The organism is Microbacterium sp. NPDC055599 (genome assembly GCF_053618975.1).
In genome coordinates this window covers 1-54,712 of record NZ_JBSHIM010000001.1, presented here as the reverse complement: position 1 = coordinate 54,712, position 54,712 = coordinate 1, and the positions used below count along the sequence as shown (strand labels likewise).

Sequence of the window (54,712 nt, the reverse complement as noted above, 5' to 3'; positions counted from 1 at the left end):
CGTCCCAGCCTTCGCGGACGCGCTCCAGGTAATCGTCGCCGTAGACACCCGAGTACCGTCCGGCGAGAGAACGGAGTCGCTGCGCCCGCCGGGCATCACCCTCATCCGCGTGCTCTTCGACGGCGCGGGCGCCCTCTTCGAGAAGGAGGAGGATCAGGGCACTGTCGCGCTCCTCCTCCGGCCACCGCCGTCGTGCCACGTCAAGGGCGCGGGCGACCTGCGGCGTGTGCGTGATGTTGGTCCGCGGGTGCTTGGTCGGCATGCGTCAAGTGTAACACCAGCAGTCTGCGGTGTAACACCGACGTCGACGAAAGCGGACATCACCCGGGTGATCGCCCGCCGCTGATCTTGTGGAGCGCGTGACCCGGTGTCACGCTACCCCTGTCGCCACCGAACCGTTGGGTGCAGCGGACGGTGGCGTCGGGCTCCGCCCTTTACCCCGCCAAGGACGGCACCCGACGAGGTGCTCTCGCGCCGCCCAGGGGGCTGATCGTCGCGAGAGCACCCCGACGAATCCGATCAGGCGGGCAGCAACGCCTCGCGGTCGTCGTCGTCCGCCGCCGCGTCGCCGGTGAGCAGCGCCGCGCCACGGGCATCCGGGTCCACGTCGAGGTAGCGGTCGAGCGAGTCGTCGAGCTCCTCCAGCCAGGGCGTGTGATGCACGGCGGCGAGGGTGCCCGTCATGACCGAGGCGTACACGCGGTCGCGGTACCCCATGATGTCCGCCTTCTTGTCGCGCTTCCACGCCAGGAAGATCTCGACGACGCGGTCGAGGTCGAACGCCGGATAGTCGGTGCACTCCAGGAGGTCGCGGATGTAGTCCGCCTGGAAGCGGATCTCGGTCGCCGCCGAGTCGATCCGGTCGAAGCGCTCCCGCCACTGCGCGATCGAGGCCGCCCGCTCCGCCTCGTCGGGGAGCTCGATGCGACCGAGGATCACGTCGCGCACGAACCACGCCTGCGCGTCGAACATGTTGAACGTGAACCACTGATCCTGCGCGCCCAGGTACGCCAGCCGCGGGTTCTGCTGCCACAGCACACCGCGGTAGAGCCCGTCCGGGTAGACGTTGTTGGGCGACGACAGTGCGAGGTCGCCCGGGAGGAAGGGGTACCGGTGCAGGTAGCCGGTGCAGAGGATCACCGCATCCACGCGCGTGGAGGTGCCGTCGGCGAAATGCGCCACGCTGCCGTCGAACCGTTGCACGACCGGACGCTCCTCGAAGCCCTCCGGCCAGTCGTACCCCATCGGCGCGGAGCGGTAGCTGGCGGTGACGGAGCGGGCGCCCATCTTGAACGCCTGGCTGCCGATGTCCTCCGCGGAGTAGCTCGACCCGATCACGAGCACGTCGCGGCCGGCCAGCGCTTCGGCACCGCGGAAGTCGTGCGCGTGCGAGATCGATCCGGGGAAGGTCTCGATGCCGTCGACGTGCGGCACGTTCGGGAGGGAGAAGTGCCCGCTGGCCACCACCACGCGGTCGAACTCCTCCGTGGTTGTCGCTCCGGTGGGCAGGTGCTCGCTGGTGAGCGTGAACACCTCGCGCTCCTCGTCGAACTCCACCCAGCGCACGGCGGTCTGGAAGCGGATCAGGTCGCGCACCCGCGTCTTCGCGAGGCGTCCGGCGATGTAGTCCCACAGCACGGGGCGCGGCGGATATGACGAGATCGGACGGCCGAAGTGCTCGTCGAAGGTGTAGTCGGCGAACTCCAGCGCCTCCTTCGGGCCGTTCGACCACAGGTTGCGGTACATGCTGGAGTGCACGGGCTCGCCGAACTCGTCCAGTCCGGTGCGCCAGGTGTAGTTCCACTGGCCGCCCCAGTCGGCCTGCTTCTCGAAGCAGACCAGGTCGGGGATGTCCGCCCCCGCACGGGCCGCGGACTCGAAGGCCCGCAGCTGTGCCATCCCCGAGGGGCCGGCACCGATGATCGCTACTCGTTCACTGTTCGTCACGTATGGTCCTCACACTCGTCGTCATGTATCGGGCGCAGCCGTATCCGGGTGAGGAGGACAGTCCTTCTCCGGGGGGAGCGGAACGCTCGACCTGCCCGGACAGTGGCTGCTCTTCGACGTTAGCAGTGCCCCACCGGCGGCCTGGCGGGAAAGCGACGACGGCTGTCGCTCCCGAGGATCGCCCGCTGTCGGAGGCCGGTGGGAGGATCGGACGGTGCCGCACACCCCCACGCCAGAGCCCACGGTCGAGCAGCGCGCGCCCGGCCGCCGTCAGGGCGTGCTCGTCCTCCTCGCCGCCGTGGTCACGGTGGTGCTGTGGGCCTCGGCGTTCATCGGCATCCGCGGAGCGGGCCCGCACTACGACCCCGGTGCGCTCGCGCTACTGCGCATGGCCGTCGGCACGCTCGCGCTGACGGTGATCGCGCTCCGCCACGGCATCCGCCTCCCCGACCGGCGGCAGTGGCTGCTCATCGTGCTGTGGGGCGTCGGCTGGTTCTGCGTGTACAACCTGGCCCTGAACAGCGCGGAGCGCACGCTCGACGCGGGGACGGCGGCGATGGTGGTCAATCTGGCTCCGCTCATGGTGGTGGTGTTCAGCGGACTGTTCCTGCGGGAGGGCTTCCCTCGCCCGCTGATCATCGGCGCACCCATCGCGTTCCTCGGCGTGGTGCTGATCGGCATGAACTCCACGAGCAGCACCGGTCCGGACATCACCGGGCTCCTGCTCGCTCTGCTGGCCGCGGTCATGTACGCCGGATGCACGCTGCTGCAGAAGCACCTGCTGAGCGGGGGTGCCGACGCGACCACGCTCACGTGGCTCGGCGCGGCCGCGGGCACGGTCGCCCTGCTGCCGTGGATCGGTCCGCTCGTGGCCGACGTGCAGTCCGCGCCCCTCGACGCGACCCTGTGGGTGGTGTACCTGGGCGTGTTCCCCACGGCGATCGCATTCACCACCTGGGCGTACGTGCTGCAGCGCAGTACCGCGGGCAAGACCTCCGCCACGACCTACGTCGTCCCGGCGCTCGCGATCCTGATGTCGTGGATGATCCTGGGCGAGGTGCCGACGCCGCTCATGTTCGTCGGTGGCGCCCTGTGCCTGCTCGGGGTGCTCATCACGCGCCTGCGCTGGCGCCGCGCCCGCTGATCCGCGGGTTCCCCGAGGCCGACGCCGCCCTGTTCGGCGGGCGCGCGTCCCGTCGTTGCGATTACGCTGGTCGGCGGAGGGGCACGACGTGGTCCCGCGTGTGAACGAGGGAGACGAACCGACCGATGACCGAGCCCGACGCGCAGACTCCGCCGACGATCTCCGCACCCCCGCCCCCGCCCGCTCCCTCCGCCGCGACCTCGCCCGCCGCCACCCCGGCTCCGACGCCCGCGCCCGGCGAGAAGCCCGCACCCACCGAGGCCGAGATGGCCCGCGCCACCGGCGTGCTGAAGACCATCTCCGACGCGTACTCGGCGAAGATGGTCGGCCAGGAGCGCCTGCGCACCAGCCTGCTCGTCTCGCTCATCGCGGGCGGCCACATCCTGCTGGAGAGCGTGCCGGGTCTCGCGAAGACCACCGCCGCGAGCACCCTGGCCGACACCGTGAAGGCGCAGTTCAAGCGCATCCAGTGCACGCCCGACCTGCTGCCCAGCGACATCACGGGCAACCAGATCTACGACGCCGCGACCGGCACGTTCCGCACCGTGCTCGGCCCCGTGCACGCCAACTTCGTGCTGCTCGACGAGATCAACCGCTCCAGCGCCAAGACCCAGAGCGCGATGCTCGAGGCGATGCAGGAGCACCAGACCACGATCGGCGGCGAGATCCACCCGCTGCCGAAGCCGTTCCTGGTGATCGCGACGCAGAACCCCATCGAGCAGGAGGGCACCTACGAGCTGCCCGAGGCGCAGATGGACCGGTTCCTGCTGAAGGAGATCGTCGAGTACCCGAGCCCCGCCGACGAGTTCGAGATCCTCAGCCGCATCGACTCCGGCGTGCTCGACCCCGACCGGCACGTGTCCAGCGCCGTCACGCTCGACGACGTGCACCTGCTGCAAGACGTCGCGAGCCGCATCTACGTCGACCCCGCGATCCGCAACTACATCGTGTCGCTCGCCTACGTCACCCGGAATCCGGCGCCGTACATCGGCGAGGAGCGCGCCCGCTACATCAAGTACGGCGCCAGCCCCCGCGCGAGCATCGCGTTCCTGCAGGCGTCGCGGGCCCTCGCCCTCCTGAACGGACGCGCGCACGTGCTGCCGGAGGACATCCGCGCCCTCCGGCACCTCGTGCTGCGCCACCGCGTGCTCCTGACGTTCGAGGCCGACGCCGAGGGCATCCGCAGCGAGGAGATCATCGACCAGATCTTCGCCTCGGTCCCCACGCCCTGACGCACCGCCATGGCCAGCCTGATCACCCAGGTGAAGAGCAAGCTCTTCATCCACTCGTCGCGCAAGTCCCTGCACGCGCTCGACGGCGCCTACGCGTCGCTGCTGCACGGACGGAGCCTCGACTTCGAGGACCTGCGCAAGTACGAGTACGGCGATCAGGTGCGCGACATCGACTGGCGCGCGACCGCCCGGCTGGGCACGCCGCTGGTGAAGCGGTCGCGGGCCACGCGCATGCACACCGTGATGTTCGTGGTCGACACCGGTCGCTCGATGGCCGCCCTGGCCGCCGACGAGCGCTCGAAGAAGGAGCTCGCGATCCTGGCCACCGGAGCCCTCGGCGTGCTCACGCTGCGCCACGGCGACGACTTCACCGTGGTCTACGGCGATGCGTCCAGGGTGCGCCGCCTGGCTCCCGGTCGCAGCGAGGGCGCCCTCGAGCACGCCCTGCGCACACTCGATCGCGCGGTGGACGACGCGGCGGCCCCGAGCGACCGCGACGCGCTGCTGTCGTTCGTCACCCGCACCGTCGCCCGCCGCATGATCGTGGTCGTGCTCACCGACGAGGCCCCGGTCACCTCCGAGACCGAGCGACTGCTGCGGAGGCTGCGCGTGCAGCACGACGTGCTGTGGCTCACGCTGCGCGACGCCGACCCCGTGCTCGACCACCGCACCGGGCGGCTGCGCGTCGACGTGGACAGCCGGTGGCAGGTGCCCGACTTCGTGCAGGGCGACCGCGGCATCGTGCAGGAGCTCACGGCGCAGCGCGATGCCGACGCCGCCCGCCTCGCCGACCTCCTCACCCGCATGGAGATCAGCCACGCCGCGCTCGACGGACAGGACGACGCCGTGCCGCAGCTGCTGCGGCTGCTGAACCGGAGGTCGAATGCCCGGCTCTGACGAGCTCTACCCGCCGGCGCAGTACGGCTGGGGCTGGATGCTGCTCGCGCTCGGCATCCTGGCGCTGCTGGTGCTCGGCGCGTGGCTGCTGATCGTGCTCACGCGACCCCCGCGCACCCCGGCCCCGGCCGCCACGGGCGCGACGCCCTCGACGCTCGACGTGCTGTCGGTGCTGCGCACGGAGTACCTCGACCGCATCCAGGCCGTGGAGAACGACTACCTCGGGCGCCGGCTGTCGGCGCGGCAGGCCAACCTCGAGCTCAGCCGCGTGGTGCGCGCGTTCGTGAACGAGTACAGCGGCCTGGAGGCGCCCGTGCTCGCGCTCGACGACCTGGTCGCCCGTGGCGTGAACCCGGCCCTGATCGACGCGATGGGCCGGCACTACTACCCGAGCATCTTCCGGCAGGGTCCGGCGATCGACCCCGTGGCGGGGGCCGCGGCCGCCAGGACGGTGGTGCGCGCATGGCACTAGCGAACGTGTGGATGCTGATCCTCGCCGCGGCCGTCGTGGTGGTGGCGGTCGCGGTCGGGCTCGTGCTGGGGTTGCGGCGGCGGGGCGGTCGTGCGGCCGGTGACACCGCGCGGGTCGCGCGAGCCGAACGGCTGCGCACGCTGCCGTCGTTCCGCCAGGCGCTGTCACGGCGGGTGCTGGCGCTGTCGGGGATCCTGGCGCTCGGCGCGGTCGCGGCGCTCGTGGCCGGCGTGGTGGCCGCGCGACCCATGGCCGCGCAGACCATCCAGCCGGTCAACAGCAGCCGCGACATCATGCTGTGCCTCGACGTGTCGGGGTCGATGAGCGAGGTCGACGTCGAGGTGCTGTCGGTGTTCGAGGAGCTGCTGGACGGCTTCGAGGGCGAGCGCATCGGGCTGACGATCTTCAACAGCTCGCCCGTGCAGATCTTCCCCCTGACCGACGACTACGACTTCATCCGCGAGCACCTGACGAGCATGGTGTCGAGCTTCGACTACGTCGACCGCATCCCCGAGCACTGGGTCGGGACCCTCAACGGCGACGGCGCCTCGCTGATCGGCGACGGCCTGGCGGCGTGCGCGATGGGCTTCGACCATCCCGACGACGACCGGTCGCGGTCGGTGATCTTCGCGACGGACAACGAGGTGAACGGCGCCTCGATCGTGACGCTGCAGGAGGCGGCGGCGTACGCCGCGTCGAACGGCGTGCGGGTTTTCGCGATCAACCCGGTCGAGGGCAAGGACGCCGCGGTGAGCGCCGAGCTGACCGCCGCCGCCGAGGCCACCGGCGGCGCGGCCTTCGGTCTGCGCGACACCACGACCGTGTCGGACATCGTCGACCAGGTGCAGGAGCAGGACGCGACGGCGCTGCGCGGTGAGGCGCAGGTGGTGTGGACCGACGCCCCGAACCTGTGGATCGCGGTGCTGTCGGTCGTGGCGCTCGGCTTCGTGCTGCTGGCGTGGAGGGTGCGACTGTGATCTTCCAGCCCGTCCTCCCCCTTATCCTCGTGGTGCTGCTGTGCGGTGCCGTGGCCGCCGCCGCGGTGTGGATGCTGGTGCGCGCACCCCGGGCCGGCGGCGAGCGCGTGACCGACCGCCGTGCGATCGCCGCGCACCGCTCACTGTGGGCCCTGCGACTGCTGATGGTGCTCGCGTGCTTCGCGATGCTGCTGCGCCCTGGCATCCCCGGCGGCGCGACCCAGACCCTCGCGACCGACACCGACATCGTGCTGGTGGTCGACACCACCGCCAGCATCGTCGCGGAGGACTGGGACGAGGGCTCTCCGCGGCTCGACGGGGTGCGCGCCGACGTGCGCGAGCTGGTCGCGCAGTACCCGGGCGCACGGTTCGCCCTGATCACCTCCGACGCGTCCGCCCAGCTGCGGATGCCGCTGACCACCGACACCACCGCGCTGATCGGTTCGCTCGACGTGCTGCGCCCCGAGGTCACCAGCCAGTCGCGCGGCAGTTCGATCGGGGTCGCCGCCGGGCTGCTGGAGGACACGCTGCGCTCCGCCGCCGAGGCCTCGCCGGACCGGTCGCGCATGGTGTTCTACCTCGGCGACGGCGAGCAGACCACGGGCACCACGCCCGAGTCGTTCGACAAGAGCGCGAAGTACACGGATGCGGGGGCGGTGTTCGGCTACGGCACCGCGGAGGGCGGTCCGATGCGGGTGACGAGCGGTGGCGTGAGCGGCGGCGAGGGCGAGTACATCCAGTACGAGGGCTCGGACGCGCTGTCGGTGATCGACGAGCAGAACCTGCAGACCGTGGCCGAGCAGCTGGGCGTGGAGTACCAGCACCGCACCGCCGACACCGAGCCCGTGCTGCCGGAGGCGCCGTCGACGACGACCAGCTACGCCGAATCGGGCGAGGTCGGCAACGTCACAGAGCTGTACTGGATCGCGGCGCTCGTGCTGCTCGCGCTCCTCGGGGTCGAGCTGCTGCGGGCGACCACGCTCATCGCGCGGCTTCGGGGACTCGCACCCGCCCGCCGCGGCGACTCCGTCGACCCCGCACCCGCGAGAGACGGAGGCGGCGCATGACCGCGCACGACGACACGGCCGCCGCGCTGCTGCGGTCCCACCGACGCCGCCGCCGCATCCGCCGCTGGGTGGCCATCGGCACGCTGCCGCTCACCCTCGCCGCACTGCTCGTGGTGGGCAAGATCCTCAGCATGTACGCGTTCGCGCACCAGTCGATCACGTCGTACGTGGTCGACGACTTCGCCGGGTCGGAGTCCGCCGCCCACGGCCAGGAGTTCCTGAACTGGTTCGAGCCGTACAAGGCGCCGTACAACATCGGCACCGCCCTCGCCGGTGCGGAGGAGCTGCCGGCGGCCAGAGCGGAGCTGGAGCGGGCGCTCGACCTCGCCACTGGACTGGAGGTGTGCGCGGTGCGCATCAACCTCGCGCTGGTCGTGGAGCGGATGGGCGATGCGGCCAGGGCGGACGGCGACGGTGCCGCGGCCGCGGAGCTCTACGGCGAGGCCCTCACCCTCACGGTGGAGACGCCGGAGGAGTGCCGCAGCGAGGAGGCGCAGCAGCAGTCGCCCGACCCGCAGCGCGACATGTCCGACACCCTCGACGGCGCGGAGGACCGGCTCAAGCAAAAGCAGCAGGAGCAGGAACAGGAGCAGCAGCCGCAGGAGCCCGAGGAGCAGGGGCAGGAGGAGCAGCCGCAGCCGTCCGACGACAAGCTGCAAGACCTCCAGGACAAGCTCAACCAGGGCACGCAGGAGCGCGACCAGCAGCAGGGCGACGATCCGGGCGGCTCGGGAACGGACAAGCCATGGTGAGCGACAACGAGCGTCAGCGCGCCCGCTACGTGGGCGGGGCCGAGGGCGCGCCGCCCGTCCCACCCCCCGGCGGGTATGCGGGGGCCAAGCGGCGCCAGCCCGACCTCACACCTCCGCCGCTGCCCGCGGCACCGGTCGACGAGAAGCGCACCCCGGGCTCCGCGTTCGGCTGGATCGCCCTCGTCGCGGCGATACTGTTCTCCCTGACCCTGCTCGGGGTGCTGGCCGCCGGCGGCACCGACCTGCTGTACGGGGTCACGTTCCTCACCCTGCAGCTGGTGGTGCTCGGCGTCGTGGTCGCGGCGCTGTTCTCCCCGGGTGCACGACGGCTCGGCGCGATCGCCCTGGTGGTGACGGTGCTGCTGAACGTGGCGACCGTCGGCGCGCTGAGCGCCCTGCGCACGTCCGCCTCGGGCGACTACGAGGGCGTGAAGACCGCGGAGCAGCGGCACGCGGAGGGGTATCCGGGCATCAAGGGCACCGACCCCCAGCAGGCGCTGTCGCAGCAGTCGCTGGAGGAGGTGCGGGCCACGGCCGACGAGCTGTTCGCGGATGTGCGCGCCCGGCTCACGGACGAGTTCGGCTACACGTGGACGCCGGTGGGCGCGGAAGACCTGCGGCCTGAGCGCAACGGCTACGGCGGCGAGTCGATGCTGTACGAGTTCACGACGGCCGCGTGGGCGACGAACGAGCCGGTGCAGGACTACGACCGCAAGCTCGAGGTCATGCGGGTGGTGAACGAGGTCGTGCTCGACCACGGGCTGTGGGATCTGTACGCGTTCAACGACCCGGCGAACTCGGGCATCGACCCGTCGATGATCGCGAAGCTCTACGGCAGCGACGACCCGCGCACGCAGACCACCTGGGAGTACTACACCGAGAACTACCCGGATCCGCTGCGGTTCTACGCCAACATCTACGACCTGTCGAACGACGTCGACGGCGGTTTCCGCACCTCGCGGGAGGCGCAGAGCGCCCGCACCGGCGAGCCACTGGAGGGCCTGCAGCTCGTGGTGATCGCGAGCGCCGTGCTGAGCGAGGCAGACCGTGCCGAGTTCCAGGAGAAGCTGCAGGACTACCCCGGCTTCGAGTGACCTCAGCCGGCGAGGGCGAGCAGCATCCGCGCCGCCACCGGTCGGCTCCGTCGGGGTGCTGCGAGGATGGCGGGATGCGGCAGGGTGCGGTCGGGACGGTGCGACTGGTCGAGCGCGACGGGCGCCGGCTGGTCGAGAAGCGGTTGTCCGACCCGGCGCGTCACGACACCGAGGTGCGCGCGCTGCGTGCCCTCGCGGATTCGGGGCTGCCGGTGCCACAGGTCGTGGAGGAGCGCGCCGGAGTGATCCTGATGACCGAGCTGCCCGGCGCCCGGCTGGACGAGGGTGATGCGGACACGCGGCTCGCCGCACTGCGGGCGTCGGCCGTCCTCCTCCGGCGGCTGCACGACCTCGTCGCCCCGGAGGACCTGCCGCCCGCGCCCGACGACGCCGCGATCATCGCCCGGTACCGCGCCGCCGACGGTCCTGCCCTTCCCCTGGCGATCCCGCCCTCGGCCGGCGTCGTCTTCTGCCACGGGGACTGGACCGACGGCAACGTGCTCGCGGCGGACGGCCGCATCACCGGTGTCGTGGACTGGGAGGCCGCGCACGCGGGCGATCCGGTGCGCGAGCTGTCCCGCGCGGCATGGGGCGCCGCGCGCAAGGATCCCCGCTCGGCCGATGCGTTGATCGAGGGCTACGGTGCCGACCCCGCGGCGGTGCGGGCGTGGTTCCCGATCCACGTCGCGGAGCTCTGGCTGTGGTTCGCCGAGGCCGGTCCACCCGAGTACTTCGCGCAGCTCACGGCCGAGTTGCGCGCCTGGCCGGGCTGAACGAAGCCGCGCCGAACGAAGGAGCCTCGTCCGGTCCGGGCGATGGCCCTCGAACATCCACCGGCCGCTGGCTACACTGGCGCCAGACGGAGGGAGCATCCGCATGATCCGAGAGCTCGAGCCCGATCAGTCCTACGAACTGCTGACCACCACCACGGTCGGCCGCATCGGCTTCCTGCACGACGGCCGCGTGCACATCCACCCGGTCAACTACGCCCTGTCCGGCCGCGACATCCTGTTGCGCACCTCGGCGGAGGGGCTGCTGGCCGCCGTGACGACGGTGCCGGCGGCGGTCGCGTTCGAGGTCGACTATCACGACCCGCTGGGCGCCACGGCGTGGAGCGTGCTGATGCACGGCACCCTGTCGCGCGCGCCCGAGGAGGATGCGGCCGGCATCTCGGCCCGCGTGCACCCGTGGGCCGGAGAGGACCGCGACCTGGCCCTGCTGCTGCACATCGAGACGATGTCGGGCCGCAGCGTGCAGCGCGACAGCCGCACCCCGAAGGTCTGACCCCGCGTCAGGACGCGAAGGCGAGCCCCGCGGCGAGCGCGAAGCCGAGCACGGTCGCGAGCCCCGTCGACTCCTTGGCCTTGGACTGCGCCTCGGGCACCATCGAGTCGACGAGCATGACCAGCAGCGCGCCGGCCGCGAAGCCGCTCGCCCCGGAGCGGAACACGTCGCCGGTCACACTGGCGAGGGCGAACCCGGCGACCGTGGCGGCGGCGCACGCCACCGCGACCCCCAGCCACAGCAGCAGCACGCGCGACTTCGCCATCCCGCCGTCGAGCAGGTCGGCGGCGGACCCGATCGACTCCGGCAGGTTCGACACCAGGATGGCGACCACGAGCGCGATGCTCACCGGCTCCCCCGAGGCCAGACCGATGCCGAGCACGAGCTGCTCGGGGATGCCGTCCAGCAGAGCGCCGACGGCGAGCTGCCCGCCCCCGGCCTGCCCCTTCGTGCGGGCGGCGCGGGCGTCGAGGATGCGGGCGGCGACATAGTAGCTGAGGGCGCCGAGCGCGACACCGGCCACGAGAGGGAGCGGTCCGCCGCGGTCCAGCCCCTCCTCCCACAGCTCGAACGCGATGGAGGCCATGAGGGCGCCCGCGCCGAAGCCGAGCACGATGCCGAGCCAGCGCGGCGGCCAGGTGCGCAGCAGGGCCAGGACCGCACCGACGAACAGCGGCGCCGCGGCGACGGCTCCCCACAGGATCGCTCCACCCATACGCACCTCCGGCCCCACTCTGGCACGGGAAGACGACTTCGGACGCCAAGCCCCGGCATGGCCGTCCACGACCAGAACCCGGCGCACGGCGATGCGCTCGACGCCATCCGCGGGCGGGCGCTGGGCACCTACGCGGCACTCGGCGTGCAGGTACGCCTGATCTGACGCACGGAAAGGCGACACGCCGCCCGCCGATAGACTGGAAGGCATGTCCAAGGTCCTCCAGTCCCTGCCCGTCGGCGAGCGCGTCGGCATCGCCTTCTCCGGAGGACTCGACACCTCCGTCGCCGTCGCCTGGATGCGCGACAAGGGTGCGGTGCCGTTCACCTACACGGGCGACCTGGGGCAGTACGACGAAGACGACATCGCATCGATCCCCGGCCGCGCGCTGGAGTACGGCGCCGAGGCCTCCCGGCTGATCGACTGCAAGACCGCGCTGGTCGAGGAGGGCTTCGTCGCGCTGTCGTGCGGCGCGTTCCACATCCGCTCCGGCGGCAAGACCTACTTCAACACCACGCCCCTGGGCCGCGCCGTGACGGGCACGCTCCTGGTGCGCGCGATGCGCGAGGACGGCGTCGACATCTGGGGCGACGGCTCCACCTACAAGGGCAACGACATCGAGCGGTTCTACCGCTACGGCCTGCTGGCCAACCCGCGTCTGCGCATCTACAAGCCGTGGCTCGACGCCGACTTCGTGACCGAGCTCGGCGGACGCAAGGAGATGAGCGACTGGCTCGTCGCCCACGACTTCCCGTACCGCGACTCCGCCGAGAAGGCGTACTCGACCGACGCGAACATCTGGGGCGCGACGCACGAGGCGAAGACGCTGGAGCACCTGGACGTGTCGCTGGAGACCGTCGACCCGATCATGGGCGTGAAGTTCTGGGACCCGTCCGTCGCGATCGAGTCCGAGGACGTGTCGGTCACGTTCGAGGGCGGCCGTCCCGTCGCGATCAACGGCGTCGAGTTCGCCGACCCGGTGGCGCTCGTGATGGAGGCGAACGCGATCGGCGGACGTCACGGCCTGGGCATGAGCGACCAGATCGAGAACCGCATCATCGAGGCGAAGTCGCGCGGCATCTACGAGGCCCCGGCCATGGCGCTGCTCTTCATCGCGTACGAGCGCCTGGTCAACGGCATCCTCAACGAGGACACCCTCGCGACCTACCACGAGCAGGGCCGCCGCCTCGGCCGCCTCATGTACGAGGGCCGCTGGCTCGAGCCGCAGTCGCTCATGCTGCGCGAGTCCATCCAGCGCTGGGTCGGCTCGACGATCTCCGGCACGGTCACGATCCGCCTGCGCCGCGGCGACGACTGGACGATCCTCGACACGGTGTCGCCGAACCTGTCGTACGGCCCGGAGAAGCTGTCGATGGAGCGCGTCGGCGACGCCGCGTTCGGTCCGGTCGACCGCATCGGTCAGCTCACGATGCGCAACCTCGACATCGCCGACTCGCGCGCACGCCTCGAGCAGTACGCGGGACTCGGCCTCGTCGGCGGCGCCACGGGCGAGCTCGTCGGTCGCGTAACCGCGGGCGAGTCCGCCGAGATCACGGGCGCCGTCGAGGGTTCGGTCTCCGAGGCCGACGAGACGCTGGCCGACGCGGTGGACACGGCATCGGAGCGCGCGGCCTTCGACTCCGGCACCGACTGAGCACGGTCACGACGAAGGGGCGCTCCACGTGGAGCGCCCCTTCGTCGTGTCAGGCGTCGGCCGGCGGCACGTCCACGTGGCGGCTGCGCTCCTCGGCGCGGTCGATGACCGCAGGGAGCACGGTGTCGAACAGGGTGATGAGAGCGGCGCGCGTGCCGACCGCGTCGCGCTGCGTCATGGCGAGACCGATCCCGGCGGTGGCCGAGCGGAGTGCCGCGAAGTCGAAGTCGCCTCTCGCCTGCGCGCTGAAGCGACGGATCTGCGGGCCGAGGAACTCGATCACGTTCGAGCGCGTGGCGTTTCCCTCGATGCGCGCGTACGCCACCGCGATCGTGCGCAGGGCGGCGCTGAACGCGGCGACGTCGGACGCATCCACGGCAGACGTCATGTCCTCCAGCAGCTCCGACAGATAGGTCACGTCGTCGTCGCCCATGAGCGGGGTGGCGTGTCGCACCGAGCCGATCCAGACGTCGCCGAACAGGGCGATCGCGTCGCGCACGTCGTCGAGGTCGATCGGAGCGACCCGGGTGAAACGATTGCGCTGCATGTCCACGAGGCCCAGCTCGGCAAGGCGGTCGAGCGCATGCCGCACGGGCGTCTTCGAGGTCCCGAGAGCGTCGGCGAGCTCGTGATCCCGCAGCCGCTCCCCCGGTCGCAGCTCGCCCGTCACGATCGCTTCGCGCAATCGGTCGTACACGTCGTCGCTCATCGTCCGCCGCTCCAGCGGACTGTCCATCCCAGGCACACCGCACCCCTCTCCGTCATGGCGGTTCCCCCCGCCTCCTCGGACACCGCTGCCGTCGGATTCGCTCCGATCCACAGGGCCCCCCTGAATCCGCGCCCGAGCGCAACGCGTAACATAACACAGTTGAAATGGGAAGGACCGACATGTCAGCGCGGCCGTAGCGACCAGCATCCGAGAACTATCTTGCACAAGCTTGTGCATGAAAAGTATCCTGGATGCATGACCACCCGTGCCCCCCGCCGCGACGCCGTGGAGAACCGCGCCGGCATCCTCGCCGCCGCCCGCGCCGCCCTCGCCCTGGACCCGCACGCCTCGATCGACGCCATCGCCCGCAGCGCCGGCCTGTCGCGCCGCACGCTCTACGGCCACTTCGACGACCGCGAGGCACTGATCCGCGAACTCGTCTCCAGCGGCGCGCAGCGCTTCAACGCCATCGCCGCCTCGGTCGACGACGCCGACCCCCGCGTCGCCCTCGCCCGCCTCGCCTCCCTGCTGTGGCGGGAGGCCGTGCACGTGCAGGTCGCCGCGGCCCTCGCCCTCGACGAGGCGCACGTCACCCACACGGCCGCGGCGCTCTCCCCGCTTCGCGACACCCTGGCGGCCCTGGTGCGGTCGGGGCAGGACGCCGGCAGCTTCCGCACCGACCTGAGCGGACCGACGCTGGCGCGGCTCATCGAAGAGATCGCCCGCACCGTCGTCTCGCGCACCGAGGCCGCCGACCCCGCCACGGGCGACCTCGCCGTGCGCGCGGTCCTGAGCATCGCCGGGCTGTCGTGGCGTGAGGTCGACGAGCTGCTCTCCGACCACCCGGAGCTCGCCGCGACCGGGCAGGAGGTCCGCGCATGAGAATCGCCCTGCACGAGGTGAGCAAGGGCCGCAACGGCCAGGCGCTCCCGGTCACGAGTCTGGAGTTCCACACGGGGGCCGTGCGCTACGCCCTCGCCGAGACCGAGCAACGGCCCACCGTGCTCGGCCTCATCGCGAGCGGGCGCATGCGCCCCGACAGCGGGCGGGTGAGCATCGACGGGGCGAGCGACGCCAAAGACCTGCGCCACCGCGTCGCCCTCGTCGACGCCCCCGACGTCAGCGACCCCCACCCCGACATCACGCTCGCGGGGGTCGTGGGCGAGGAGCTGATGTTCGCCGGGGCCGGTGCCACCCCGCTGCACGCGCGGCGCTGGCTCGCGCGACTCGGGTTCGAGGAGCTCGCGTCGGTCCCCATCGGGAACATCGACCCCGCCGCGCGCGTGCGCCTGCTGTGCGAGCTCGCAGTCCTGCGGCGCGGTGTGGAGGGCATCGTGCTCGTCGCCCCCGACCGCCACGGCGGAAGCCCGGACGGCTGGTGGCGCATCGCGGGCGAGTTCGCCGACCGCGGCTACGCGATGCTCGTGATCGTCGGGGGCTCGGCCGCCGTGGCCCTCGAGCGCATGCACGAGCTCGACGCCGTCAACGCCTCCGGCCCCGTCGAGCCGCTGGTCCTCGCCGCACCCGAGCCCGCACCCGCACCCGAGCCAGCACCCGAGCCGGTACCCGCACCCGAGCCAGCACCCGAACCCGAACCCGAGCCGGCACCTGCACCCGAGCCAGCACCCGAACCCGAACCCGAACCCGAGGCCGAAGAGAGAGGAGACGCGCGATGAAGGTCCCGTCCATGATCGCCGCCGAGCTCCGGCGTCTCACCGCCAGCCGGATGGGCATCCTCGCCCTGGTCGCCCTGGTCTGCGTGCCCATCCTCTACGGCGGCCTGTACCTGTGGGCCAACCAGGACCCGTACGCCAAGTTCCCCGAGGTGCCCGTGGCCCTCGTGGTCGACGACGAGGGCGCCCCCGCCCCCACGACGGGCACGGAGTCCGCGACCGGCGAGACCGTGAACTACGGCGAGGAGGTGGCCGAGAACCTCCTCGACGGCAACGCGTTCGACTGGCAGCGGATGACCGCGGACGAGGCCGCCGACGCACTGCGCCACGGCACGGTCGACTTCACCGTCACCATCCCGTCGGACTTCTCCGCCGCCCTCACCTCGGCCGCGGGCACCGACCCGCACCAGGCGCGCATTGAGCTGGAGACCAACGACGCCAACAACTACCTCGCCTCCTCCATGGGCACGCAGGCGGTCGAGAAGATCCGCAGCTCCGTCGCCGAGATGGTCGGCAGCGAGGCCGCCGAACGGCTGCTCACCGGGCTGAGCGACATCCGCGACAGCCTCGTGTCGGCGACCGACGGCGCGAGCCAGCTCGCCGACGGCGCCGGAACCGCCGCGTCGGGGAGCTCCGCCCTCGCCGACGGCACCGCCCAGCTCGCCGACGGCACGGCGCAGCTCGCGAGCGGCGCCCAGACCCTCGCGAACGGCGCGCAGCAGGTCAGCGCGGGCAACCGCCAGCTCGCCGACGTGGCCGACCGTGCGGGCGCCGCCGTGCAGGAGGCCACCGCCGCCCTGCCGCAGGTGCGCTCCGACATCGCCACGGCCCTCGCCGACCAGGGCCTCACCCCCGAGGAGATCGACCGGGTGCTGGCGCGGCTCGACCCGCTCGGCACCCGCCTGGAGGAGGGCAATGCGCAGGTGCAGGCCGCGGTCGGCAAGGTCGACCAGCTCGCGGCCGGCGCCGCCGCCCTCGCCTCCGGCGCCACCGACCTCGCGAGCGGCGCGGGGACGGTCGCGACCGGCGCCGCCTCCGCGAACGCCGGCGCCGCCCAGCTGCGCGACGGTCTCGCCACCCTCTCGTCCGGCACCGTCGAACTCCGCGACGGCCTGGCCGACGGGGTGCAGCAGATCCCGGAGTCCACCCCGGAGCTTCGCAGCCAGCAGGCCGACACCATCGCCGACCCCGTGAAGGTGTCGAGCGACAAGGTGGCGTCCGCGGAGGACTACGGCGCCGGACTGGCCCCCTTCTTCGCGGCACTGTCGGCCTGGATCGGCATCTACGCGCTGTTCCTCATCGTGAAGCCCATCTCGCGCCGCGCCGTCACCGCCCTGCACTCCCCCGTGCGCATCACGCTCGCCGGCTGGCTCACACCCGCCATGCTCGGCGCCGTGCAGATGCTCGGGCTCATGGGCATCCTGGCGCTCACGCTCGGCTTCACGTTCGACCACCCCCTCGGCACGCTCGGGGTGTTGATGTTCGCTTCTGCCACGTTCGCGGCGATCATCCTGGCGCTGAACGTCTGGCTGGGCTCGGTCGGACAGTTCCTCGGCCTCGTGCTCATGGTGCTGCAGCTGGTCACCGCGGGCGGCACGTTCCCCTGGCAGACGCTGCCCACCCCGCTCGCCGCACTGCACCACGTGCTGCCGCTCGGCTACGTGGTCGACGCGATGCGGCAGCTGATGTACGGCGGCGACTACGCCCGCGCCGGGTGGGATCTGGCCGTGCTCGCGCTGTGGCTCGTCGGTGCCCTCGTGCTCGCGGCGATCGGGGTGACGCGCATGACGCACCGCCGCACGCTGCGCGATCTGCAGCCCAGCCTGATCGGCTGACGCGGTCGCTCGCCGCGGGACGTGCCGCGACGAGCGCGGGCGGGCTAGGATGCGAGAGCGCGGCCCTGAAACGCGCACCGGGGCTCGGTGGGACTGAGTCCCAACCGCGACCCGAAAGAGTTCTCGACGATGATGACCGTTTCGCCGGTGTCACCCGCACCCTCCCGCCCGTCGCTCGGTGTCCGCATCGGGCGCATCGCGTTCCTCGTCGTCGCCGCGATCGTGGTGATCGCGGTGGCCGCGGCGTTCTTCGTGACATGGACCATCCAGCGCTCGTTCCCGCAGACCTCGGGCACCCTGCGGCTGGACGGCCTCGCCGCCGAGGTGACCGTGCAGCGCGACGCGAGCGGGATCCCGACCATCACCGCCGACTCCTCGGAAGACCTGTTCTTCGCGCAGGGGTTCGTGCACGCGCAGGACCGCTTCTTCGAGATGGACTTCCGCCGGCACGTGACGTCGGGCCGCGTGGCCGAGCTGTTCGGCGCGTCCCAGGCCGGCACCGATGCGTTCCTGCGCACGCTCGGCTGGCGCACGGTCGCCGAGGCCGAGGTCGAGGCGATGGACGACACGACCCGCGGCTACTACGAGGCGTACGCCGACGGTGTGAACGCCTACCTGTCGTCCCGGTCCGGAGCGGAGCTGTCGCTCGAGTACGCGGTGCTGGGCCTGCAGAACCCCGACTACGAACCGGAGCCGTGGGAGCCGGCCGACTCCGTCGCGTGGCTCAAGGCCATGGCCTGGGACCTCCGCACCAACGTCGAGGATGAGACGGAGCGCGCGCTGCTCGCGGGCGCCCTCGCCGACGGCGGCGACCCGGAGGACACGCACGCCCTGCTCGCGAAGCTGTACCCCTCCTACCCGTTCGACCGGAACCCGGTGATCGTGCCGCAGATCTCCACGGTGGAGCCGCTCGACACCACCGCAGACGCCGCCGCGTTCACCCTGCCGTCGAAGGACGGCGAGGTGCAGCAGGCCGTCACCACGATCGAGTGGCAGGAGACGGCGAACGTGATCGAAGCCGCGAGCGTCCTGGTCGGAGACGCCGGCGAGGGCATCGGCTCCAACTCCTGGGTCGTCTCGGGAGAGCTGACCGCGTCGGGCATGCCGCTGCTGGCGAACGACCCGCACCTCGGCGCCTCCCTGCCCTCGGTCTGGTACCAGGTGCAGCTGAAGTGCTCGACGGTCGACGCCGACTGCCCGTTCGACGTGGGGGGCTTCTCGTTCTCCGGTCTCCCGGGCATCGTGATCGGCCACAACCAGCGCGTCGCATGGGGCTTCACCAACCTCACCACCGACGTGACCGACCTGTACGTCGAGCGCATCGAGGGCGACGCGTACTGGCGCGACGGCGCGCTCGTGCCGCTCGAGGAGACCACCGAGACCATCGCGGTCGCTGGTGGCGACGACATCGAGCTCACGATCCGCTCCACCGTGCACGGCCCCATCATCTCCGGCCTCACCGACGACTTCACCGCGATCGCCGACGCGCCGGACCCCGCGCTCCGGGCCGAGGGCACCGCCCCCGCTCCACCGGGAAGCGACGCCGCCGAATACGCCCTGAGCCTGCGCTGGACGGCCCTCGACCCCGGCACCACCGCGACCGCGATCTTCGCCCTCTCCACCGCGCAGGACTTCGACGACTTCCGCGCCGCCGCCGCCCTGTTCGACGTTCCGGCGCAGAACCTCATCTACGCCGACGTCGACGGCAACATCGGCTACCAGACGCCGGGGCGGCTCCCCATCCGCGGGGCCGGCGACGGCTGGATGCCGCAGCCCGGGTGGGACAGCGGCTACGACTGGACCGGCTACATCCCGTTCGAGGAGCTGCCCGTGGCGTACAACCCCGCGTCCGGCTACATCGTGACCGCGAACAACGCGATCGTCACCGACGACTACGAGTACTTCCTGTCGCGCGACTGGGACCAGGGGTACCGCGCTGCCCGCATCGCCCACCTGATCGAGCGCCGCGCGGCCGCCGCGCCGCTGACCGCGCAGGACCTGCGCGACATCCAGATGGACGGCGAGATGTGGATCGGCAAGCAGCTGGTCAGCGCCATGGGCGACGTCGAGGTGGACGGTACCGGACCGCGGACGGCCGTCGAGCTGCTCCGCACGTGGGACGCGCAGAACGACAAGACCTCCGCGGCCGCCGCGTACGCGAACGTGCTGTGGTCGCGCCTCGTGCAGAACCTCTTCGCCGAGCGCGCCGTGCCCCTGCCCACCGACGGCCAGGGACGGCTGTTCACGGTGGTCGGCGACCTGCTCGAAGACCCGTCCGACCCGCTGTGGCGCAACGACCGCATCGACGTCGACGGCATGCCCCAGATGCTGGCCCGGTCGGCCGAGGAGGCGTACGACGAGCTCGCCGCGCTGCAGGGCACCGACACGACGCGCTGGAACTGGGGCGACCTGCACGCCATCACGCTCCGCAGCGGCACGTTCGGCTCGTCCGGAATCGCCCCGATCGAGGCACTGTTCAACCGCGGACCCTACCCGGTCGGCGGCGGCGCATCGGTGGTGGACGCGACCGGCTGGACCATCGGCGAGTCGTACGCCACCACGACCGTGCCCTCCATGCGGATGGTGGTCGACCTCGACGACCTCGACGCCTCCACGTGGATCCATCTGACGGGTGCCTCCGGTCACGCCTACCACGAGCACTACGTCGACCAGACGGAGGACTGGGCCTCGGGCGTGCAGCGCCCCTGGGCGTTCACACCGGGCGCGGTCGACCGGTCCGCGCGCGACACCCTGATCCTGGCCCCCGCCGGCTGAGAGACCCGCAGAGGTTCCTCGGCTAGCGTGGACCGGTGCCCTCCAGTTATCTCGCCCCGAAGGGGACGACCGCGACGCTGCTGGAGTTCGAGCACGGCGGCGCGACCCTCATCGCGGAGAGCTTCGGCGAGGGGCCGCACACCTACCTGCTGCTGCACGGCATCGGCATGGGCCGCAGCGTGTACCTCGACCTCACCCAGCGGCTGAACGGACGCGTGATCGCGCTCGACCTCCCCGGGTTCGGCGAAGCGCCCGAGCCCACGCGCACCCTCACCATGCAGCGCCACGCCGACCTGGTCGCCGCGTATCTGCGCCACGTCGACGCGGAACCCGTGGTGGTGATCGGGCACTCGATGGGCAGCCAGATCGCGGCCGAGCTCGCCGCCCGGCACCCCGAGCTCGTGGCCGGGGTGGTGCTCGCGGGACCGACGGTCGACAAGGCCGCGCGCAACATCGGGGCCCAGGCGCGCTACCTGCTGCAGGACCTCGTGGGCGAGCGGCCGCTCGTCATCTGGCGCGGCGCGCGCGAGTACCTCCGCGGCGGTCCGCACCTGATCCGCAAGATGCGGGCGACCATCGTGCATCAGCCCGAGAAGGCCTTCCGCCGCATCCACTGCCCCGTGCTCGTGCTGCGCGGGGAAGACGACCCGCTGGCCCCGATGAGCTGGTGTCAGGTCATCCTCGACGCCATCCCCGGCGCGGAGCTCTCCGTGATCCCCGACCACGGGCACGGCACCCTCATCAGCGACTCCGAACCCGCCGCACGCCTGATCGAGGCGTTCGCCGACCGCACCTGACGCGCGGGCGAGGTCAGCCCGCGGCGGGCGGCGTCTGCTTGGACTCGGCGAGCTCGTCCACCACGAGCCCGCGCTGCTCGATCGTGCCGTTGCGATACGCCTGCCGTCCGACCATGTGCGCGGACAGGGGCGCCGTGGCGAACTGCATCAGCACCACCGGGGCGACCAGCACCAGTCCGAAGAGCACGCCGCCGATCGACCGCTGCGACAGCGCGATCGCCACGCAGATCACCAGCAGCCCGAGCACCTGCGGCTTGGTCGCGGCGTGCAACCGCGTCGGCACGTCGCGGAAGTGCAGCAGCCCCACCGCGGCGGAGAGGCACAGCAGCGCACCGATCAGGATCAGCACCAGCACCGCGACGTCGATCACGGCGTCGGGAATCATCAGGCCGAACACGTTCATGGCGTCGTGTTGTCCCTTCTCGCGACGAACCGGGCGACCGCGATCGACCCGAACACGCCGACGGCCGCGATGATCAGCAGCACCGGGATGTTGCGGGTGTGACCGTTGATCGCCATCTCCGCGCCCAGCACGCACATGACCTCGGTGAGCAGCACGTCGGCGGCGACCGCGCGGTCGAGGATCGACGGACCCCGCACGATGCGGATGACGGCGAGGATCGCGGCGACACCGAACACCGCCATGATCACCAGGAGCAGCACGTTCATCGGGCACCCCCCACCCTGGCCGGATCGATGCGACCCGCGCGCTCATCGGCCTTGAGGCGGCGGTACTGCGACGGGTCGCCCAGCGCGCGCACGACCCGCTTCTCCCAGCCGAGCACCCCCTGCCGCTGCTCCTCGACGTCTTCCTTGCTGCGCACGCCGATCACGTGCAGGTAGAGGATGCGCCGGTCACGGTCGGCCTCCACCACGAGCGAACCGGGGATCAGCGACGACACCACCGCGACGTGCGTCATGACGAGGTCGTCCGCGTACCGCAGCGGCACGGCGACGATCGCGGTGCCCGGCTGCCGGCGGAAGTCGAACACCTGCACCGTGACCGACAGGGCGCCGCGCAGCACTGCCCAGAGGAACTGCACGATGAACAGCGCGGCGTACCAGAGGTTCACGCGGCCGGACAGCTCGACCGTCGGCAGCCGGAACACGCGCGTCACGAAGATCGCGACCACGAGCCCGGTCAGGAACGAGAGCACGGTGAACTGCGCCCACAGCAGCATCCACAGCACGATCAGCCAGGCGAGGAACGGCAGCTGCATGCCGATGTCACGCCACAGGCGCCGCGTCTCCGGCCTCATCCCTCCACCTCGTCTTCCAGTTGGACGAGGTTGACCGGCTGCAGCAGGCCAGCCCCGATGCGATCGCACAGAGCGTACAGCGGACCGGCGAAGATCGTCAGGGCCACCGTGACGGTGACCATGCCCGCGGTGGCGACCGTCATGATCTTCGGGATGCGCCTGGTCTCCTGCTGCTCGTCGGCCGCGGGTGCGCCCGTCAGGTAGGAGATGCGTCCCTCGGTCTCGGTGGAGTCCTCCTCCTCGCGCCAGAACGCCAGGTTCCACGCCCGCATGAGCGCGTACAGCGTGAGCAGCGAGGTGATGATGCCGCCGAAGATCAGCACGATCATCAGGGGCGTGCCCACGGAGGCGGCGGCCTCGAACAGCGCGAACTTGCCGATGAACCCGGAGAAGGGGGGCAGGCCGCCGAGGTTGATGGCGGGGATGAAGTACAGCACCGCGATCACGGGCGCGATCTTGAGCAGCCCCTTCACCCGCAGGATCGAGGTGCTTCCCGCCCGACGCTCGATGAGTCCCACGGCGAGGAAGAGGGTGGTCTGCACGACGATGTGGTGCACGATGTAGTACACCGTGGCGCCGATCGCCGCGGGCGTCGCGATCGCCAGGCCGAAGATCATGTAGCCCACGTGGCTCACGAGGGTGAACGACAGGATCCGTTTCAGCTCGGCCTGCGCCACGGCACCCAGCACCCCGACGACCATGGTGGCCAGCGCGATGATGAGCAGCAGCGTGTCGATGCTGTTGGAGGCGAAGAGCTGCGTCTCGGTGCGGATCAGCGCGTACACGCCGACCTTCGTCAGCAGTCCGGCGAACACCGCCGTGACCGGGGCCGGCGCGGTCGGGTAGGAGTCGGGCAGCCAGAAGGAGACGGGGAAGATGGCGGCCTTGATGCCGAAGGCGACCACGAGCATCAGGTGCAGCACGAGCTGCGTGTCCTGCGGCAGCTCCGACATGCGCTCGGCGATCTGCGCCATGTTCACGGTGCCGAGGGCGCCGTAGATCATCGCGATCGAGGCGAGGAACAGGATCGACGACACGAGCGAGACCACGATGTACACCGCACCCGTGCGGATGCGCGACTCGGTGCTGCCCAGCGTGATCAGCACGTACGACGCGACGAGCAGGATCTCGAAGCCGACGTAGAGGTTGAACAGGTCGCCCGCGATGAAGGCGTTGAAGATGCCCGCCGCGAGGATCAGGTAGGAGGGGTTGAAGATCGAGATCGGGGTCTCGTCCGCGCCGTCGGCGACGCCCTGACCGATCGAGAAGAGGAGGACCGCGAGCAGCACGACGCTCGACACGAGCACGAGCAGCGCGGCGAGCCGGTCGACGTAGAGCACGATGCCGAACGGCACCGGCCACCCGCCGACCGAGACCGCGAGCGGGGATCCCGCATCGACCACGACCAGCAGCACCGCGGCGATGACCGAGACGATCGCGAGGGTGGCGACCGTGACGAGCACCTGGAGCCGGGCATTGCGCCCGAACACGAGGGTGACCGCGGCGCCCAGCAGCGGCAGGGCGACCAGGAGCGGGACGAGCGTGGTCATGACCTGCCCTCCCCGTCTGTCGTGTGGTCTGGATCCTCGTCGGCCTCGGGTTCGGGTTCGTCCTCCCGCTGCGCGCTGTACGGCGAGTCGTAGGGGGCGTCGTCGTGGATGTCGGGGTGGTCCCGCATGTGCAGCACCGTGATGGGCGCGGTCTGCACGCCGACGAAGTCGGTGGTCGCCTCGTCGTCGTCGGTCTCCGACTCGTCGTCCATGAGGTCTTCGTCGGCGTCGGTGCGCTCGCGCAGGGCGATGTCGGCCTCGTCGTCCTCGACCGTGTCGGCCTGGCCGAGCTGCCAGGAGCGGTAGATGAGGGCGAGCAGGAACGCCGACACCGCGAAGGTGATCACGATGGCGGTGAGGGTCAGCGCCTGCGGGAGCGGATCGCTGAGGTCGCCGTTCGTGCCGAAGAAGGGGGCGTTGCCCGGCACGCCCATCACGATCAGCAGCAGCAGGTTCGTGGCGTTGCCGAGCAGCAGGAAGCCGATCAGCACCCGGGTCAGGCTGCGCTCGAGCATCGCGTAGACGCCGCACGCGAAGAGCACCGCCATGATCGCGATGAGGGCCAGGGAGACGTCCATCAGCCGTTCCCCCCTGTCCGTGAGGTGAAGTCGATCGCGGTGCTCTGACCGGGGCGGAGCGCGGACTGCCGGTCCACCTCGGCGCCGAGGCTGCGCAGCACGTCGAGCACGAGCCCGATCACCACGAGGTACACACCCACGTCGAAGATCGTGGAGGTGACGAACTCCATGTGACCGATGCCCGGGATCTCCCACTCCCAGAAGGTGCTGGTGAGCGGGGCCATCCCGAAGAACAGCGGCACCACGGCCGTGCCGACCGCGAGGATGAGGCCCGCCCCGAGCAGGCGTCCGGCGTCGGTGGGTGCGGCGGCACCGAGCTCCCAGCGGCCGCCGGCGATGTAGCGCATCACGAGCGCCATGCCCGCGACGAGTCCGCCGGCGAAGCCGCCGCCCGGCAGGTTGTGACCCGCGAACAGCAGGAAGATCGACACCACGATGATGGTGTGGAACAGGATGCGCACGATGACCTCGAGCAGGATCGACCTGTTCTCCGGCTTCATCTTCTGTCCGCCGACCAGCCAGGCGCGCGGGGCGCTGCGGTTCTCGGACGTCTGGAAGCGCACGCCGTCGGTGGTCTCGACGAGCGGACGGCTGCGGGCGGCCTTGCGCACGGAGCGCGGCAGGGTCTTGGTCGCGGCGAGCAGATCGGCGCGGTGGGTCACGAAGACGAGGGAGGCGACACCGGTCGCCGCGAGCACGAGAACCGACAGCTCGCCCATCGTGTCCCAGCCGCGCAGGTCGACCAGGGCCACGTTCACCACGTTCTTGCCGTGGCCGATCTCGTAGGCGATCTGCGGGAAGATCTCCGAGATCGGGTCGGCGACGCGCGACTGGGTGGCCACGATCGCGACGAACGCCATGGTGAGGCCGACGCCGATGCCGAGCAGCGCCCGGGGGATGCGGCTGACCGAGGCGTTGTGCTCGCCCATCCGCGCGGGGAGCCGCCGCAGCACCAGGGCGAACGTGACCATGGTGACCGTCTCGACGAGGATCTGCGTGAGCGCGAGGTCGGGTGCGCCGCTGGTCGCGAAGAGCACGACCATGCCGAGACCCGTGACCGAGGCGAGCACGACGCCGGTGTACCGCTTCCTGGCGCGCACCGCCACCACGCCCGCGACGGCCATGATCGGCGCGACCGCGAGCTGTGCCGGGGTGTGCCAGAGCGACAGCTGGTAGCGGTCGATGTCGCTCGCGATGAGCGCGGTGACCTCGGCCGCGACGAACACCACGAAGATCGTGCCGACGTAGACGGGCAGCGAGCCGCGCTGCGTGAGGGTGGTGCTGAGCACGGACAGCCGGTCGATGCCGCGCATCACGAGGTAGTAGGCGTCGGCGGCGGTGAAGGGCAGCAGGCGCGGGCGACGGTCCCAGCCGCTGCGTCGCGTGAGCAGGAACAGCCCGATCCCCAGCAGGACCGTGAGGATCGAGATCCCGAGCGCTGGTTCGAACCCGTGCCAGAGCGCGAGGTGACCGGGGCCTTCGACGGCGGCGCCCTCGTGGTCGAGGCCGGGGTTCGCGGTGAGCGCGTAGGGCTGCAGGGCGATGTCGAGCGCGGGGGCGCCGATGCCCGCCGCGAGGGTGACCCCGGCGAGGATGATCGGCGCGGAGAGGAAGCCGACGGGCGGGTCGGGCCACGCGGTGTCGGGCAGCCGGTCGCCGCGGTCGTCGCGTTTGGTCCAGAACGCTCCCCACAGGAAGCGCACGCCATATGCCGCGGTGAGCATGGAACCGAGGACGACCCCGATCAGCGCCACGAGTCCCCAGATCGAGCCGCCTTGCGCGTCATCCAGGAGCGCCGTGAGCGTGGACTCCTTGGCGACGAAGCCGATGGTGGGCGCGATGCCCGCCATCGACGCGACCGAGATGAAGGCCGCGGTCGCCATGACCGGCGCCTGCCGTCCGACCCCGGAGAGCTCGGTGATGTCACGCGTGGAGAGCTGCCGGTCGATCACGCCGACGATCAGGAACAGCGCCGACTTGAACAGGGCGTGCCCGATCACGAGCGCGAGTCCGGCGAGGGCGGCGGCCTGCGTGCCGTAGCCGACCACGACGGCGAAGAACCCCAGCTGGCTGACGGTGCCGAAGGCGAGCACGCGCTTGAGGTCGGTCTCGCGCAGCGCCTGGATCCCGCCGAGCAGCATGGTGAGGATGCCGAGGCTGATGATGATCGGTCGCCAGGTGGCGCTCAGCGCGAAGATCGGGGCGAAGCGCGCGATGAGGTAGATGCCGGCCTTCACCATCGCGGCGGCGTGCAGGTAGGCGCTGACCGGCGTGGGGGCGGCCATCGCACCGGGGAGCCAGAAGTGGAACGGGAACAGCGCCGACTTGCTGATGGCGCCGATCAGCAGCATCACGATGGCGGCGTCGACCAGGGGCCCGGTGGGGGCGAGCGCGAGGATCTCGCGGATGCTCGACGTGCCGGCGTCTACGACGAGCAGCACGACGCCGACGAACATCACCAGGCCGCCGAGGGTCGTCACCAGCAGAGCCTGGAGCGCGGCTCGACGGCTGGCGGCGCGGCGGCGGTAGTGCCCGATCAGGAGGTACGAGAGGATGCTCGTCACCTCCCAGAACATCACGAGCATCACCAGATCGTCGGTGAGCACGAGGCCGTACATCGCGCCGGCGAAGCCGAGCAGCACCCCGGCGAACTGGCCGATGCCGGCCGCGTCGTCGTGGAAGTACCAGCGGCAGTAGAGCAGCACGAGCGCGCCGACGCCGGTCACGATCAGGGTGAGGACCCACCCGAGCACGTCCATGTTCATGGAGAGCGAGAGCCCGAGCTGCGGGATCCACGGCACGGACTCGAACGGCACGGGGCCGTCGAGCACCTGCGGCGTGAGCACCAGCGCGTGCACGAACGCGGCGGCGGGGACGAGCGCGGCGACGGCGAAAGCCTGTGCTCCCAGCCAGCGCACCAGAACGGGCAACAGCAGCGACCCGAGGAGGAACACGGCGAGGAGCATCAGCATATACGCGGCTCCTCGGGGCTCGTCGGCCTTGCGGCTCAGGCGGGCGGTGTCCGTCCAGTTTACCGGGATGATGGGGCCGGGCGGTTCGCGGGTCTGCGCGACGTGCCAGAGTGTTCGCATGCACGGGGGCGCACGGAGGGAGCTGGCGGGGTGGCTCACGGCCCTCGCGATCGCCCTCGTCGCGGCGGGTCAGCTCGCCGCATCGCCCCGCTCCTCGCTGCTCTTCCGTGACGGGGATTCCCTGGTCGTGGGACTGATCTCGCGCGCGATCCTCGACGGCGGCGGGGTCGGCGAGTGGGCGCTGTCGAGCGTGCTGTTCCTTCCGGAGTCCGCCGTGCACGTCGCCCTCGGCGCGCTGCTGCCGCTCGACGTCGATGGCCTGCTCGCGGTGAACGCGGTGGTCAACCTGCTCGGGTTCTACGGCGTGGCGCGGCTCGTCGCCGGTCGTCGCCGCGCGGGTGCCGCCCCGGTCGCGTGGTCGCTCGCGGCGCTCGGGGTGTTCGCGCTTCTCGTGTTCACCGAGGCGTCGCCGTCGCGCGATGCCCTCGAGCTCGCGTCGCTCTCGCTCACGACCACCTACTACGCCGCGACCACGATCGGAGCGGTCGCCGCGGTCGGTCTGGCCCGCCGCTTCCTCGACCGCCCGGGCGGCGGGGTCGTGCTGCTCTGGGCCCTCGGCGCGACGGCCGCGGTGTCCACGCTGACCAATCCGCTGTTCGCGGCCTGGGCCACGGTGCCGCTGCTGGCCGTGCTGGTCGTGCTCGGGTTCTCCGTCCGGAGCCGGCGGCCCGCGCTGCTGCTCGGCGCGGCCCTGCTCGGCGGCACGCTGCTCGGCTTCCTCTGTCGCATTCCGTTCTCGGCATGGATCGCGAACACGGGCGCCGGCTACGTGCAGCCGTGGCGGTGGCGGGAGTCCCTCGAGCTGTACGCCGGGCTGTTCGCGGGCCGGCTCTCGACGCCGCCGGGGGTGCTCGCGCTGGTCGTGGTCGCCGCCCTCCTCGCCCTCGCGGTGATGCGCATGCGGCGGGCATCGGCGCCCGGCGCGCGGCTCGTCGCCGCGGTCGCGTGGGTTGCTCCCGCCCTGGTGCTGCTCGGGGCGGTGGCGCTCGGCACCCAGGCCGCGCGATACCTCCAGCCGCTGGCGTTCGCGCCGGTCCTGGCCCTGGTCGCCGATCCGCGCGCCGTGCTGCCGTCGTCCCGGCTCGTGCGCGGTGCGGTCGCGGCGCTGGGTGCCCTGCTGCTCCTCGCCGCCGGACTGAGCGTGCCGCGACTGGCGGCCGCCGCGCAGGCACCCGACGCCGACCTGACCTGCGTCACCGACTGGGTCGACGCATCGGGACGCACGGGTGCCGGGCAGTTCTGGACCGTGCGGCTGCCCAAGCTGCACCTCGACGACCTGTCACGCCTGGTGCAGGTCGACCACGCGCTGAACGGCTACGCCTGGCTGGTCGACCGGCGGGACTTCACGGTGGGGGAGGTGTCGTTCCTGGTGGAGGACGCGCAGACCGTGCCGTGGCAGCTGCCCGCCGGGGTCGAACCGGTGGCGACGATCGAGTGCGGGCGGTACCGCATCCTGGACTTCGGCGAGACGGCGCTGCGCCTCGGTCCCGCGCATTCCTGAGGGCAGGCGGCTCAGCGCGCGGGGGGCGGCGCGGTCGTGGTGCCCGCGCGGAAGCGGCACGAGAGGTCCTGCGTCTCGCCCGGCTCCCCGCGGAGCATGCGCGCCACCTGCTCCCCCGCCGCGCGACCCTTCTCGACCGCGGGCTGCACGCTCGTGGTGAGCGTGAGGTCGCCCAGGCCGTCCAGCGCGATGCCGTCGAACCCCGCCACCGACAGGTCCTCCGGCACGCGCAGCCCGAGCTCCTCCGCCGCGCGGATCACGCCGACCGCGAGCAGGTCGCTCTGCGCGAGCACGGCCGTCGGACGCTTCTCCGGGTCGGACAGCAGCATGCGGCCCACCAGGATGCCCTCGTCGATCAGGCTGCCCGACGCGGAGATCGCCGGGGCGTCGGGGAAGATCTCGCGCATTCCCCGGAGCCGGTCGACCGTGACGTCGACGGTCGCGGTGGCGAGTCGCTCCGGCGTGATGAGGGTGCGCTCGCGGTCGGCGTCGAGCGCGAGCGTGACCAGTGCGACGTCGCGGTGCCCGAGTTCGCGGACGTGCCGGGCGACGTCGGCGGAGGCGGCCACGTTGTCGAGCGTGATGCGCGGCACGTCGAGCCCGGCGTCGCCCTCGATCACGACCACGGGGAGGCCGCGCCCCCGCACGATCTCGAGTGAGGCCCGCGTGCGCCCGGAGCACCCGATCAGCACGACCGCGTCGACCGGGGCGCTCGCGATCGCGGACCCGTCCTCGCCCGGCTCGTCGCGCATCAGCAGGATCCCGGCGCTGAGGTCGGCGAGTCCATCGGTGAGGCCGTCCATCATCGCGGTCGTCACCGGGTCGAGGAACGCGGCCCGCAGGTGGCCCTCCAGCACGACCGCGACGATGCCGCTGCGGCCGCGACGGAGCGAGGCGGCGCGGGGGTCGGGTCCGGTGTAGCCGAGCTCGGTCGCCGCGGCGAGAACGCGGTCGCGCGTGGCGGGGGCGACCTTGGCCTTGCCGCTGAAGACCACGGACGCGGTGGAGGTCGCGACCCCCGCCTCGCGCGCGACATCCGCGATCGTAGGTCGGCGCGGGGTCTCCCTGCTGCTCATACTCCGAGGATAGCCGGGATCTGCACTCCGGCGTCGAATCGATTCGATATAGGCTGTGGGTCATGGACACCGCCCTCACCCGCTCGCAGTTCGTGCGCTGGCGTACCGCGATCTTCGCCATCTTCCTGGCCAGCGGCCTCTCGATCGCGACCTGGGCATCGCGCGTGCCGGGTATCAAGGAGGCCCTCGGTCTCGACAACGCGCAGGTCGGACTGATCCTGCTCGGCATGGGCATCGCCTCCATCCTCGGCATCTCCACGAGCCCCGCGGTCATGGCGCGTACGGGTGCGCGTCGCGGCATGCTCCTGTCGATGCTCACGTTCGCCGCCGGCATCGCGCTCGTCGGACTCGGAGCCACCGTGTTCGCCTCGGTCCCCCTGGTGCTGGTCGGCATGGTGCTGTTCGGCTTCGGCAACGGCTGCGTCGACGTGATGATGAATGTCGAGGCCACCGCGATCGAACAGCAGATGGGCCGCACGATCCTCCCCGTCTTCCACGCGTTCTTCAGCTTCGGCACCGTCCTGGGCGCCGGTATCGGTGCGCTCGCGGCGCACCTTCGCATCGACGTCGGCACGCACGCGATCTCCGTCGGGGTCTTGATCGCCGTGATCGCGGTGATCTGCTTCTTCCAGGTGCCGGTGCGAGAGGCGGCCCTCGACCCGGAGGAGCACGAGAAGCCGCCGTTCCGCCAGCGCCTGCACACCGCGCTGGAGGCGTGGCGCGAACCGCGCACCTACCTGCTCGGCACCGTCATGCTCGGCATGTCGTTCGCCGAGGGCGGCGCGAACGACTGGATCGCCCTCGGCACCGAGCAGGGCCACGGTCTCGCCGAGGGTTCCGGTGCCGTCGCCCTCGCCGTGTTCTCGACCGGCATGACCGTCGTGCGCCTGTTCGGCGGCCCCCTGGTCGACCGCTTCGGCCGGGTGCTGGTGCTGCGCATCCTCGCCGCGACGGCCGCCAGCGGCATCCTGCTGTTCATCCTCGCGCCGACGCTGCCGCTCGTGCTGCTCGGCGCCGCGCTCTGGGGTGTCGGCGCCTCGCTCGGGTTCCCGCTCGGCATGTCGGCCGCGGCCGACGACCCGGCCAAGGCCGCCGCCCGCGTGAGCGCCGCAGCCACGATCGGCTACGTCGCGTTCCTCGGCGGCCCGCCCGTGCTCGGCGTGATCAGCGAGCACATCGGCCTGCTCAACACGCTGTTCATCCTGGTCGCGCTGGTCGTGGTCTCCGGGCTGTTCTCCGGGGCAGCCCGCCCGTTGCGCGACGACGAGAAGACCCCCGCCACGACCGCCGCCCGGAGCTGAGGCTCAGCCGCCGCGCGCCCGGACGAGTGCCGCCGCGTGCGAGCGGCTGCGCGCGCCCAGCTTCGCGAGCACGTTCGACACGTGCGTCTTCACCGTGGGCACCGAGATGCGCAGCCGGGCGGCGAGCTGCGCGTTCGACCAGCCCTGCAGGATCCCGTCGAGCACCTCCTGCTCCCGCGCGGTGAGCTCGCCCAGGGCGGGGGTGGCGGCGGCGGGCGGACCGTCGACCGCGGACTCCGCCACCGCGGCGAGCGCACGCCTGGTCACGCGCGGGTCGAGGGCGCCCTCGCCCGCCGCGACCCCGCGCACCGCCTGCACCAGCGTCGGCGCATCCACGGTCTTGAGCAGGAACCCCACGGCCCCGGCGCGGATCGCCGCGAGCACGAGCTCGTCCTCGTCGAAGCTGGTGAGCACCAGCACGTCCGCCAGACCCCGGTCGACGATCTCCCTCGTGGCCGAGACGCCGTCGCGCCCCGGCATGCGCAGATCCATCAGCACCACGTCGGGGCGCAGGGCGGCGGCGTTGCGCACGGCCACCTCGCCATCGGCCGCTTCGCCCGCCACCACGATGTCGTGCGTCTCGAGCATGATGCGCAGTCCCGCACGGATCGCGCCGTGGTCGTCCGCCAGCAGCACCGTCGGGGCGCTCACGACCGCGCTCCCGCCGGCAGCCGCGCCTCCACGGTCCAGCCGTCGCCGTCGGGCCCCGCCTGGAACGCGCCCCCCAGCGCCGCCACCCGCTCCCGCAGCATCTGCAACCCCCACCCCTCGCTGTCGTGTCGCATCGGGGCGACCGCTACCGTCCCGCCGAGCGACCGCACCCGCACCAGCGCCTCGTCACCGGAGCGTGCGATCCGCACCTCGACCTGCGCACCCCGCGCGTGCCGCACGCAGTTGCCGAGCGCCTCCCGCACCACCCGCACGACCGCCTGCTCGCCGCCCCCGCCGAGATCGCCGAGATCGCCGAGATCCGCCGCGTCGAGGCGGACCGCCAGCCCCGACCGCTGCGCCTCCTGCACGATGCCGTCGAGGTCGGCCCAGCTCGGCGTGGGCATGAGCGGGCCGCCGCCGCGGCGCAGCACCGAGATCATCGACCGCAACGCACCGTGCGCGTCGAGGCCCGCGTCGCGCACGGCCCGCAGCGCCGCCCGGTCGTCGGAGCGGTCCGGACGCGTCGCGAGCGCCGCCTCGGCCCGGATCGCCATCGCCAGCACGTGCCCGGCCACCACGTCGTGCAGCTCGCGCGCCATGGCCTCCCGCTCCCGCTGCACGGCCTCGGTGCGGTCGCGTTCCGCGGCGGCGGCGGCGTCCTCGGCGCGTTGACGGTGCAGCTCCGCCAGCTCGTGCGCCTGCGAGACCGCGACCGCCCACCAGTAGTCGGTTCCGAAGATGGCCCCGAACTGCACGCCGAACAGCACGGCCACCGGCACGTCGACGTCGGCGAACAGCAGTGCGGCGAAGAACAGCGCCGCGGTCGCCGTGCCCAGAGAGATCAGGAGTACGCGGCGGCCACGCGGTCCGGCGCGGAACGCCGCCATCCACAGCACGTCCAGCAGCACGACCAGGGTGCCGACGCCCCCCACGGTGAGCAGATCGGCGAGGAACAGCACCGCCACCAGCACCAGCACCGTCCACGGCCGTCGTGCCTTGCCGAGCGAGAGCACGCACGCCGGAACCGCGAGTACCAGCGCCCACCACGGCGACACGTCGTCCGACAGCAGCGAGAACGGGCCCCAGAGCCCGTGGAAGCCGAAGGCGGCCATGACCACGGAGAGCACCAGTGCACCGAGCGGATCCGCCCACCAGCGGTGGCGCCGATACCAGGCGCCGAGACCGCCCTCGCCCGGTTCGTGCATGACCTCATGCAACCACGGTGACCGCGGGGTCGCATCCGACGAAGGGATGAGGGTCGTGCGGCAGACGGTACTTTCGCCCGATCCGCCCGGCCGCGCCGGCCGCGACGGTGGAGGCATGGAACTCTTCGGCGGACTCCCCCTCCCCCTGTCGCTCGCGGTGCTGGCGCTCATCGACGGGCTCAGCGTGGGCACCCTGCTGATCCCCGTCTTCCTGCTGCTGCACCCGGGGCGCGTGCGAGCCGGTCGCATCGTGCTGTATCTGGTGACGATCGCGGGGTTTTACCTGGCGGTCGGGCTCCTGTTCCTGTGGGGACTGGTGAACCTGGCGGACGTCGCCTCCGACTTCCTCGCGTCCCCGGCGGGGATGATCACGCGGCTGCTGGTGGGCGTCGCGCTGCTGATCACCGCGTTCGCGATGCCCACCTCGAAGCCCGCAGCGGTCGGCGATGGGGAGCGGCAGCCGCCGCGGGTGTCGCCGTGGACCGGGAGGCCGTCCGCCTCCGGTCGCGCCTCCGCGGCGACACCCGACCCGGCCCCGCTGTTTCGAGCGGCCGCCTCCGACCCGGAGCCCGAACCGCGATGGACCGGCGCGTCGTCCGATTCGCCCGTCGCCGCCACGGGCTCCGCTCTCGAACGCCCCGAGTCCGCGACCACGGGGCACGCACCCCCACGCCCTGGCCGGCTCCTGCGGTGGCGCGAACGCCTGCTCGACCCGAACACGCGAGGGTTCGCGGTGATGGCGGTCGCGATCGCCGCGGGGCTCGTCGAGGTCGCCACGATGCTCCCCTACCTCGTGGCCATGGCGATGCTCGCCGACGCGGGTGTCGACACCCCGTTCCGCGTGCTCGCGCTGGTCGGCTATTGCGCGCTCATGATCGCGCCCGCCCTCGTCCTCCTGGTGCTGCGGCTCGTGGCGGCGCCGCTCGTGCAGCGCCCGCTGGAGCGCTTCGCGGCGTGGATGGAGCGCACGGGCGCCGAGAACACGGCATGGATCATCGGCATCATCGGGTTCCTGATCGCGCGGTCGGCCGCCACCGAGCTCGGGCTGTTCGACGCGCTCGGCTCGATCCTCTGAGCCGGTCGGCGCAGCGTCGGCGACGAAGTAGGCTCGTCGGGTGCGTCTCGTCATCGCCCGCTGCTCGGTGGACTACTCCGGCCGGCTCAACGCCCATCTCCCGCTCGCCACGCGCCTGCTCGTGCACAAGGGCGACGGGAGCCTGCTCGTGCACTCCGACGGGGGCAGCTACAAGCCCCTCAACTGGATGAGCCCGCCCTGCTCCCTCGCCACGGAGGTCCCGGGCGAGGAGGAGGCGACCGCCGGCGTCGTCGAGGTGTGGCGCGTCACGCACAAGAAGACGGGCGATGCGCTGCGCGTGCAGATCTACGAGATCATCCACGACTCGCAGCACGAACTGGGCATCGACCCCGGGCTGCAGAAGGACGGCGTCGAGGCCGACCTGCAGCGCCTGCTGGCCGAGCAGGTCGAGCTCATCGCCGAGGGCGCGACCCTGGTGCGCCGGGAGTATCCGACCGCCATCGGTCCGGTCGACCTGCTGGTGCGTGACGCGGAGGGCGCTGCGATCGCCGTGGAGGTCAAGCGCCGGGGCGACATCGACGGCGTGGAGCAGCTGACGCGCTACCTGGAGCTGCTGGGCCGCGACCCCCACCTCTCCCCCGTGCAGGGCGTCTTCGCCGCGCAGGAGATCAAGCCGCAAGCCCGCGTGCTCGCCGAAGACCGCGGCATCCGCTGCCTGGTGCTCGACTACGACGACATGAAGGGCATCGAGTCGGGCATCCCCCGACTGTTCTGACGCCGCTCGCCGCGGTCAGCGCACGGAGATCAGCCGTCGCGGTGGCCCTTCCAGCCGGGCGACCGCGATCCTGACCTCGGTCACCTCGTGCTCGATCCCCGTCAGCCGTTCCTCCAGGGCCCCGAAGCGCGCGTCCATGCCGGAGAATCGCTCCTCCACCATCGCGAACCGCGCATCCGACGCCGCGAACCGCGCATCCATCCGCTCTTCCATGCCCGAGAATCGCCCCTCGACCATCGCGAACCGCTCATCCATCCGCGCATCCGATGCCGCAAACCGCGAATCCATCCGCGTGACGAGCCAGCCGAAGCCGCTTGCCATCGCGACGATGATCGTCACCGTCGACCCCAGGATGGTGATCACTTCCATCGACACGAACATCTCCCCAGTCTCACTCGCGTTCCCGCCGCTGTCACGACCCTACGGTGCAGCATTCCGCCGTTCGCGCCGCGGCCACGCGATCCGGGGAGCACGCGTGAGACTGCACACCCGTGCAGCAGGACCGGGCGGGCGTCCGCGGACCCATAGGCTGGAGAGATGGCCCCCTCCCCTTACACCTGCGTGCTCTGGGACGTCGACGGCACGATCGTCGACGCCTCGGTCGGCATCCTCCGTCGGCTGCACGTCGCCCTCACGCACTTCGGCCGTCCCGCCCCGACGCGGGAGGAACTGGTGCACTGGATCGGGCCGCCCATGTTCCAGTCGTTCCAGGACCAGGCCGGCATGACGCCCGCGGAGTCCGCCGAGGCCGTGGCGTTCTACCGCACGCTGGGCAAGGCCGACGGTTACACCACGGACGTGCGCACGTATCCCGGTGTCGCCGAGCTCATCCACGACCTGCATGCCGCGGGAGTGCCGCAGGCGACCGCGAGCTCCAAGCCGGAGAACCAGGTCGATGCGCTGGTCGACCACTTCGGTCTCCGGCCCGCCTTCCTCACGACCGTCGGCGCGACTCCGGACGAGGCGACGCTCGCGTCGAAGACCGACATCGTCGCCGAAGCCCTGCGCCGCCTGGGCGCGCTCGGCGTCGACACGTCACGCCCCGTCCTCGTCGGCGACCGCCATCACGATGTCGAGGGCGGCAAGGCCAACGGCGTCCCCGTGATCTTCGTCGAGTGGGGCTTCAGCGACCCGCACGAGGGAGACGACGCGGCGTTCCGCGTCGCCTCGGTCGACGAACTGCGGGCCCGGCTGCTCGGCTGAGCCCGTCACCACTGACGCAGAAAACGGAACTCCCCGTCGAAAGGACGCTCGAGTGCGTTCTTCAGACGGGGAGTCCTGGTGTCGTCCGCGTCAGAGCGGGCGGATGTTCTCTGCCTGCAGGCCCTTCGGACCCTGCGCCACATCGAACTCGACTCGCTGGTTCTCGTCGAGAGACCGGTAGCCGGATGACTGGATGGCGGAGTAGTGCGCGAAGACGTCAGCGCCTCCGTCGTCGGGGGAGATGAAGCCGAAGCCCTTCTCCGAGTTGAACCACTTGACCGTGCCCTGGGTGCTCATGTACTGCCTGTTCTGCTGATCTAGAAGCCGACGCAGGGGTGCACCGACATCGCTAACGCTAGTGGAGGCGACCCCGGCGGCAATAGGAGAGGCAAGAAGGTAATCCAAATGTTGCATGAGCGTCATGCGACCAGCGCGGCGGGGCTCTCGATCCGCTCCCGGAAAATGGTGTGGCCCTCACCGCGGGGGGAGCGATGAGGGCCGAAGACGACCGGAGGGTGCGTCAGAGACAGCCTAACCCCTTGCGGACCTCCTTGTCCCCCTTTTGGGGGACAAATCCGAAAATCGGTGGGAGAATGAACGAGAGCGGCCCCCTCGAGTAGCCCATTGGGGACTGAACTACTCGAGAGGGCCCAATCGCATACACGGATCGTCGTGCCCCTGGGGTGGGCCGTCCGTCTCCTGGGGAGAGACGGAGACGATCAATCCCCTGTGCATGCACCTTCACCATAGGGGAGGACGACCGTTCCCGCCACGGATCCTCGCCGCCGGTAGCCTGAGGCGGTGACGATGCTGAACAAGGACATGACGCTGTGCATCTCGCTGTCCGCGCGACCCAGCAACAACGGAACCCGCTTCCACAACCACCTCTACGAGGCACTGGGGCTCAACTGGATCTACAAGGCCTTCGCGCCGACCGATCTGGCCCAGGCGATCGCCGGTGTCCGCGGACTCGGCATCCGCGGATGCGCGATCTCCATGCCCTATAAGGAGGATGTCATCGCCCTCGTCGATCGGATGGACGCCTCCGCGCGCGCGATCGACTCCGTCAACACCATCGTGAACGACGACGGGGTACTGACCGCCTACAACACCGACTACTCGGCGATCGCGACCCTGATCGCCCGCAACGGCATCGACCCGCGGTCGTCTGTGCTGCTGCGGGGTTCGGGCGGCATGGCGAAGGCGACCGCTGCGGCCTTCCGCGACGGGGGCTTCACCGACCTCACGATCGTCGCCCGCAACGAAGCCCGCGGGCGTGCCCTCGCGGACCAGTACGGATTCGACTGGCATCCGGATCCCGGCGAGGCGACAGCGGACGTGCTCGTCAACGTCACGCCGATCGGCATGGCGGGCGGGGGCGAGGAGCACGCGCTCTCGTTCAGCGAGCAGGCGATCGCGGCATCGACGGTGGTGTTCGATGTGGTCGCGCTGCCCGCGGAGACCCCCGTGGTGGCTGCGGGGCGTGCGGCGGGCGCCACGGTCATCACCGGCGCCGAGGTCGCGACCCTGCAGGCGCTCGAGCAGTTCGTGCTCTACACCGGTGTGCGCCCGACACCGGCCCAGGTCCAGGCCGCCGAAGACTATATGCGATCCGGGGCATGAATCCCCGCGCAACCGATCACCCGGCACGCCCTTCGGCCAGATAGGCCAGCCGATGCAGCGTCTCGGCGTTGCGCCACCGCAGGATCGGTGCGGTCAGGAAGCGGGGGAGCAGGGTCGCGGGGCCCTTCACGGGTTCCTCGTCGATACGCACCTGGCAGCCGGTCGCCGTCGACCTCGCCCGCAGGGTGACCTGCGCCTCGCCGACCGGCCAGCCGCGCGCACGCAGCACCGCCCGGTGCGGCGGATGCCACTGCAGCAGTTCGGTCGTGTCGTCGAGCAGCGCGGGCCACACGCCGACCGAATGGTGCAGCTGCGCGCCCGGAGCGGGCCAGGCCGCGTCGACATCGCGCATGCGCGACGCTCCGACGACCCAGGCGGGGTACAGCCAGCCGTCCGCCAGCACACGGAACACGTCCTCGGTGGTGCACGCCAGGTCTCGGGTGTTCGTCGCCATGGTTCCTCCGTTCCGCCGCCAGTGTGACGGGCGCGCACACCGCCTGCACAGGCGCTTGACAAGCGTCGTCCCCTCACCGCTAGCACAGTCCATCGCCGAACGCTCCCCCCTGGAGGACCGGTCCCAGCGCTGCGAGGGTCGGGTCATGCTCCACAGACTCACCGGCCGGATCTCGCACGGCGTCGAGACGATCGTGCGCGACGACTCCCCGTTCCTCCTGACCCGCGGTTACGACTTCGGAGCCCGCATCTGGCGGCGTGCACGACCGGGCGCCCGGTCTGCCCCGATGCGCCTGCTCGGCGACGAGGCCGCCCTCGTCCGCGGGGCCGAGGGCATCGACCTGTTCTACGACGAGAGTCGCATCGCCCGGCACGGCGCGATGCCCGCGATCGTGCAGGAGACGCTGTTCGGGCACGGCTCCGTCCACAGCCTCGACGGCGACGCCCACCGTCACCGCAAGGCGACGTTCGTCGCGGTCGCCTACGAGGACGAGCAGGTCGCGCGGCTCACGCCCTGGCTCGAGCGGGAGTGGGCGCGGGAGCGCGACGCCTGGCTCGACGGCGGCACCCGCAGCGCCTATGACGCGGCCGTCGGGGCGTTCGGACGCGCGATCATGGGCTGGGCGGGCCTTCCGGGGACGCCCGCCGCGAAGACGCGCTGGGCCGCTCGGCTGGCCCAGATCGTCGACGGGTTCGGCGCGCCGTACTCGCCCGCCTACCTCGCCGCGACCGCGAACCGGATGTGGTCCGACAGGCACGCTCAGCGCCTCATCGAGGCCGTCCGCGCCGGAACGCTCGCGGCTCCCGAGGGCACCGCGCTCGCGCTGTGGGCCGCGCACCGCAGCGCCGACGGCACCCTGCTTCCCGCCAGGACCGCGGGCATCGAACTGCAGAACAGCATCCGGCCGATGATCGCCGCCGCCCGGTTCGTGGCGTTCGCGGCGAAGCAGCTCCACGACCACCCGGACTGGCGCGCCCGCATCGCGGCCGAGACCGCGGAACGGCAGGCTCTCGTGGGCGGCGCTCTCGCCACCCGGTTCGCGCAGGAGGTGCGGCGCACGGGACTGTTCGTGCCGATGCTCCCGGGGCGTGCGCTCACCGACATCGAGATCGACGGCGTGCGCGTGCCGAAGGGCGGTCGCGTGGTGCTCGACATCCTCGGCACCGACACCGACGAGCAGTCGTGGGCGCACGCGCACCGCTTCGCCCCGGAGCGCTTCACCGACGTGACTGACCACGAAGAGGTGAAGACGTTCATCCCGCAGGGCGGAGCCGACGTCGCCTCGGGACACCGCTGCCCCGGCGAGAAGCTCGTGGTCGCGGGACTCACGGCTGCGATCGCGGTGCTCAGCGACCCGCGGCTGCGCGTGCTCGACGAGGGCCTCGCGGTGAACCGACGACGGCTGCCCACCAAGCCCGCGTCCGGCGGACGGGTGCGCGCGGCCGGCTCCGGCCGCGGCTGCCCCTTCCACTGAGCGCGGGATCGCATGCGCCACGGCACCTGTCAACCGGGTGTTCACACCGACCGGCGACGCGGAGGCTGGGACGACCACAGTCGACCGGAGCGGAGGACATCATGAAGGCACTGACCTGGCAGGGCAAGCGCACGGTGACGGTCGAGGAGGTCCCCGACCCGCAGATCCAGCAGCCAGAGGACGCGATCATCCGCATCACCTCATCGGCGATCTGCGGCTCCGACCTGCATCTGTACGAGCTGCTCGGTCCATTCCTGGATCGCGGCGACATCCTCGGGCACGAGCCCATGGGTGTGGTGGTCGACGTGGGCGCGAACGTCACCTCGCTGCAGCCCGGAGACCGGGTCGTCATCCCGTTCAACATCGCGTGCGGGGAGTGCTTCTTCTGCCGTCGCGGCCTGCAGTCGCAGTGCGAGACCACGCAGGTGCGCGAGTACGGCAGCGGAGCAGCCCTGTTCGGCTACACCAAGCTCTACGGCCAGGTGCCGGGCGGACAGGCGGAGTACCTGCGGGTACCGCTTGCGGACTACAACCACATCAAGGTCGCGCCCGACCTTCCCGACGAGCGCTACCTGTTCCTCAGCGACATCCTCCCCACCGCGTGGCAGGGCGTGGAGTACGCGCAGGTGCCGGAAGGCGGCACCCTCGCCGTGATGGGCCTCGGCCCGGTCGGGCAGTTCGTCGCCAGGGTGGGCCGTCACCGCGGGCACCGCGTCATCGCCGTCGACCCGGTGCCCGAGCGGCGGGCCATGGCCGAACGGCACGGCATCGAGACGCTCGACCTCACCGACACCGTCGTCGCCGAGATTCGCGACACCACCGAGGGCCGCGGGGCCGACTCCGTGGTCGACGCGGTGGGGCTCGAAGCCCACGGGAACAGCGGCATCGAGTTCGTGCAGAAGGCCGTGGGGCTGCTGCCCGATCCCGCCGCGCGACAGCTGCTCGACAAGGCGGGGATCGACCGCCTCGCCGCGGTCTACGCCTCGATCGACGCGGTGCGACGGGGCGGGACCGTGTCGCTGAGCGGCGTCTATGCGGGTGACGCCGACATCCTGCCGATGAAGACGATGTTCGACAAGCAGGTCACGCTGCGGATGGGGCAGTGCAACGTCAAGAACTGGATCGACGACCTGCTGCCGCTCGTGGAGGACGCCGCCGATCCGCTCGGCGTGATGGACCTCACCACGCATCACGCCCCGCTCGACGACGCACCCGACCTGTACCGCACGTTCCAGCAGAAGGAGGACGGCTGCATCAAGGTCGTGCTGCATCCGTCCACGGTGTGACCGTGGGGTGTTCAGTCCTCCGCGCGACGAGTGCCGATGCCGGGCTCGTCGTTGTGCTCAGACTCGTCCGGCACCGAGGCGTCGGATGACGGATCCACGCGGGCGGCCTGCCCGGCGCCCGCGTCGGCCCCCGCACCGCCCGCCGGCACGTTCTCGATGAGGTCGGTGTCGTCCCCGCCCCGCTCGGCGAGGTGCTCCGAGATCGGACCGGCACCGGGTCGGGTGGACCCGGCATCGGGGGACGGATCCGTGGGGTCGGTGGGCTCCGCGCCGGACTCGACGCGATCCTCCTCCTCCGGCTGCATGCGCTCCGGATCGTTCAGGTGGCCCTCGTCGTGCGCCATGGCGTGCTCCTCTCGTCGGATGAGACGTCCAGGGTGCGCCGGTTGCCGCACGAGGGGAGGGCCGTTGACAGCACCTCGTCGCGCGGGTATCCGGCGCACCTCTCGGACGCGCATCCGCAGCGTCCGCCGCGATGCCGCCGTCCGGGGAGTCCTCAGCCCTTCGCGCCCTTGCGGGGCTTGAGGAACTCGTCTGGAGCGTTCTTGGCCTTCTTGGCGGCCCGCTTCTCCTTGAGCGAGAGCTGGGGTGCCTTCTTGCTCGCTCGACCCTGGGTGGACTTTCCGGACATGTGCGCTTCCCCTTTTCGTGGCTGGCGTAACCCCTGACCATACCCGGAACGGCATAGAAGTCAAATTTCCTGCTGAGCGGCAAAAAAACCGTCGCCGCCGGCCGGTCGGGAACGGCGTCTCGCGAGGGAGCGGTCGGGGTGACGGCACGGCCGCCGGAAGCGATCGAGGCGCTAGCGTGTGCGCTCATGAGCGTCTACCGCGACCTGGGACTTCGACCGCTGATCAACGCGTGGGGCACGGTGACCGCAGTCGGCGGCTCGCTCCTGGCGCCCGAGGTGCTCGACGCGATGCGCGAGGCCGCCGGGGCCTTCGTCGACCTGCACGCCCTCCAAGCTCGGGCGGGGGAACGCATCGCCGCCGCGCTCGATGTGGAGGCCGCCTGTGTCACCGCGGGAGCGGCCGCGGGGCTCACGGTCGCCACGGCCGCCGCGATGACCCGCGACCACCCGGAGCTGCGCGCCCGGCTGCCGCGCGCCTCCGGACTGCCGGACGAGTGCCTGATGCTGCGCGGCCATCGCAACCGCTACGACACGGCGGTGGCGGTCGCGGGTGCCCGCGTGGTCGAGGTGGAGGATGCGACGGGGGCGAGCGTGGAGGAGCTGCGCCGTGCCCTCAGCGACCGGACCGCGCTCCTGCTGTGGATGGCGGAGGCCCGGTCGCTGCCCGGCTCGCCGCCGCTCGCGGAGGTCGCCGCGGTGCTGCACGAGCACGGCATCCCGCTGGTGGTTGACGCCGCCGCCGAGGTGCCGCCGCGGGCGCTGGTGCGGCAGATGCTCGACGAGGGTGCCGACCTCGTGGTGCTCAGCGGTGGCAAGGAGGTCCGTGGGCCGCAGTCGTCGGGGATGATCCTCGGTCGGCGCGAGCTGGTGGCCGCGTGCGCGGCCGTCGCCTATCCGCACCACGGTGTCGCCCGGGGGATGAAGACCGACAAGGAGACGATCGTGGGGCTGGTGGCGGCGGTCGAGCTGTTCGCTCGGCGGGATGAGGCCGCGGAGCAGGCAGCCCGGGAGCGGATGGTGTCGGAGCTGGTCGCGGGGCTCGCGGGGTGCGTGGATCTGCGCGTGCGGCGCCACGTGCTGGAGCGCCCCGGCATCCAGCCCGCCTCGATCCCGCGCGCCTCCGTACGGCCGCTGCACGCGACGGCAGCGGCGGTTGCGGAGCGTCTGCGCTCCGGTGATCCCGCGGTCGTGGTGGGCGTGGACGGCGACGAGATCGCACTGAATCCGCAGTGCCTCACGCCGGAGCAGGTGCCGGTGGTGGTGCAGGCGGTCATCCGGGCGTGCGCGCTGGTGTCATGAATTTTCATTGACGGTCGTGCGTTCGTAGTTTAGTTTCGTCGTGAACAGGCCGCCCTCGACCGAGAGATGCTCATGCCCGCGCTGCGCGACCCCGCCCTGAGCCGCCTCGCCCACAGCCTGCTGTGGCCCGGATTCGCCGGACGCACCGCCCCCGACTGGCTCCGGCGAGCGCTCGACCACGGTCTCGCCGGCGTCGTGTACTTCGCGCAGAACCTCGATCCCGCCGACCCGGATCAGCCGCGCGCGCTCTCGGCGGAGATCCACGGACGACACCCCGGAGCGCTGATCGGCGTGGACGAGGAGGGCGGCATCGTCACGCGCCTGGAAGCGGCCGCGGGCTCATCGACGCCCGGCAACGCGGTGCTCGGCCGCCTCGACGACATCGACCTCACCGAGCGCGTCGCCGCCTGGACCGGGCGGCTCGTGGCCTCCGCGGGCATCGACGTCGACCTGGCGCCGACCGTCGACGTCAACGCCGACCCTCGCAACCCCGTGATCGGCGTCCGCTCGTTCGGCGCCGACCCCGACGTCGTCGCCCGCCATGCCGCCGCGGCCGTCCGGGGGATCCAGTCCGCCGGGGTCGCCGCGTGCCCCAAGCACTTCCCCGGTCACGGCGACACCGTCACCGACTCGCACCTGGCGCCGGCGACCGCCGATGTGACGCTCGAACAGCTGCACGCCGTGCATCTGCCGCCGTTCCGCGCCGCGATCGAGGCGGGCGCGAAGACCCTCATGACGGCGCACATCCGCGTGCCCGCGCTCGGCGACACACCGGCGACCCTCAACCCGACGAGCCTGCGCCTGGCCCGCGACCTGGGCTTCGACGGGGTGCTCATCACCGACGCGGTCGACATGGCGGCGATCCGCGGCACGGTCGGCTCGGGGCCCGGCGCGGTCGGGGCCCTCGCCGCGGGCGCAGACCTCGTGTGCATCGGCAACCCCGCCCTCAACCCGCAGGTCGGCGGCGAGCGCACCGACCAGGTCGAGTTCGAGGAGGTGCTGCACGCCGTGTACGAGGCGCTGCGGTCGGGCGCGTTGCCTGTCGCGCGCGCGGAGGAGGCGGCGGCGCGGCTCGCCGAGCTCTCGGCCTGGCGCCGCGACCACGGGGACGACGCCGAGCGCCCGGCGGCCTTCGAGGGCGCAGACCTCGTCGCCCGCGCGGCCACGGTGGTCGGTGATGTGCACCTCGGCAGTGCGTCGGCCACGGTGGTCGACGCCCGCACGAAGCGCAGTGTCGCGGTGGGGGAGGCGTCGGACTTCTTCACCGTGGCGCTGCGGGAGCGGATGCCGGTGGAGCGCGTATCGCTCGCGGGACTCGATGCGACGGCGGCTGCCGCACGGGCGGCCGCGGTCGCCGCGGACCGGACGGAGGAGGTGGTGCTGCTGGTGAATCAGCCGCAGAGCAGTCCGTTCGAGGCGGCCGTGCACGATGCGGTGCTCGCCGTGCGCCCCGACGCCGTGGTCGTGTATGCGGGGTGGCCCGCAGAGGGTGATGTGCGCGCGGGTCGGGCGGTGCTGGCGCTCGGGGCGTCGCGTGCGTCGGCGGTGTACGTCGCTCGGGTGTTGTCCGGAAGCGCCTGAGACGACACACCGCTCGGTATCCGTTGTTTTGAATGACTCAAAACAACGTGCTACGGTCGGAGGGAACCGGACGGCCAGACCGAGGCTCCCGCGCCGCACTCGACGGTGATCAGGGGAGCACCGCGGGCCGCAGAACCGCACGACCGCACAGGGGGCGAGACCCCCGCTCCGGCGTGCGCGCCGCCAGGGGCCGCCGGCCCCTCCGCGCGAGCCTGCCCTCCGGACGAGAGAGGAACACGCATGAAAGAGTCACGACCCGCCGCCCGCCCCGGCATCCGCTTCACCTCGATGCCGCACGCCCTGGGACGCGGCGCCCGCGAGGACATCGTCTGGGAGGCGCTCGAGCGCATCGACGGCAAGCCGACCCCGGACGTCGGCACGATGCAGGCCGCGATGGGCAACGAGGCTGAGATCCGGCTCGTGCACGACACGGTGCGCGCCTACCTCGACGCCCGTGGCGTGCGGGACACGGCCGCATGGGCTGCGCGCATCGGGGCGGCGGAGTGAGGCCGCTGGGCCCGCGCGCCGCCGGCGCAGCGGTGCTGCAGGTGCGCGGCGAGTACGCACTGCCGGTGACCCCGATGGATCTGCACACGACACCTCCGCGACCGAACGACGGCGGGATCGTGGTGCAACTGCGGTCGTCGGGTCTCGGCGGCAGCTCCTACGTGGTGGCTCCCGCCGGTGCTGTGCCGAGCGCGATCGTGCTGGAGTACGGCGACGGCCGGGAGCGGCACTGGCGTCGTGGACGCGGGAGCTCCGCCGATGTGGTGCCGTATGTGCTGGTGGACGACTCGGGCTCGACCGGGTACGTGACCGAGAACAGTTGCCTCAAGCAACAAAAGGCGTAGACTGAGGGCATGGCGAACGCCCAGAGCATCGCCGACATCCACGTCGCCCTCGTGAACGTGGTGTCGGCGTGGAGCGAGAGCGACGTGCAGGCCCAGGTGGCCGAGAGCGTCGGCGTCGCCCTCGACCCCACCGCCATCCGCGCGGTGTACCTGCTCGGGCTCCACGGGGGAGCACTCGGGTTCGGTGACCTCGCCGAGCACGCCTCGATGTCGCGCCCGACCACGTCGAAGCTCGTCGCCCGCATGGCCGCGCAGGGCGTGGTCGACCCGATCCGCACCGGCCGCACGGTCGAGGTGCGCCTCGCACCCGCCGGCGAGCAGGCCTACGCACGCCTGGTCGACGCCGGTCACCGCCTGGTGGCAGACGCCCTCGCCGGCTGGGACGCCGACGAGATCTCCGCGTTCCGGCACCAGCTCACGCGCTTCGTCTTCGCCCTCGCCGGCACGCCGTCGGCACCGTCCATCCAGGAGGAATCATCATGACCCGCACCTACGTCGTCACCGGCTCGGCATCCGGAATCGGAGCCGCCACCACCTCGCTGCTGCGCACCCAGGGGCACACCGTCATCGGTGTGGACCTCGCCGGCGCCGAAGTGGCGGGCGACCTCTCCACGCACGACGGCCGCATCGCCGCCGCGGAAGCCGCGATCGAAGCCGCGGACGGCAGCATCGACGCCGTGATCGCGTGCGCCGGCATCGCCGCCCCCATCGCGAAGACCATGGCGATCAACTTCTTCGGCGTGACCGAGTTCCTGGAGACCCTGCGCCCCACGCTCAGCCTGGCCGATACTCCGCGTGCGGCCGTGGTGTCGTCGATGGCGTCGCTGCAGCCGGTGTCCGCTGAGCTCGTCGACGCCGCCCTGGCCGGTGACGAGGCCCGCGCGCTGGAGATCGGCGACCGGCTCGCCGCGACCCCCGAGGGCGGGTTCCTCAACTACTCGTCGAGCAAGCGCGCGGTGTCGCGGTGGGTGCGCCGCGAGTCGGTGACGCCCGCGTGGGCCGGAGCCGGCATCCCCCTCAACGCCGTCGCCCCCGGCACCGTGATCACCGCTATGACCGCCGGTCTGCTCGGGTCGCCCGAGGGCCTGGCGCAGGTGGACGCCGCCGTGCCGATGCCGCTCAACTACCACCAGCCGGCGTCGTCCATCGCAGAACTGCTGGTGTGGCTGACCAGCCCGGCGAACACGCACATGGCCGGTCAGACGATCTACTGCGACGGCGGGGCCGACGCGGTGCTGCGCGGCGACGACATCTGGTCCTGGAACGACGCCCCGCAGAGCTGACGCGACACCGCCGGCGGGAGCCGCGGCCTGACCTAGACTGACCGCATGGGGGAGTTGTGGCGCCGGATGTCGCCGCGCTCCTGGGGTCGTCTGTTCTTCGGAGCGCAGGCCCTCGCCGGCGCCGCGTGGTGGATCGCGGTGTTCGTGTCGCCCGGCATCCGCACCGCGACCCTCGGCTCTCTCGACGCGCCGCTCGTCGCGCTGCTCGACATCCCGCTGTTCGTGCTCGGGTCGGCCCTCGCTGCGGCGGGACTGCGCGCCGCGGTGTGGTCGGCCACCGGCTGGACGACCCTGGTCGCGGCCGGCATGGCGCTGTACGCCACCGTCACGGGCGCGGCCGGATGGGGCGCGCTGCTCATGGCGGCCGCGGCGCTGGGGTCGATCGGCGCTGCCGTGCTCGTGCTCACCGGCCGGGTTCCGTCCGAGTGGCTGCTGCGGGGGCCGTTCCGGTTCCGGCTCGCGGCGACCGCCCGGCCCGTGGCGCATCTGTCCCGCACGGCCGTGCAGATCCTCGTGTTCTCCGCCGTGTTCCTGGTGGCCCTGCCCGCCGTGATCGTCGTCGCCGAGCATCGGTGGGGGCTGCACGTGCCGTTCCCCGTGGCCGTGCGCATCGCCGGTGCGGTGCTGTTCGCGCTCGCGTTCGCGCTGTCGATGTGGTCGGCCGCCTCCATGTCGGTGCAGGGCGAGGGCACACCCCTGCCCTCGGCGATGCCCCGGCGGCTGGTGGTCGCCGGGCCCTACCGCTTCGTGCGCAACCCGATGGCGGTCGGCGGCATCGCGCAGGGCGTGGCGGTCGGCCTGATGGCGGGCTCGTGGCTCGTGGTGCTGTACGCCCTGTGCGGGTCGCTGGTGTGGAACGCGCTCGTGCGACCACTGGAGGAAGCCGACCTGGAGGCGCGGTTCGGTGCCGACTTCCGCGCCTACCGCGACCGCGTGGCCTGCTGGATCCCGCGGCGTCCGCGCATCACCGTCTGACCGTTCGACGGCCGCCGCGTCGGTGGGTCGCGCGTGCACAGGTGCTGTTGCGGTTCCGCCGCTACCCTGGGAGTGTCCCCGGTCACCGGGGCGGCGGACGAGGGAGCAGTACCCGCACACGACGACTGACTCATGAGGGAGTCGTCATGTCCAGGGAGAGGCCGACCGGCGAGGAGCCGACCATGAGCCGACCGTCGATCAGGCAGCTGGTCACCCCCGTCGATGTGGTCCGCGTGGTGCTCGGCTGGGGTGCGTTCGGTGCGCTGCTGCTCGCCCACCCGCTGCTCGCGCCGCCCGTGCCCGGGCCTCTCCTGGTGGTCGCGCTCGTCGGCATCGTCGCGGTGATCCTGGTGTGCGCGTTCGGCGTAGTGAAGCAGGCGGAGGCCCTCGCGCACCGGCTCGGCGACCCCTACGGCTCGCTCGTGCTCACCCTGTCGATCGTGCTGATCGAGGTGATCCTGATCTCCGCGGTCATGCTCGGTCCCGGCGAGCACGCCACGATCGCCCGCGACTCGGTGATGGCCGTGTCGATGATCATCCTGAACCTCGTGATCGGGCTCGCGCTGCTGCTGGGCGGGCTGCGTCACCGCGGGATGGCGCACAACCGCACCGGCACGTCGGCGTACCTGGCGATGCTGGTGGTGCTCGTGGCGCTCGGGATCGCCCTGCCCGGGCTCATCGGCGACGACGGCGCGTACACGGTGGGGCAGGAGATCCCGATCATCGTGCTGACGCTCGCGCTGTACGCGTTCTTCCTGTTCCGGCAGATGGGCGCGCAGGCGGAGGACTTCACGGAGGTCGACGAGCGACTGCGGACCGCGGCTCGTACGGAGGAGCCGCGCCCCGGCATCCGGGAGGTGCTCGCCGCGCATCGCACCGAGGTCGTGACGCGGCTGCTCCTGCTCGTGGTCACGGTGGTGCCGATCGTGCTGCTGTCGCACGACATGGCCGCGCTGCTCGACGACGGTCTCGCCAGGGTCGGGGCGCCCGTGGCCCTCGCGGGGCTCCTCATCGCGGGCATCGTGTTCCTGCCCGAGTCGATCACGGCCGTGCGGGCCGCCCTGAACGGTGAGGCGCAGCGCGTCACGAACCTCTGCCACGGCGCGCTCGTGTCGACCGTGGGGCTCACGATCCCCGCGGTGCTGGTGATCGGCATGCTCACGGGGCAGACGGTGGTGCTGGCCGAGTCGCCCGCGAACCTGCTGATGCTCGGCGTCACGCTGCTGCTGTCGGTCACGACCTTCTCCGCGAAGCGCGTGACGGCGATGCACGGCGCCGCACACCTCGCGACCTTCGCCGTGTACGTCCTCATCCTGTTCAGCTGACGGGGGGGTCGCGGCCGGAAAGAAGTGTGTAAGGAACTCCCCGGAGCGGCAAGGCGCGGTCGGCGGTCGACGGGGACGGCGGCGACACCCGAGATTGGAGGCACACCCCTTCCTCCACACCCGGACGGTCCGCATGAAGACGAAGCTCCTTGTCACCCTCGCCGCGACGGCGCTGCTCGTGGGGGGATCGCTCGCCCCCGCCCACGCCGACGAGAGTCTCCACCAGGATGTCGTCTACGCGCTCGAGCACGTCCCCGGGGGCGTCGCCGTGGACGCGTACACCGCGGAGTGGCCCGATCTCGGCATGCAACTCACCGTCCCGTCGCCATACCAGCGGGCCGTGGGCAGCTGTGCGACCGGACAGTACTGCGCCTACTCGGAGCCGAACCGCGGCGGAACGCGGTTGAGCTTCAGCGTCTGCTCGATCGTCAGCACCGCCGGCCTCAGCACCGTGCGCTCGATCGCCAACGCCCGCTCCTCCGGGACCGTCCAGGCCCGCAATGCCGCGAGCACGGTGCTGGCGTCGGCGGGCGCGGGGGTCACGGCGAACGTCGTCGGGGCGGTCACGAACCTCCGTTGCCTGTTCTGATCATGCCGCTACCCTGTTCACACCGGATCGCGGCGTGAGGGAGGGGCGCATGTTCCGCTTCACGTTCACGCACCCGCTCGCGCTCGCTGTCGCGGCGCCCGGTTCCGGCGACGCCGCCGGCTTCCTGCGCGTGGCGCCCGGCCGCGTTCGGCCGACGTCGCGCGCGGCCGAGCACGACGGCGCCGGCACGAAGGCGGTGGTGTACCGACAGCTGTTCGACCAGTACTGGCCCCGCATCCACCGCCACCTGGAGTGCTTCATCGACGACGCCGAGGAGGTCGAGGAGCTCACGGCCGAGGTGTTCCTGATCGCCTGGCGCAAACTCGACCCCGCGAGCCCCATGGGATTGCGGTGGTTCCTGCGCACCGCCGACAACAAGCTGCGCGATCGCAGCCGGCGTGCGCGGTCCCGCGACAGGGCCATCGACGCGCTCACGCGCGGGCTCAGCAACCCGGCCGAGCCGCTCGACCCGATGGAGGCACTGGCGCTGCGGCGCGCCCTCCGGTCGCTGAGCGCCAGGGAGCGGCAGGTCGTGGTGCTCACGTACTGGGACGAGCTCAGCGCCGGTGAGGTGGCCGAGGCGCTGCACACCAGCCCCGGAGCCGTGTGGACCACCCTGACGCGGTCACGCACCAAGCTGCGCGCCCAGCTCGAGACGGGACGGGCGCGATGAACATCTCCGACACCGAGCTCGACCGCCTGTTCCGTGCGGCGAACCCGGCGCCGCGGACGACCGACGACAGCGGCCTCACCGCGGCCGAGATCGCGATCCGCGAGGGCATCATCCGCGGCGACTACCGCCCGCAGAGGCGCCGCCGCCGCCCGGCCCTGGTGTGGGCCGGAGTGGTCACGGCGACAGCGGCCGTCGCGGCTGCCACGGTCGTCGCGGTGTCGGTGCTGGTGCCCACGCAACCCGCGGTGGCGCTCACCCCGCCCGCCCTGCACTACACGGCAGCCGGTACCGCGGCGGAGGTGTTCGCCGACGCGGAGCGCACCCTGATGGTCGACGCCGCGGTCGCGCAGGCCCCGGTCGTGCACTCGGTGTCGTGGAACTGGAGCGTCGACCTGGCGGACGAGCACGTCGAGGTCGTGCCCCAGGAGATCACCCTGGAGTGGGGTCCCGGTCAGCCGACCGTCTCGACCATCGTCGCGGGGGAGCCGTACTGGCCCGACGGCGAGCGTCCGGATGGCATCGCCGCGAGCCCGTACGCGCCCGGCGAGCTCATCGACACCGTGGCCCTGTCACCGGAGGAGTTCGCTCTGCCGACCGCGGTCGCCGGACTCTCCGGAAGCTCGCGCGCCGAGCTCGACGCGGCCCTCGGTGCATTCGGGGCCACGTCGGCGTCGTCGTCCGGGGAGCTGCTGGCCGCGATCACCGGCTTGCTGCAGTACTGGACGCTGACGGACGCCCAGCACGCGGCGCTGCTGGAGCTGCTCGACGAGGCAGGGGGCGTGACCGTGCGGGGCGAGACGACCGACCGCCTGGGGCGCGACGTGATCGGCGTGCAGGTGTCCTCGGTGGTGCCCGAGCGGGTGGAGACCGCGTTCATCTCCGTCGAGTCGGGCCGGATCGTCGGTGTGGAGAGCGAGCTCGTGGCGCCGCTGGAGGGTCTGCCGGCCGGCGTGGTGTCGTACACAATGTGGGATGCCGCGCGCTGAGAGGCGGCCGTCGCGACCCTCCGGAGAAGCCGTGTAAGGAACACGGCACTCGTGCAAAAGGGCTTCCCGTGCACGCCCCGATCCGCGCGCACACTGAAAGCTCGCGGTAAGGACATCGGCGTCAGGGCGACGGCAACATCGAGAACAACTCGGGCCTCGTGTACGGCGTCACGTGGGATCCCGCGTCGGCGAAGTTCATCTGACCCCTCACCCCTGGAGCGTTCACCCGTGTCGAAACACCTTCGTCTCGGCGGCGCGATGCTGGTGGCGGCTGCGACTCTCGCAGCCGCCACCGGCTGCGTCTCCGACACCCCCGCCGCCGAACAGACGCCGACGGGCAGCGTGGAGAAGAACATCTCCGCGTGGACGCTGCCGCTGGACCCCTACGTCCTGACCGACAAGATGCTCAAGAAGGCCGCCTACGCGGGTGCGCTCGTGATCGCCGAATGCCTGGAGGAGAAGGGCACGCCGCTGCCGGTGCCGTACGTCGACTTCGACAGCGCTTACGAGGGCCGCGAGACCACGCGTTCCGCGCTGACCGAGGAGGTCGCGAGCACGTACGGATACCACCTCCCGCAGGAGGCGCTGCCCCTCGAGGTGCTGCCGTGGGAGGCGTATCGCACCGCCGACCTCGATGCGGCGACCGCCGCGGTGAGCGACGAGTGCTCGGCCGAGCTGCAGGGGCGGATCCCCGGGTACTCCTCCGACATGATGAACTTCTCCTCCATGTTCGTCGGGTCGGCGTTCGAGGGCGCCCTGGCCGACCCGGCCGTGAGGGAAGCGGCCGATCGGTGGAACGAGTGCATGGTGCCCCTCGGTGTGGAGGATCTTCCCGCCCTTCCGATCGACATGCCGTCCGACTCGGTGCGGCAACGGTTCACCACGAGCCCCCTCAGCGGAGACGACCCGAGCACGGGCGACATCACGCGTGAGGAGGTGCGGCTCGCGCTGGAGGATGTGGATTGCCGGGAGTCGTCGGGCTTCCAGCAGGCGTTCTACGACGCGCTGTGGGAGCGGGAGGCCGCGTCGTACGAGCAGAACGCGGAGGCCTTCGAGTCGCTGCGGGCGAAGGTCGCCACGGTGTCGGCGGAGATCGACGCGACGATCGCCGAGCTCGCGACGGCGGAGTGACGGCCGGATGGTGAAGGAGGCCGCCGTCCCCCGCCGGTCACGTCGCGTCGTCCTGATCACGGCGTCCGTGCTGGTTGCCGGTGCCCTGTTCGCCGGCGGATGGGCGGCGGCGCTCGTCTTCCGGTCTCCCGCGCAGATCGACGCGGCCGCTCAGCCCCCCGATCCCTCCCTCATCACCGCGACGGTGGTCCGCGGTCAGCTCGCCGATGTGATCAACGCCCAGGGCACCGTCGCCAACGTCGATGAGATCTCCACCGCGGTGCCGACGCCGGACGGCGGCGGGAGCGTGACGCTGTCTCCCGTCACACCGGGGCAGCAGGCCTCGGCGGGGACGCTGCTGCTGGAGGTGAACAACCAACCCCTGTTCGCGATGCCCGGGTCGTTCCCCTTCTTCCGCGACATGAAGACGGGCGACACGGGGCGCGACGTCCTCCAGCTGCAGAACGGCCTGATCGCGGCGGGCTATGCGCTCACGGCGGACGGTGCGTTCGGACGCGCGACCGCGGAGGCGGTGGCCGGACTGTTCCGGGCGAACGGCTACGCGGTGCCCCTGGTCGACCCGGCGGCGGATGCCACGGACGGCGATGCCGCTCCGGTGGTCCCGGCGACGCCGGCTCCTCCGTCCACGAAGGTGGTGTCGGCGCCCGCTGCCGCGTTTCTGGTGGTGCCGCAGCTTCCAGCCGCGGTGCTGGCGATCCCGGCGACCGGCGCGCTGCCCGAGAAGGCGGCCGTGGTGACGTCGTCCGGAGAGACCGTGGTCAAGGCGACGGTCGTCCCGGCGGTCGCCGCTCAACTCGAGGAGGGGATGTCGGCCACGATGCTCGCGGGCTCGACCACGGTCGCGCTCACGCTGCTGCGCATCGTCGAGGTCGAGAACGAGGACGGCGAGAGCTCGTTCGACGTGCTGTTCGCGTACACCGACGCGAGCCAGCGCCCGCAGCAGGCCGGAGCAGAGGGGCTCGTCAGCATCACGCGGGAGATCGTGGCGGAGGAGTCGCTGCTCGTGCCGTCCCGCGCCGTCCTGTCGCGCGGGGAGAGCCGCTACGTGCTCGTCGCGAGGGAGGGCGGGTTCGTCGAGGTCGCGGTCTCTGAGCGGGGGGCTCTGGACGGCACGAGTGCGGTGACGGCGGTCGACGACGGCGAGCTCGACGCGGGCGACGAAGTGCGGGTGCAGTAGTGCCGACGCTGTCGCTCGACCGTGTCTCGCGGGTGTTCCCGACGACGCCGCCGGTCGTGGCGCTCGACGGGGTGGACGTCGTCTTCGCGCAGGGCGAGTACGTGGCCGTGGAGGGCGAGTCCGGCGGGGGGAAGTCGACGCTGCTGGGAATCGTCGGACTCCTGGACCGTCCGTCGTCCGGCCGCTACCTGATCGACGGGGACGATGTGGCGGGGCTCTCCGATCGTGCTGCTGCCGCGGCCCGATCGGACCTGCTCGGCTACATCTTCCAGAGCTTCCATCTGCTCGACCGGCGCACCGTGGTCGAGAACGTCGAGCTGCCGCTGCACTATCGGGCCGTGGACCGCGACGAGCGGCGTGGGCTCGCGCTGCGCGCGCTGCAGGATGTCGGGCTCGGGGAGTTCGCGCAGAGCCGTCCCGGCGTGCTGTCGGGCGGGCAGCGGCAGCGGGTGGCGATCGCGCGGGCGATGGCGGCGCGGACACCGATCCTCCTGGCGGACGAGCCGACGGGAAACCTGGACTCGGAGAACAGTGCCGCGGTGCTCGAGCTGTTCGACGAGGTGCGGCGGTCGGGCACGACCCTGATCGTGGTGACGCATTCCGCTGTGGTCGCCGAGCGGGCGGACCGGCGGGTGCGGGTGGCGGACGGGCGGGTGGTGTCCGATGGGTCGCGGCGTGCACCCGTGGGGGAGGACGGCGCACGCCGCCACCCGCCCGTCAGCGGACCGCATCCCCCGGGCCGCGCCTCGACCGTGCGGTTCGGCGACCTCGTTCGCGACGCCTGGCGCAACGTGACGAGTCGCCCTGGTCGCACCCTGGCCCTGGTCGCCGCCCTCGCGGTCCCCCTGGCACTCGCACTGACGACACTGGGGCTGGCGTCGTCCGCGAGCGTGCAGGTGTCGAGCGATTTCGACACCGTCGCCGCACGGGAGGTCGCGGTGCAGGCGCCGGGCGACGGGGTGTCGCCCACGCTGACGACGTCGCTCGACGCTGCGGCGACCGAGCTCACGGAGTTGAACGGGGTCACCTCGGCCGCTGTCGTGGAAGACTCCGGCACCCACGCGGTGCGGGTGGGTGCGCCGCGGCCTGAGGTCGAGACGGGGGTGTTCGCGGCGGCCGGTGA

General features: G+C 71.7%; 56 protein-coding genes (1 of these 56 cut by a window edge). 38 read left to right on the top strand and 18 right to left on the bottom strand.

What is annotated here, in order from left to right:
- On the bottom strand, positions 1-262 hold the 5' portion of the coding sequence (locus ACWGQ1_RS00280; RefSeq protein ID WP_136045860.1) for a hypothetical protein. Its footprint begins 5 nt before the window's first position; the window shows 262 of its 267 coding nt (coding positions 1-262); the start codon lies at positions 260-262; its stop codon lies off the left edge, out of view.
- 257 nt (positions 263-519) lie between these two features.
- Complete coding sequence (locus ACWGQ1_RS00275; protein ID WP_452312117.1) at positions 520-1,947, bottom strand: FAD-dependent oxidoreductase; 1,428 nt, start codon at positions 1,945-1,947, stop codon at positions 520-522.
- A 214-nt stretch (positions 1,948-2,161) separates the two neighbouring features.
- Here ACWGQ1_RS00275 and ACWGQ1_RS00270 point away from each other — a divergent pair, with 214 nt between their 5' ends.
- The 10 genes from ACWGQ1_RS00270 to ACWGQ1_RS00225 all read left to right on the top strand — a co-directional run bounded on the left by ACWGQ1_RS00270 (position 2,162) and on the right by ACWGQ1_RS00225 (position 10,866).
- Positions 2,162-3,091, top strand: coding sequence for an EamA family transporter (locus ACWGQ1_RS00270; protein ID WP_452312116.1), 930 nt, complete (start codon positions 2,162-2,164; stop codon positions 3,089-3,091).
- Between the two features lie 125 nt (positions 3,092-3,216).
- Entirely contained in the window at positions 3,217-4,323 is a 1,107-nt protein-coding gene (locus ACWGQ1_RS00265) for an AAA family ATPase (RefSeq protein ID WP_205812810.1), read from the top strand.
- A gap of 9 nt (positions 4,324-4,332) precedes the next feature.
- Positions 4,333-5,220 (top strand): DUF58 domain-containing protein, encoded by an 888-nt coding sequence (locus tag ACWGQ1_RS00260; RefSeq protein WP_136030824.1) that lies wholly within the window; start codon positions 4,333-4,335, stop codon positions 5,218-5,220.
- Positions 5,207-5,692 (top strand): hypothetical protein, encoded by a 486-nt coding sequence (locus ACWGQ1_RS00255; protein WP_136045857.1) that lies wholly within the window; start codon positions 5,207-5,209, stop codon positions 5,690-5,692. Before ACWGQ1_RS00260 ends, ACWGQ1_RS00255 begins: the two co-directional genes overlap by 14 nt.
- The gene (locus ACWGQ1_RS00250) at positions 5,683-6,669 is read left to right on the top strand and encodes a VWA domain-containing protein (RefSeq protein ID WP_206252094.1); all 987 of its coding nucleotides are present in this window, start codon (positions 5,683-5,685) and stop codon (positions 6,667-6,669) included. Before ACWGQ1_RS00255 ends, ACWGQ1_RS00250 begins: the two co-directional genes overlap by 10 nt.
- The gene (locus ACWGQ1_RS00245) at positions 6,666-7,736 is read left to right on the top strand and encodes a VWA domain-containing protein (RefSeq protein ID WP_452312115.1); all 1,071 of its coding nucleotides are present in this window, start codon (positions 6,666-6,668) and stop codon (positions 7,734-7,736) included. Before ACWGQ1_RS00250 ends, ACWGQ1_RS00245 begins: the two co-directional genes overlap by 4 nt.
- On the top strand, positions 7,733-8,488 hold the full coding sequence (locus ACWGQ1_RS00240; RefSeq protein ID WP_452312114.1) for a hypothetical protein: 756 nt from the start codon (positions 7,733-7,735) through the stop codon (positions 8,486-8,488). The genes ACWGQ1_RS00245 and ACWGQ1_RS00240 overlap by 4 nt, the downstream gene beginning before the upstream one ends.
- Positions 8,482-9,582 carry a hypothetical protein gene (locus ACWGQ1_RS00235; RefSeq protein ID WP_136037459.1) on the top strand — a complete coding sequence of 367 codons (1,101 nt, stop codon included), beginning with the start codon at positions 8,482-8,484 and terminating at the stop codon, positions 9,580-9,582. The genes ACWGQ1_RS00240 and ACWGQ1_RS00235 overlap by 7 nt, the downstream gene beginning before the upstream one ends.
- 74 nt (positions 9,583-9,656) lie before the next feature.
- Positions 9,657-10,355: a phosphotransferase gene (locus tag ACWGQ1_RS00230; RefSeq protein WP_452312113.1), complete on the top strand. Its 699-nt coding sequence runs from the start codon at positions 9,657-9,659 to the stop codon at positions 10,353-10,355.
- Between the two features lie 103 nt (positions 10,356-10,458).
- A complete protein-coding gene (locus ACWGQ1_RS00225) occupies positions 10,459-10,866 on the top strand; it encodes a pyridoxamine 5'-phosphate oxidase family protein (protein WP_136029637.1) in 408 nt (135 codons plus the stop codon).
- A gap of 7 nt (positions 10,867-10,873) precedes the next feature.
- Here the strand turns inward: ACWGQ1_RS00225 and ACWGQ1_RS00220 are convergent, their stop codons facing one another.
- Positions 10,874-11,581: a ZIP family metal transporter gene (locus ACWGQ1_RS00220; RefSeq protein ID WP_136029639.1), complete on the bottom strand. Its 708-nt coding sequence runs from the start codon at positions 11,579-11,581 to the stop codon at positions 10,874-10,876.
- A 208-nt stretch (positions 11,582-11,789) separates the two neighbouring features.
- Here ACWGQ1_RS00220 and argG point away from each other — a divergent pair, with 208 nt between their 5' ends.
- On the top strand, positions 11,790-13,235 hold the full coding sequence (argG, locus tag ACWGQ1_RS00215; RefSeq protein WP_136029641.1) for an argininosuccinate synthase: 1,446 nt from the start codon (positions 11,790-11,792) through the stop codon (positions 13,233-13,235).
- Positions 13,236-13,284: 49 nt separating this feature from the next.
- On the opposite strand, the gene ACWGQ1_RS00210 is transcribed toward argG, so the two are convergent.
- A complete protein-coding gene (locus ACWGQ1_RS00210) occupies positions 13,285-13,944 on the bottom strand; it encodes a GntR family transcriptional regulator (RefSeq protein ID WP_136029643.1) in 660 nt (219 codons plus the stop codon).
- A 255-nt stretch (positions 13,945-14,199) separates the two neighbouring features.
- On the opposite strand from ACWGQ1_RS00210, the gene ACWGQ1_RS00205 reads away from it, so the two are divergent.
- From ACWGQ1_RS00205 to ACWGQ1_RS00185, 5 genes are all read left to right on the top strand, one after another.
- A complete protein-coding gene (locus ACWGQ1_RS00205; RefSeq protein ID WP_136029645.1) occupies positions 14,200-14,826 on the top strand; it encodes a TetR/AcrR family transcriptional regulator in 627 nt (208 codons plus the stop codon).
- Positions 14,823-15,620: a hypothetical protein gene (locus ACWGQ1_RS00200; protein WP_452312112.1), complete on the top strand. Its 798-nt coding sequence runs from the start codon at positions 14,823-14,825 to the stop codon at positions 15,618-15,620. The genes ACWGQ1_RS00205 and ACWGQ1_RS00200 overlap by 4 nt, the downstream gene beginning before the upstream one ends.
- Positions 15,617-17,452 carry a YhgE/Pip family protein gene (locus ACWGQ1_RS00195; RefSeq protein WP_206252104.1) on the top strand — a complete coding sequence of 612 codons (1,836 nt, stop codon included), beginning with the start codon at positions 15,617-15,619 and terminating at the stop codon, positions 17,450-17,452. Before ACWGQ1_RS00200 ends, ACWGQ1_RS00195 begins: the two co-directional genes overlap by 4 nt.
- Before the next feature lie 132 nt (positions 17,453-17,584).
- Positions 17,585-20,227 carry a penicillin acylase family protein gene (locus ACWGQ1_RS00190; RefSeq protein WP_452312223.1) on the top strand — a complete coding sequence of 881 codons (2,643 nt, stop codon included), beginning with the start codon at positions 17,585-17,587 and terminating at the stop codon, positions 20,225-20,227.
- A gap of 35 nt (positions 20,228-20,262) precedes the next feature.
- Positions 20,263-21,024, top strand: a complete 762-nt coding sequence (locus tag ACWGQ1_RS00185) for an alpha/beta fold hydrolase (RefSeq protein ID WP_136033106.1) — start codon at positions 20,263-20,265, stop codon at positions 21,022-21,024.
- 13 nt (positions 21,025-21,037) lie between these two features.
- Here the strand turns inward: ACWGQ1_RS00185 and mnhG are convergent, their stop codons facing one another.
- Genes mnhG through ACWGQ1_RS00155 form a run of 6 tightly spaced genes read right to left on the bottom strand, consistent with a single transcriptional unit; the run spans position 21,038 to position 27,383 of the window.
- Positions 21,038-21,427 carry a monovalent cation/H(+) antiporter subunit G gene (gene mnhG, locus ACWGQ1_RS00180; RefSeq protein WP_136036515.1) on the bottom strand — a complete coding sequence of 130 codons (390 nt, stop codon included), beginning with the start codon at positions 21,425-21,427 and terminating at the stop codon, positions 21,038-21,040.
- The gene (locus ACWGQ1_RS00175) at positions 21,424-21,693 is read right to left on the bottom strand and encodes a monovalent cation/H+ antiporter complex subunit F (protein ID WP_136033102.1); all 270 of its coding nucleotides are present in this window, start codon (positions 21,691-21,693) and stop codon (positions 21,424-21,426) included. The genes mnhG and ACWGQ1_RS00175 overlap by 4 nt, the downstream gene beginning before the upstream one ends.
- Positions 21,690-22,283, bottom strand: coding sequence for a Na+/H+ antiporter subunit E (locus tag ACWGQ1_RS00170; RefSeq protein WP_136033099.1), 594 nt, complete (start codon positions 22,281-22,283; stop codon positions 21,690-21,692). Before ACWGQ1_RS00170 ends, ACWGQ1_RS00175 begins: the two co-directional genes overlap by 4 nt.
- A complete protein-coding gene (locus ACWGQ1_RS00165) occupies positions 22,280-23,833 on the bottom strand; it encodes a Na+/H+ antiporter subunit D (RefSeq protein ID WP_136033097.1) in 1,554 nt (517 codons plus the stop codon). Before ACWGQ1_RS00165 ends, ACWGQ1_RS00170 begins: the two co-directional genes overlap by 4 nt.
- On the bottom strand, positions 23,830-24,411 hold the full coding sequence (locus tag ACWGQ1_RS00160) for a Na(+)/H(+) antiporter subunit C (RefSeq protein ID WP_136033094.1): 582 nt from the start codon (positions 24,409-24,411) through the stop codon (positions 23,830-23,832). The genes ACWGQ1_RS00165 and ACWGQ1_RS00160 overlap by 4 nt, the downstream gene beginning before the upstream one ends.
- Complete coding sequence (locus ACWGQ1_RS00155) at positions 24,411-27,383, bottom strand: Na+/H+ antiporter subunit A (RefSeq protein WP_452312222.1); 2,973 nt, start codon at positions 27,381-27,383, stop codon at positions 24,411-24,413. Before ACWGQ1_RS00155 ends, ACWGQ1_RS00160 begins: the two co-directional genes overlap by 1 nt.
- A 118-nt stretch (positions 27,384-27,501) precedes the next feature.
- Here ACWGQ1_RS00155 and ACWGQ1_RS00150 point away from each other — a divergent pair, with 118 nt between their 5' ends.
- Positions 27,502-29,004, top strand: coding sequence for a hypothetical protein (locus ACWGQ1_RS00150; protein WP_452312111.1), 1,503 nt, complete (start codon positions 27,502-27,504; stop codon positions 29,002-29,004).
- 11 nt (positions 29,005-29,015) lie between these two features.
- On the opposite strand, the gene ACWGQ1_RS00145 is transcribed toward ACWGQ1_RS00150, so the two are convergent.
- Positions 29,016-30,080, bottom strand: coding sequence for a LacI family DNA-binding transcriptional regulator (locus ACWGQ1_RS00145; protein ID WP_378803123.1), 1,065 nt, complete (start codon positions 30,078-30,080; stop codon positions 29,016-29,018).
- Positions 30,081-30,142: 62 nt separating this feature from the next.
- Here ACWGQ1_RS00145 and ACWGQ1_RS00140 point away from each other — a divergent pair, with 62 nt between their 5' ends.
- The gene (locus tag ACWGQ1_RS00140) at positions 30,143-31,381 is read left to right on the top strand and encodes an MFS transporter (RefSeq protein ID WP_136036518.1); all 1,239 of its coding nucleotides are present in this window, start codon (positions 30,143-30,145) and stop codon (positions 31,379-31,381) included.
- Between the two features lie 3 nt (positions 31,382-31,384).
- On the opposite strand, the gene ACWGQ1_RS00135 is transcribed toward ACWGQ1_RS00140, so the two are convergent.
- Together ACWGQ1_RS00135 and ACWGQ1_RS00130 are read right to left on the bottom strand one after the other, a co-directional pair.
- Positions 31,385-32,032, bottom strand: a complete 648-nt coding sequence (locus tag ACWGQ1_RS00135) for a response regulator (protein WP_240744621.1) — start codon at positions 32,030-32,032, stop codon at positions 31,385-31,387.
- Positions 32,029-33,237 (bottom strand): histidine kinase, encoded by a 1,209-nt coding sequence (locus ACWGQ1_RS00130; protein WP_452312110.1) that lies wholly within the window; start codon positions 33,235-33,237, stop codon positions 32,029-32,031. The genes ACWGQ1_RS00135 and ACWGQ1_RS00130 overlap by 4 nt, the downstream gene beginning before the upstream one ends.
- Before the next feature lie 115 nt (positions 33,238-33,352).
- On the opposite strand from ACWGQ1_RS00130, the gene ACWGQ1_RS00125 reads away from it, so the two are divergent.
- Together ACWGQ1_RS00125 and nucS are read left to right on the top strand one after the other, a co-directional pair.
- Positions 33,353-34,312, top strand: a complete 960-nt coding sequence (locus tag ACWGQ1_RS00125) for a GAP family protein (RefSeq protein WP_452312109.1) — start codon at positions 33,353-33,355, stop codon at positions 34,310-34,312.
- Positions 34,313-34,352: 40 nt separating this feature from the next.
- Positions 34,353-35,048, top strand: a complete 696-nt coding sequence (gene nucS / locus ACWGQ1_RS00120) for an endonuclease NucS (protein ID WP_136030957.1) — start codon at positions 34,353-34,355, stop codon at positions 35,046-35,048.
- Positions 35,049-35,063: 15 nt separating this feature from the next.
- Here nucS and ACWGQ1_RS00115 read toward each other — a convergent pair whose 3' ends face one another.
- A complete protein-coding gene (locus ACWGQ1_RS00115) occupies positions 35,064-35,387 on the bottom strand; it encodes a response regulator (RefSeq protein ID WP_452312108.1) in 324 nt (107 codons plus the stop codon).
- A gap of 198 nt (positions 35,388-35,585) precedes the next feature.
- Here ACWGQ1_RS00115 and ACWGQ1_RS00110 point away from each other — a divergent pair, with 198 nt between their 5' ends.
- Positions 35,586-36,251 carry an HAD hydrolase-like protein gene (locus ACWGQ1_RS00110; protein ID WP_136044322.1) on the top strand — a complete coding sequence of 222 codons (666 nt, stop codon included), beginning with the start codon at positions 35,586-35,588 and terminating at the stop codon, positions 36,249-36,251.
- 90 nt (positions 36,252-36,341) lie between these two features.
- On the opposite strand, the gene ACWGQ1_RS00105 is transcribed toward ACWGQ1_RS00110, so the two are convergent.
- Positions 36,342-36,548 carry a cold-shock protein gene (locus ACWGQ1_RS00105; protein ID WP_136034351.1) on the bottom strand — a complete coding sequence of 69 codons (207 nt, stop codon included), beginning with the start codon at positions 36,546-36,548 and terminating at the stop codon, positions 36,342-36,344.
- 504 nt (positions 36,549-37,052) lie between these two features.
- Here ACWGQ1_RS00105 and ACWGQ1_RS00100 point away from each other — a divergent pair.
- Entirely contained in the window at positions 37,053-37,874 is an 822-nt protein-coding gene (locus tag ACWGQ1_RS00100) for a shikimate 5-dehydrogenase (RefSeq protein WP_452312107.1), read from the top strand.
- 16 nt (positions 37,875-37,890) lie between these two features.
- Here ACWGQ1_RS00100 and ACWGQ1_RS00095 read toward each other — a convergent pair whose 3' ends face one another.
- Positions 37,891-38,328, bottom strand: coding sequence for an SRPBCC family protein (locus ACWGQ1_RS00095; protein WP_136036882.1), 438 nt, complete (start codon positions 38,326-38,328; stop codon positions 37,891-37,893).
- Between the two features lie 145 nt (positions 38,329-38,473).
- Between ACWGQ1_RS00095 and ACWGQ1_RS00090 the strand changes: the two genes are divergently transcribed.
- Positions 38,474-39,802: a cytochrome P450 gene (locus ACWGQ1_RS00090; RefSeq protein WP_452312106.1), complete on the top strand. Its 1,329-nt coding sequence runs from the start codon at positions 38,474-38,476 to the stop codon at positions 39,800-39,802.
- A 101-nt stretch (positions 39,803-39,903) separates the two neighbouring features.
- On the top strand, positions 39,904-41,088 hold the full coding sequence (locus tag ACWGQ1_RS00085; RefSeq protein WP_247982503.1) for a zinc-dependent alcohol dehydrogenase: 1,185 nt from the start codon (positions 39,904-39,906) through the stop codon (positions 41,086-41,088).
- Positions 41,089-41,099: 11 nt separating this feature from the next.
- Here the strand turns inward: ACWGQ1_RS00085 and ACWGQ1_RS00080 are convergent, their stop codons facing one another.
- Together ACWGQ1_RS00080 and ACWGQ1_RS00075 are read right to left on the bottom strand one after the other, a co-directional pair.
- The gene (locus ACWGQ1_RS00080; RefSeq protein WP_452312105.1) at positions 41,100-41,432 is read right to left on the bottom strand and encodes a hypothetical protein; all 333 of its coding nucleotides are present in this window, start codon (positions 41,430-41,432) and stop codon (positions 41,100-41,102) included.
- Between the two features lie 152 nt (positions 41,433-41,584).
- Entirely contained in the window at positions 41,585-41,719 is a 135-nt protein-coding gene (locus ACWGQ1_RS00075) for a hypothetical protein (RefSeq protein WP_275089379.1), read from the bottom strand.
- A 186-nt stretch (positions 41,720-41,905) separates the two neighbouring features.
- On the opposite strand from ACWGQ1_RS00075, the gene ACWGQ1_RS00070 reads away from it, so the two are divergent.
- From ACWGQ1_RS00070 to ACWGQ1_RS00005, 14 genes are all read left to right on the top strand, one after another.
- Entirely contained in the window at positions 41,906-43,018 is a 1,113-nt protein-coding gene (locus ACWGQ1_RS00070; protein WP_452312104.1) for an aminotransferase class V-fold PLP-dependent enzyme, read from the top strand.
- 72 nt (positions 43,019-43,090) lie between these two features.
- Positions 43,091-44,599: a glycoside hydrolase family 3 N-terminal domain-containing protein gene (locus tag ACWGQ1_RS00065; RefSeq protein ID WP_452312103.1), complete on the top strand. Its 1,509-nt coding sequence runs from the start codon at positions 43,091-43,093 to the stop codon at positions 44,597-44,599.
- 240 nt (positions 44,600-44,839) lie between these two features.
- Entirely contained in the window at positions 44,840-45,106 is a 267-nt protein-coding gene (locus tag ACWGQ1_RS00060) for a hypothetical protein (protein ID WP_136036216.1), read from the top strand.
- The gene (locus ACWGQ1_RS00055; protein ID WP_136036217.1) at positions 45,103-45,450 is read left to right on the top strand and encodes a hypothetical protein; all 348 of its coding nucleotides are present in this window, start codon (positions 45,103-45,105) and stop codon (positions 45,448-45,450) included. The genes ACWGQ1_RS00060 and ACWGQ1_RS00055 overlap by 4 nt, the downstream gene beginning before the upstream one ends.
- A 9-nt stretch (positions 45,451-45,459) precedes the next feature.
- Positions 45,460-45,933, top strand: coding sequence for a MarR family transcriptional regulator (locus ACWGQ1_RS00050; RefSeq protein WP_452312102.1), 474 nt, complete (start codon positions 45,460-45,462; stop codon positions 45,931-45,933).
- A complete protein-coding gene (locus tag ACWGQ1_RS00045; protein ID WP_452312101.1) occupies positions 45,930-46,733 on the top strand; it encodes an SDR family oxidoreductase in 804 nt (267 codons plus the stop codon). The genes ACWGQ1_RS00050 and ACWGQ1_RS00045 overlap by 4 nt, the downstream gene beginning before the upstream one ends.
- 45 nt (positions 46,734-46,778) lie before the next feature.
- Positions 46,779-47,708 carry a methyltransferase family protein gene (locus tag ACWGQ1_RS00040; protein WP_240753085.1) on the top strand — a complete coding sequence of 310 codons (930 nt, stop codon included), beginning with the start codon at positions 46,779-46,781 and terminating at the stop codon, positions 47,706-47,708.
- Between the two features lie 182 nt (positions 47,709-47,890).
- Entirely contained in the window at positions 47,891-49,033 is a 1,143-nt protein-coding gene (locus ACWGQ1_RS00035; protein ID WP_452312100.1) for a calcium:proton antiporter, read from the top strand.
- Between the two features lie 133 nt (positions 49,034-49,166).
- A complete protein-coding gene (locus tag ACWGQ1_RS00030) occupies positions 49,167-49,622 on the top strand; it encodes a peptidase inhibitor family I36 protein (protein ID WP_136033282.1) in 456 nt (151 codons plus the stop codon).
- Positions 49,623-49,671: 49 nt separating this feature from the next.
- Positions 49,672-50,295, top strand: a complete 624-nt coding sequence (locus ACWGQ1_RS00025) for a sigma-70 family RNA polymerase sigma factor (RefSeq protein ID WP_452312099.1) — start codon at positions 49,672-49,674, stop codon at positions 50,293-50,295.
- A complete protein-coding gene (locus ACWGQ1_RS00020) occupies positions 50,292-51,281 on the top strand; it encodes a hypothetical protein (protein WP_136035613.1) in 990 nt (329 codons plus the stop codon). Before ACWGQ1_RS00025 ends, ACWGQ1_RS00020 begins: the two co-directional genes overlap by 4 nt.
- 228 nt (positions 51,282-51,509) lie before the next feature.
- Positions 51,510-52,412, top strand: a complete 903-nt coding sequence (locus ACWGQ1_RS00015; RefSeq protein ID WP_168387128.1) for a hypothetical protein — start codon at positions 51,510-51,512, stop codon at positions 52,410-52,412.
- 7 nt (positions 52,413-52,419) lie between these two features.
- A complete protein-coding gene (locus ACWGQ1_RS00010) occupies positions 52,420-53,589 on the top strand; it encodes a peptidoglycan-binding domain-containing protein (protein ID WP_168443065.1) in 1,170 nt (389 codons plus the stop codon).
- Positions 53,589-54,712: ATP-binding cassette domain-containing protein (locus tag ACWGQ1_RS00005; protein ID WP_452312098.1), on the top strand; the 1,124-nt coding region annotated here is incomplete at its 3' end. The genes ACWGQ1_RS00010 and ACWGQ1_RS00005, both read left to right, overlap by 1 nt.

What these genes read in the sequence shown, in the direction of transcription:
- ACWGQ1_RS00265 (WP_205812810.1), top strand. Translation starts at nt 3,217, where the DNA reads ATGACCGAGCCCGACGCGCAGACTCCGCCGACGATCTCCGCACCCCCG.
- ACWGQ1_RS00260 (WP_136030824.1), top strand. Translation starts at nt 4,333, where the DNA reads ATGGCCAGCCTGATCACCCAGGTGAAGAGCAAGCTCTTCATCCACTCG.
- ACWGQ1_RS00255 (WP_136045857.1), top strand. Translation starts at nt 5,207, where the DNA reads ATGCCCGGCTCTGACGAGCTCTACCCGCCGGCGCAGTACGGCTGGGGC.
- ACWGQ1_RS00250 (WP_206252094.1), top strand. Translation starts at nt 5,683, where the DNA reads ATGGCACTAGCGAACGTGTGGATGCTGATCCTCGCCGCGGCCGTCGTG.
- ACWGQ1_RS00240 (WP_452312114.1), top strand. Translation starts at nt 7,733, where the DNA reads ATGACCGCGCACGACGACACGGCCGCCGCGCTGCTGCGGTCCCACCGA.
- ACWGQ1_RS00235 (WP_136037459.1), top strand. Translation starts at nt 8,482, where the DNA reads ATGGTGAGCGACAACGAGCGTCAGCGCGCCCGCTACGTGGGCGGGGCC.
- ACWGQ1_RS00230 (WP_452312113.1), top strand. Translation starts at nt 9,657, where the DNA reads ATGCGGCAGGGTGCGGTCGGGACGGTGCGACTGGTCGAGCGCGACGGG.
- ACWGQ1_RS00225 (WP_136029637.1), top strand. Translation starts at nt 10,459, where the DNA reads ATGATCCGAGAGCTCGAGCCCGATCAGTCCTACGAACTGCTGACCACC.
- ACWGQ1_RS00220 (WP_136029639.1), bottom strand. Translation starts at nt 11,581, where the DNA reads ATGGGTGGAGCGATCCTGTGGGGAGCCGTCGCCGCGGCGCCGCTGTTC.
- argG (WP_136029641.1), top strand. Translation starts at nt 11,790, where the DNA reads ATGTCCAAGGTCCTCCAGTCCCTGCCCGTCGGCGAGCGCGTCGGCATC.
- ACWGQ1_RS00210 (WP_136029643.1), bottom strand. Translation starts at nt 13,944, where the DNA reads ATGAGCGACGACGTGTACGACCGATTGCGCGAAGCGATCGTGACGGGC.
- ACWGQ1_RS00205 (WP_136029645.1), top strand. Translation starts at nt 14,200, where the DNA reads ATGACCACCCGTGCCCCCCGCCGCGACGCCGTGGAGAACCGCGCCGGC.
- ACWGQ1_RS00200 (WP_452312112.1), top strand. Translation starts at nt 14,823, where the DNA reads ATGAGAATCGCCCTGCACGAGGTGAGCAAGGGCCGCAACGGCCAGGCG.
- ACWGQ1_RS00195 (WP_206252104.1), top strand. Translation starts at nt 15,617, where the DNA reads ATGAAGGTCCCGTCCATGATCGCCGCCGAGCTCCGGCGTCTCACCGCC.
- ACWGQ1_RS00190 (WP_452312223.1), top strand. Translation starts at nt 17,585, where the DNA reads ATGACCGTTTCGCCGGTGTCACCCGCACCCTCCCGCCCGTCGCTCGGT.
- mnhG (WP_136036515.1), bottom strand. Translation starts at nt 21,427, where the DNA reads ATGAACGTGTTCGGCCTGATGATTCCCGACGCCGTGATCGACGTCGCG.
- ACWGQ1_RS00175 (WP_136033102.1), bottom strand. Translation starts at nt 21,693, where the DNA reads ATGAACGTGCTGCTCCTGGTGATCATGGCGGTGTTCGGTGTCGCCGCG.
- ACWGQ1_RS00170 (WP_136033099.1), bottom strand. Translation starts at nt 22,283, where the DNA reads ATGAGGCCGGAGACGCGGCGCCTGTGGCGTGACATCGGCATGCAGCTG.
- ACWGQ1_RS00165 (WP_136033097.1), bottom strand. Translation starts at nt 23,833, where the DNA reads ATGACCACGCTCGTCCCGCTCCTGGTCGCCCTGCCGCTGCTGGGCGCC.
- ACWGQ1_RS00160 (WP_136033094.1), bottom strand. Translation starts at nt 24,411, where the DNA reads ATGGACGTCTCCCTGGCCCTCATCGCGATCATGGCGGTGCTCTTCGCG.
- ACWGQ1_RS00155 (WP_452312222.1), bottom strand. Translation starts at nt 27,383, where the DNA reads ATGCTGATGCTCCTCGCCGTGTTCCTCCTCGGGTCGCTGCTGTTGCCC.
- ACWGQ1_RS00150 (WP_452312111.1), top strand. Translation starts at nt 27,502, where the DNA reads ATGCACGGGGGCGCACGGAGGGAGCTGGCGGGGTGGCTCACGGCCCTC.
- ACWGQ1_RS00145 (WP_378803123.1), bottom strand. Translation starts at nt 30,080, where the DNA reads ATGAGCAGCAGGGAGACCCCGCGCCGACCTACGATCGCGGATGTCGCG.
- ACWGQ1_RS00140 (WP_136036518.1), top strand. Translation starts at nt 30,143, where the DNA reads ATGGACACCGCCCTCACCCGCTCGCAGTTCGTGCGCTGGCGTACCGCG.
- ACWGQ1_RS00130 (WP_452312110.1), bottom strand. Translation starts at nt 33,237, where the DNA reads ATGCACGAACCGGGCGAGGGCGGTCTCGGCGCCTGGTATCGGCGCCAC.
- ACWGQ1_RS00125 (WP_452312109.1), top strand. Translation starts at nt 33,353, where the DNA reads ATGGAACTCTTCGGCGGACTCCCCCTCCCCCTGTCGCTCGCGGTGCTG.
- ACWGQ1_RS00110 (WP_136044322.1), top strand. Translation starts at nt 35,586, where the DNA reads ATGGCCCCCTCCCCTTACACCTGCGTGCTCTGGGACGTCGACGGCACG.
- ACWGQ1_RS00105 (WP_136034351.1), bottom strand. Translation starts at nt 36,548, where the DNA reads ATGAGCACCCAGGGCACGGTCAAGTGGTTCAACTCGGAGAAGGGCTTC.
- ACWGQ1_RS00095 (WP_136036882.1), bottom strand. Translation starts at nt 38,328, where the DNA reads ATGGCGACGAACACCCGAGACCTGGCGTGCACCACCGAGGACGTGTTC.
- ACWGQ1_RS00090 (WP_452312106.1), top strand. Translation starts at nt 38,474, where the DNA reads ATGCTCCACAGACTCACCGGCCGGATCTCGCACGGCGTCGAGACGATC.
- ACWGQ1_RS00085 (WP_247982503.1), top strand. Translation starts at nt 39,904, where the DNA reads ATGAAGGCACTGACCTGGCAGGGCAAGCGCACGGTGACGGTCGAGGAG.
- ACWGQ1_RS00080 (WP_452312105.1), bottom strand. Translation starts at nt 41,432, where the DNA reads ATGGCGCACGACGAGGGCCACCTGAACGATCCGGAGCGCATGCAGCCG.
- ACWGQ1_RS00075 (WP_275089379.1), bottom strand. Translation starts at nt 41,719, where the DNA reads ATGTCCGGAAAGTCCACCCAGGGTCGAGCGAGCAAGAAGGCACCCCAG.
- ACWGQ1_RS00070 (WP_452312104.1), top strand. Translation starts at nt 41,906, where the DNA reads ATGAGCGTCTACCGCGACCTGGGACTTCGACCGCTGATCAACGCGTGG.
- ACWGQ1_RS00065 (WP_452312103.1), top strand. Translation starts at nt 43,091, where the DNA reads ATGCCCGCGCTGCGCGACCCCGCCCTGAGCCGCCTCGCCCACAGCCTG.
- ACWGQ1_RS00060 (WP_136036216.1), top strand. Translation starts at nt 44,840, where the DNA reads ATGAAAGAGTCACGACCCGCCGCCCGCCCCGGCATCCGCTTCACCTCG.
- ACWGQ1_RS00050 (WP_452312102.1), top strand. Translation starts at nt 45,460, where the DNA reads ATGGCGAACGCCCAGAGCATCGCCGACATCCACGTCGCCCTCGTGAAC.
- ACWGQ1_RS00045 (WP_452312101.1), top strand. Translation starts at nt 45,930, where the DNA reads ATGACCCGCACCTACGTCGTCACCGGCTCGGCATCCGGAATCGGAGCC.
- ACWGQ1_RS00040 (WP_240753085.1), top strand. Translation starts at nt 46,779, where the DNA reads ATGGGGGAGTTGTGGCGCCGGATGTCGCCGCGCTCCTGGGGTCGTCTG.
- ACWGQ1_RS00035 (WP_452312100.1), top strand. Translation starts at nt 47,891, where the DNA reads ATGAGCCGACCGTCGATCAGGCAGCTGGTCACCCCCGTCGATGTGGTC.
- ACWGQ1_RS00030 (WP_136033282.1), top strand. Translation starts at nt 49,167, where the DNA reads ATGAAGACGAAGCTCCTTGTCACCCTCGCCGCGACGGCGCTGCTCGTG.
- ACWGQ1_RS00025 (WP_452312099.1), top strand. Translation starts at nt 49,672, where the DNA reads ATGTTCCGCTTCACGTTCACGCACCCGCTCGCGCTCGCTGTCGCGGCG.
- ACWGQ1_RS00020 (WP_136035613.1), top strand. Translation starts at nt 50,292, where the DNA reads ATGAACATCTCCGACACCGAGCTCGACCGCCTGTTCCGTGCGGCGAAC.
- ACWGQ1_RS00010 (WP_168443065.1), top strand. Translation starts at nt 52,420, where the DNA reads ATGGTGAAGGAGGCCGCCGTCCCCCGCCGGTCACGTCGCGTCGTCCTG.